The sequence below is a fragment of the Calothrix sp. NIES-3974 genome, from assembly GCF_002368395.1.
Classification (GTDB): domain Bacteria; phylum Cyanobacteriota; class Cyanobacteriia; order Cyanobacteriales; family Nostocaceae; genus NIES-3974.
The window spans coordinates 1,614,803-1,672,473 of the sequence record NZ_AP018254.1 but is presented as its reverse complement, the minus strand read 5'-3'; the positions used below and the strand labels follow the sequence as shown (position 1 = coordinate 1,672,473).

Sequence of the window (57,671 nt, the reverse complement as noted above, 5' to 3'; positions counted from 1 at the left end):
GTTTAGCCCAGGCATTTGTTGATACTAGCCTATCTGCTGAGGAACAAAAATTACAGTTTAGAGAGTTTATTAAATTATTAGACGAGAAGAAGGAAAATAACGGAGAGAAAATTACCGATGCTTTAGAAGCAATGATTGACCAAGTAATTAAAAATTATAATAAAGAACGGGTTATTTTAGTTATCGATCAATTTGAAGAAGTTTTCTCTCTGCGTAAACATCAAGCACCAGGTGAACGTTTAGGGGATAACTCGGAACAATATCTGTTTATCCGTTGTTTATTAGAAAAATTAGAAGCATGGAGTTCTAAATTTTCCTTGGTTTTAGCTATCCGTGCAGATTTTATCGGTAAATGCACTGAGAGACGATACTTTGGATTAGCGGCAAATATCCAGCAAAATCTCGTCGCGATTACACCGATGGATCCAGATACATTGCGAGAAGTAATTGTTAAACCAACCGAAAAATTAGGTGTCAGGGTAGAGGAAAAACTTATAGACAGGTTAATCAATGACATGAAATCTGTCTCTGGGAACTTAGCTTTATTACAATATATGTTAACCAAGCTTTGGTACCATCAAGACCATCAAACACTAACACTGATTAATTATAATAATCTAGGAAGCCTTAAAGGCATTTTAAATCAACATGGAAATAAAGTCTATCAGGAATTAAAAAATCAGGATCAGGGTGCTATTGCCAAAACTATCTTAATTAATTTAGTTGCACTAGGAGACGGAACAACAGGTTATACCAGAAAAAAATTGTTACTGGAAAACTTAATCGAAATATGTAGACGGAAAAATCAGTTAGATAATCAGCAAAATATTAGTTTGGAACAAATTAAAAGTACTATTGAAGATTTGCAAAAGAGCGATTTAATTATCCTAGAAGAAGATATCCAAGAAAATGGAGAGAAAAAACAAGTCGTCACCTTAGCCCATGAAGTATTAACCCAGCATTGGAAAAAGTTACGGGAATGGGTTCAAGAGTATCGCTATATAGATATCCGTAAAAATCAAATTATTAGTTACGCCCAGGAATGGGATCAAGAAGATATTGCTCAAAAAGCAAGCCGATTACCTAGTTCTCAACAACTTGAAGAATCCAAAGTATTTATGATGCAGTATGGGGAACTCCTTACATCCTCAGACTCAGAGTTAATTACCAGATATATTGAAGCTGGTCAGGAAAAAATTAATTACCGTAATTATATTGGGAATATAATAGTAATTACCTTTTTTCCCTTTATGATTGTATTATTACTAATAATATCCCTATTAATCTATAAGTTTTATAAACATTGTTATTGCATCCTATAAATTGGTGCGTGGGTAGTTGAGAAACTGGATGAAAAGTCAATTTTAATACTTAACAAGCTCATTTTTCGGGAGTGGGAAGAGACGCGACATGTAGCGTCTGTACGGGAATCGGGAGCAGTCGATAACTGCAAATATACTGTTTGCACTTATTTCCTGTCTCTCAGAAGTGATTAATAAAGTATTTCTTGACACTTTTCAAACATCCTTCTGAAGCCAAAATTCCAACCCCAAAATCGTCTAAACTCAAAGTGTCCGCTATCTCCCTTTTCCCATGTCTCGCTGGTTCAATATTGCAGGTCCATGTCAACCTGATATCCACTACACCCTATCTCCAACAACGCGACTACCAGATTTGGAGGAGCTAATCCAACAGCGTAGTTACTTTGTCATTCATGCACCACGACAAAGGGGGAAAACCACCGCAATATTAGCCCTAGCAAAGCAACTGACCGCAACAGGACGTTATGCAGCAGTGGTGATATCTGCGGAGGTGGGAAGCGCATTTAATCATGACCCAGGTGCAGCAGAATTGGCAATTTTAGGAGCTTGGTACGATACAATTTCCATCCGATTACCCCAACAATTACAACCACCACCCCTCAAGCAAGAGCAAAAACAAGAACCAGGACGTAGAATTAGGTCTTTTTTACAAACTTGGTCACAGACTTCCCCTCGTCCTTTGGTACTATTTATCGATGAAATAGATTCATTGCAAGACCAAACCCTAATTTCCGTTTTACGACAGTTACGGGATGGTTTTCCCAATCGTCCCCAAAATTTCCCTTCATCGGTGGGATTAATCGGTTTGCGGGATGTGCGAGATTATAAAGTAGATAAAGTAGCATCCGGTGGTAGTGATAGATTAAATACCTCCAGTCCCTTTAATATTAAAGTTGTTTCCATTACCCTGAGAAATTTTCATGCCGAGGAAGTAGCAGAATTATACCAACAACATACTCAATAAACAGGACAAATTTTTACCACAGAAGCCACAGCAACAGCCTTTGATTTAACTCAAGGACAACCTTGGTTGGTAAATGCTCTGGCTAAGGAAGTGGTGGAAAAAATGGTTCGGGATAGGAGTATTGCCATTACCAAGGAGCATATTCTACAAGCGAAAGAAATCTTAATTGCCCGTCAAGATACCCACTTGGATAGTTTAGCAGAACGCTTACGGGAACCGAGGATAAAAGCAATTATCGAGCCAATGTTAGCAGGTTTGGAATTGGGGGATATACCCAACGATGACATTCAATTTGTGATTGATTTGGGTTTGTGTAAAATGCATCCCCACGGTGGATTAACCATCGCCAATCCAATTTATCGAGAAGTGTTACCCAGGGTATTAACGGTGACACCAATGGCTTCTTTACCAGTAATTACCCCAACTTGGTTAACTCCAGAAGGGGAATTAGATAAAACTGCTTTACTGGAAGCGTTTCTCAAATTTTGGCGACAGCATGGGGAACCGTTATTAGGTAGCACAGGCTATCATGAAATTGCTCCCCACATCGTATTGATGGCTTTCCTGCATCGTGTGGTCAATGATGGTGGAACCCTGGAGCGGGAATATGCCATTGGTAGTGATCGAATGGATTTATGTCTGCGTTACAAAGGTGTAACATTAGGTATTGAGTTAAAAGTATGGCGGGAGAAAAAGCGTGACCCCCAAGCAGAAGGAATTGAGCAGTTGGAATCCTATTTAGCAAGGTTGGGGTTGAATGAGGGATGGTTATTTGTGTTTGACCGACGCAAAAATGCTTTACCGATGGAGGAGCGGTTATCTACCCAGGTTGTGGTCACGGAAAATCAACGTACTATTACGGTGATTAGAGCGTAGATTTGGTTCTATTTTTGACAGTTAGTATTTACTGGTTTATCAAAACAAAATGATGGAAACATTTCCTCCTCAGTCTCTATAAAGCAATAAAGTAAAACGGTATTAGCCGTCTTGATTACTACCCAAGGGTACAGGATGCTCTAACCCAGGGTTAGTTTCCGATAGATAAAGTCGTCCTTCACCAGCATCATACTCGAATAGCTCCGCATAACGCCCCCAATCAACCGTTGTGGCGAATTGGCGTTCGGCTTCCTCGTGGGGGAAATGTTCATCCCATAGATCGAGAAAGAAATCCGCTCGCATGGAACCACTGCGCTTTTCTTGCAGGGTTTGGACTATGCTGCTTAAAACAGGAACATGGGTTAGAACCTGCTGTCGAAAGATATCTTTACTACGTAGAATGGTGGTGGTGGCAAAGTCTTGTCCAATTTCAGTCAGTCGCACATCCCCTTGAGAAACTTCGGCAAATCCTAGTAGTACGGCAGCATCCAAAATCGGTAACAGGTCGTCTACCGCCAACTGCAACCGATCGGCTAGTCGAGGAATATCATCTGTCCCGGATGGACGATCAACAATCAGCTCCAATAAACCACTGATACCACCCACTCGTACATGGGGTAAAGCGATCGCATAGGGAGATGCGATTTCTGAGGGTGGCACAGTCTTATCAGACACTTTCCCTGTCACTTCGATTTCCGGGTTGGTCATGACGGTGTAGATATAATCAACTAGGGAAGCAAAGCGGGGATGGGTGCGATCGTGAGGACGGGGTAGGTCAATCATCACCTCTCCGCGAATACGCCCCGGATTTGACCCTAAAATCACCACCCGATCAGCTAAAAATACTGCCTCTTCAATATTGTGGGTGACAATCAAAATGCTTTTAGATGGGAAGGTTTTCGCATTCCACAGGTCATCAATTTCACCCCGTAGGTTTTCCGAGGTGAGAACATCCAGGGCACTAAAGGGTTCATCCATAAACAGCACCTGGGGTTCTAGTACAAATGCCCGTGCGAAGCCGACTCGCTGCTTCATACCACCTGATAACTCTTTCGGATAGGCACTTTCAAAACCATCTAAACCCACTAGGTCAATGGCTTTCAGTGCCCGTTGGCGGCGTTCCTCTCGCTTAACTCCCCGTGCTTCTAAACCTAATTCTACATTTTCCAGAACCGTTAACCAAGGCAATAGGGCGAAACTTTGAAACACCATCGCCACATCGTTGTTTGCACCGCGCAGTGGCTTACCACTACTGAAAACCTGACCTTCGCTGGGTGGAATCAAACCCGCCATAATTCGCAATAGGGTACTCTTACCACTACCACTACGTCCAAGTAAGGCCACAACCTCACCGGATTTGACGATTAAACTCACACCACTGAGAACCGTAAACTCTCCTTTCCCATCAGGTAGGGGGAAACTTTTAGAAACCTGCTCGACGGCAATTAAATTTAAATTCGTCGAAGTTGCTTCTGTCATCATAATATTGCCTTCCCTAGAGATGATATTTCGCTTCGGCTAACTGATAGAGTTTTCGCCATAGCAGACGGTTCAAACCCACGACAAACAGACTCATCATACCAATACCAAGGGTGATGCGGGGCCAATCTCCGGCAAAGGTGGCTTCTGCAATATAGGTACCTAATCCAGTGGCGGTCAGGGTCGTCGATCCCCAAGCCACAACTTCGGATACAATACTGGCGTTCCAGGCTCCCCCACTTGCGGTTACGCCTCCCGTTACCCAAGCCGAGAAAATACCGGGAATAATTAGTTTCCGCCAACGCTGCCAACCTTTCAAACCAATATCTGTAGCCATTTCCCGCAGATCAGTGGGAATGCTCTGAGCGCCAGCAATTGAGTTGAACAGAATATACCACTGTGCCCCTAGTGCCATCAGCAAAATGCTCCCCCATTCGATGCTAATGTTGGTACGGATGAAAAACAGGGTGGCAAAGGGAAAAATGAAGTTGGCCGGAAAGGAGGCGAGGAACTGCACCACAGGTTGTAGAGTACGGGCCAACTTGGGGTTAAATCCGATTGCCACGCCGATAGGTGTCCAAATTACCGTGGCAAACACCAGGAGGACTGTCACCCGCAGCAGGGTCAGAATACCGAGTCCAAAGGTTTTGAACACTTCCCCTATGCCCACTGTAGTCAGGATAAAATGCAACGCCCAGGCAACAAGGAAACCAATAATCACCAGTAAAACGAAGTTATACAGGCGATCGCTCTGTTGTTGTGTGGTATCAAGTTGAATAGTGGATTGGGAGCGGGTGAGTCGAGACAAAACACCGTTAATAGTTTCCCTAACTGGGGTAAGTGCCTTGCCTAGCATTCGCGGAATCCGTGCCGCTTGTAACAGGTCATACACCCAGGATTCCGGTACTGACCCGGAAGCACTTTGCTCCATGCGAAATTTGTCTGACCAGGCAATTAGGGGTCGCCAAAATAACTGATCCACCAACACGATCACAATCGCAATGGTCAGCAAAGCCCAGCCCAACGCCACCAAATTTTCAGCCGCGATCGCAGCTGCGACATAGGAGCCAATCCCTGGTAGGGTGTACTCCTGATTGAGCACGCTAATGGCTTCACTAGCCGCCACAAAAAACCAGCCCCCACCAAAGCTCATCATGGCATTCCACAGTAGTCCAATTGTGGCCGATGGAACTTCCAGCTTTGTAAATCGTTGCCAACGCGAAAGTTGGTAGAGGGTCGCCGCTTCATCGAGTTCTTTGGGAATCGTCCGTAGGGACTGATAGAAGGAAAAGGTCATGTTCCAGACCTGACTGGTAAATATCGCAAAGATAGAAGCTGCTTCCAGTCCGAGTAAGCTACCCGGAAACAAGGCGATAAAGCCGGTCACCGTAATTGAAAGAAATCCCAGTACGGGAACAGATTGCAAAATATCCAGCAGTGGGATCATCACCTGTTCAGCTCGGCGACTATTGGCTGCAATGTAGCCATAAACCAGCGTGAACAGGGTAGAAAAAAACAGGGCAATAAACATGCGCAGGGTCGATCGCCCTGCATAGTACGGCAAGTTCCGTGGATTGAGATCGATTGTGGGCACAATTTCCGGAGGTTTAAAACTAACCAGTGCCCCAGCCCCAATCTGAGCAATCAATGCCAGTAGAACCAAAGTACCAAGAATGACGGCAATATCTGCCAGCCCAAAAGGAAAACGCCGTAGCGCTTCGGGAGATGGGAAGGTTTTCATGAAGACACTAGCGATCGCCCAAATAAAAACATTCCTATTGTCTCATAAACTGGTTCAGCCTAATCCAGGGTAAATAGCTTAAATACTTACTCAAATTTGGATGGAACTCTGGAAAAGATTTTGAGGTTTTAATATTAGTTTAATATTCAAGTTGCATAATCAAAAACACAGGCGATTTGCAGGATGTCATCCATCTTATTTGAACACAGCCAAACTAGAAAATAGGTCATTCCTTGTTTGTAAATCAGGTGTAGGGAATGGGAAAAACACTTTCATCTCAAAGAGAAGTTGCACTACGTGCATCTACAGTTTTCGGTGTAAGTATTACATGTAGGCAGATTCTTAATTCTTTCGGAATTTGTGAGAAATCCGGGTTAAGCACAAATTAAAAACTAACTAAGCAAAAATATTTTTGAAACTGGAAGAAATCACCTATGCACCAATCTGTAAATCTGAATTGGACTGTTTCCCCACATGAACAGGACCTACCCAAAGACCACGTAAACACCGTCATCGCGACCTTAGGAAGCAATCCCAAACACTTGATTTCTCACAACGAGTGCGTAAGTCCTAATAAAAATAAAACCATCCCCGAAATGTCAACTAGGAATCAGCAAAGATTTATTAAATATAAATTTCCAGCTAAATTTATGTTCCTGGTGCTGATGACATTTGCTCTGACTCTTGTATTCACCACAGAACCAGCTTTAGGACAAGAATCAGCACAAAGGGTTTCCGGATTTAATCCCCAAATCTGGTTAAAGGATGCTTTACTGTGGATTAACGGTCTGGGTACTGAGGGAGCATTAGCATTTATACTTCTCTATATTGTGGCCACTGTTGCTTTTTTACCAGGGTCAATCCTGACTCTAGGTGCAGGTGTCGTCTTTGGTGTGGTGATGGGTTCAGTCTACGTGTTTATTGGTGCAACTATCGGTGCGACGGCTGCTTTTTTAGTTGGACGTTATTTGGCGAGGGGGTGGGTTGCTAAGAAAATTGCTGGAAATAAGAAATTTCGCGCGATTGATGAAGCTGTAGGTCGGGAAGGATTAAAAATCGTCCTGTTAACCCGACTTTCTCCTGTGTTTCCTTTTAATTTATTGAAATATGCCTATGGGTTGACGGGAGTTTCCCTCAGAGACTACGTGGTTGCCTCTATCGGTATGATACCTGGCACAATTATGTATGTTTATATCGGTTCCTTAGCTGGTAATATTGCCACAATTGGCACTGCATCTCAACCTGGTAATCCGGGTGTACAGTGGACAATTCGGATTATTGGCTTCATCGCTACTGTTGCTGTCACCATTTATGTGACTCAAGTTGCTCGCAAGGCTTTAGAAAATGAAGTTTTAGAATCCAAAGATCGATGAAAATCAGCCATTGGATTGGTCTTTCCCAGAAGATTCAAGATTTAGGAAGAATTAAGATTCAACACCAGAGTACTCCTCCTGTCTCCTGTCTCCTCTGAACTATTTAAGTAGGTCGGTGCAATTAAACATAAAACCGCAACGCAACCGTTCATTCGTCTCCCAGCCTTACTCCCGTACAGACAACCCGACAGGTCGTCTTTACTCCCTGATTTCCCCGACAATTTTTACCACCCACCTACTTACCAAACTGCTTTTGATAAACAATTTCTTCCTGGTCAGTAATAATTTTCAAATCGGAACGGGGATAGGCAACGCATAATAATACATAGCCTTCAGCTTGCAAATCCGGACTAACACCCATACCTTCACTTTGATCAACAGTACCACCATTGGTAATTTTTGCTGCGCAGGTGGTACAAACTCCAGCATGACAAGATGCAGGTAATTCCAAACCTTGTTTTTCCGCTACCGATAAAATGGTTTCGTTTTCCGGAACTTGGATTGTTAAACTTTGTCCTTGATGGTTAATTTCTACCGTATAGGTTTGAGTCATATCAATAAAGTTGCGAGGAATGTAATCAACTAAGTTTAAAACCAACTAGCCAGCTTGTACCTGGATGATGTGGTGCAATACTCCACAGGAATCACTACGCGAATCGCAAGAAAAACTGCTATTGATTCCAATCCCAGCCATAGTGGCTATACAGTGGTAATTATAAGCCCTTGCCAGACAAATTTTGATTTTTAGGTAGGTGCTGTATTCAGTTGGTGTTGACATCGGGAACCATAAATCGCACTGGCTAAGTAACCGTCAACACCAAATAATTTGGATCAGAATTGGAGAGTAGAATGCTGGAATCATACCGTCAACATGTTGCCGAACGCGCCGCCCTGGGGATACCACCCCTACCACTAGATGCACAGCAAACATCAGAACTGTGTGAATTACTGAAAAATCCTCCCGCCGGAGAAGAGGAATATTTACTGGGATTGATACGCGATTGGGCTTTGCCCACACTTCGCGATCGCGTTCCCCCTGGTGTTGATCCAGCAGCCTATGTTAAAGCCGGATTTCTCACAGGGATTGCCAAGGGGGAAATAACCAGTCCCGTGATTGCTCCGGAAAATGCGATCGCTTTGTTGGGGACTATGTTAGGAGGTTATAATGTAGGTGCTTTGATTGAGCTACTCCAGTCTGAGGATAGCCACCTCGCCCAAGCTGCTGCCACAGCCCTATCTCACATCACCCTCGTTTACGATGCCTACCACGATGTCATCGACTTGGCTGCAACTAATCCCTGGGCACAACAAGTAGTAGATTCCTGGGCTGAGGCCAACTGGTTTACTTCCCGTCCCACCCTCCCCGCAGCAATTACCGTCACCGTATTTAAAGTTCCTGGAGAAACAAACACCGACGACCTCTCCCCCGCCACCCATGCTACCACCCGTCCCGACATTCCCCTCCACGCTTTGGCAATGTTGGAAACTCGTCAACCCGGTAGTTTGGAAACTATTGCCCAGTTAAAACAAAAAGGCTATCCTGTAGCCTATGTCGGTGATGTGGTTGGTACTGGTTCCTCCCGTAAATCCGCCATCAACTCCCTCCTTTGGCATCTGGGTCAAGATATCCCCTTCGTCCCCAATAAACGCGCTGGTGGTTACATCCTCGGTGGAACCATTGCCCCAATCTTCTTTAACACCGCCGAAGACGCAGGTGCATTACCCATCGAATGCGATGTCACCCAGATGGAAACGGGAATGGTAATCACAATCCACCCCTACAAAGGCGAAATTACCAACGAAAAAGGGGAAATCATTTCCACCTTCCAACTCAAACCTGATACCATTCTCGACGAAGTGCGTGCAGGTGGACGTATTCCCCTCCTCATCGGTCGCAGTCTCACCGACAAAACCCGTGCAGCCTTGGGATTACCTCCCAGCACCGTCTTTACCCGTCCCCAACCCCCCCAAGACACCGGTAAAGGTTATACCTTGGCACAAAAAATCGTTGGTAAAGCCTGCGGTTTACCCGGAGTCCGTCCTGGTACATCCTGCGAACCAATTATGACCACCGTCGGTTCCCAGGACACCACCGGACCCATGACCCGCGACGAACTCAAGGAACTGGCTTGTTTGGGTTTCTCTGCCGATTTGGTCATGCAAAGTTTCTGCCACACTGCTGCCTATCCCAAACCGGTGGATATTATTACCCATAGGGAACTACCAGACTTTTTCGCCCAACGGGGAGGTGTGGCATTACGTCCCGGTGATGGTATTATCCACTCCTGGTTAAACCGGATGCTATTACCCGATACCGTCGGAACAGGTGGCGATTCCCACACCCGTTTCCCCCTGGGTATCTCCTTTCCTGCTGGTTCCGGTTTGGTTGCTTTTGCCGCAGCCTTGGGGGTAATGCCCTTAGATATGCCTGAATCCGTTTTAGTCCGGTTTAAAGGCGAATTACAACCCGGTGTCACCCTGCGGGATATCGTCAATGCCATTCCCTACGTCGCCATCCAAAGGGGTTTACTCACGGTTGAGAAACAGAACAAGAAAAATATCTTTGCTGGTAAAATCATGGAAATCGAAGGTTTACCCAACCTGAAGGTGGAGCAAGCCTTTGAACTCACCGATGCTACCGCCGAACGTTCCTGCGCTGGCTGTACAATTAAACTCAGTATCGAAACCGTTTCCGAATACCTGCGCTCCAACGTGGCACTGTTGAAAAACATGGTTGCACGGGGTTATGGAGATGCCCGCACCATCCTCCGTCGCGTTGCCAAGATGGAGGAATGGCTAGCCAACCCGGTATTAATGGAGGCAGACTCCAATGCGGAATATGCGGAAATAATTGAAATTGACCTGAACGAAATCAAAGAACCCATCGTCGCTGCACCTAATGACCCCGACAATGTGAAACTTCTCTCGGAAGTAGCGGGAGACCCGGTACAGGAAGTATTCGTCGGTTCCTGCATGACCAATATCGGTCATTACCGCGCTACCGCCAAGGTATTAGAAGGAGCAGGTCAAGTCAACACCAGACTTTGGATTGCACCCCCCACAAGAATGGACGAAACCCAGCTGAGAAAAGAAGGGGTATATGATATTTTTGTTGCCGCTAATGCCCGTACCGAAATGCCAGGATGTAGTCTATGTATGGGGAACCAAGCCAGAGTTGCAGATGGAACCACCGTATTTTCCACCTCCACCCGCAACTTTAATAACCGCATGGGTAAAGACGCACGGGTGTACCTCGGTTCCGCCGAATTAGCCGCAGTTTGTGCATTATTAGGGAGAATCCCCACAGTACAGGAATATTTGCAAATTGTCGGCGAGAAAATCCAGCCCTTCGCCGACAATTTGTATAGATATTTGAACTTTGACCAAATATCAGGTTTTGTAGATGAAGGAAGGGTAATTAGTCAGGAGGAAGAAGCGAAGATTTTGCAAATGAGCGCTAGATAATACCCTAATTTGGATTTTGGATTTGAGATTTTGGATTACCAGGACTATGTAATGAACTTATTTGGCTCGCTCTTAGTTGTGCTTTCGCACTAAAGGCGAAGCCTTCATCCACTTTCGCGGTAAGCAAGTTACGTAAAGTAGTGCTACTACTACAATTATCTTTAGCGCTACCACAAGCAAGTAATAATTACTTAACCCACCTACTGATAAGCTGTTCACATTTCCCAAGAAAAGAAGTCGGGTTTTGAGGAAAAACATCTATGAAACAAGATGACCCTTCTAAAAATCCGACTTCTCACCTAACGCAAATTATGTTATTATCATTGTCATCATTTTTAGAAAACATATTTTTGGCCGTATTTCCACACTTATTCACAAAAGCTCCGTCAAAGAAAGCTCCAACCATTCCACCTGCTAGAGGTACTAATTTCATTAAGTTGATAACTCCTTTTTCTCCAGCTTTAGTAATTAATCTGAAACCTACTTTTTTGTTGATTTCTATTAACACCTTACCGGGAACTTGGCTAATCAGGGATTTAGTGACTTTTGTTCCTAAATTAATGCCAGCATTTTTAAATATTTCCGTTGTTGAATCCCCAATTAGTGTTAGTAGTATGAAAGTACGTACCTGATCAGACTGAATGTCGTATCCCCTGAGAAAGGCTATAGCCGCTGATGTATTTGCCGCCAAAGCATAGGATGAGGCAAAAGAGGCAGGAATGCTAAGAGGTAGGGCGGCTAAACCGCCTAGGCCTGTTACGAATCCTGTGGTGGCAGCGTAAGTTGTTCTCCAGGATATAATTGAATCTATCGCTTTTTCACAGTCATTTCCACAGTTACTCAAATGATCTTCAGCTACTTTCTCGGCAGGAGGTAGCACCCCGAAGCCCTGAATCCCCACATTCACAATCCAATCTAAAAGTTTTTGAATGCTCATAATTCATGAATTAAAAATACTTTACATTTTCTACATTTTCAAATGTTATTGCTGAAATTGTAGAAGGAACATAAACCTGTCTTCCATCGTATTTTTACTGTAAAGATAATGAATATTTGATAAATAAAAATATCCTATAAACGCAACCACAAGAGGTTTGCTGAAAAATATTTTTGCCAAATAGTTGTCCCAGAAGTCGGGTTTTGAGCATAGATGCTACATGTCTGTACTAATCCCTACTCCCTATGAAGACTTCACCTATAGCGCTAAAGCCCTACTACAAGCAGAGATAGAAAATGAGTTGAATTATGTGATAAGCCTTTCAAACTAGATTGTCACCCCCCCAGCTACACTATTACCTACCCCCCACTCCCCACTCCCGATGGCAAATAATCACCTATAATCACCTATGGTAGCCAAAAATTGGGTAAAACTAATTTAGCAATATCGCGTACACTTTTATTAATCTCCCGCAGTGCTTGAATATGTGCTTCGTCTGCTTCCACAGGAATAATATTGGCATAATTTCCAGTTTGAAAATGGGAAATAACTAAATTAGCAGCTTCCAATCCTGTGACATAGGCTTTTTCTTGGGACCAGGAACCGTGACGATTGACAATCCAATCCCCACTCATAAAAATATTATCGAAACTGGTTTGGGCTGGTAATAAATAACGATAGCTTCCAGGAGCGAAATGGGAAACAGCTTGATGTAAGCGAATTACACTACTATCGATAATATTTGCTTGAGCGAATTCAGGGATGCAGGTTTTTAAATACCCTTTAACGATGGAAATAATCTCTTCATCTGATAGGGGTAAAAGTTGATTTGCGTGATAAAAATCTGCCTCAATCACGGTTAAAGGTTCATCTCGATATTCATCATGCAAAGCATTTAAATCAAAAAACGTCCAACCCGTGGTTTTATCAAAACCAAAACAAGCATTGGAAGGACGAGGTATATTAATCTTGCGATCGCGTAGCGACTCCTGTGGAGTATCGCGTAGCGACTCCTGTGGAGTATCGCGTAGCGACTCCTGTGGAGTATCGCGTAGCGACTCCTGTGGAGTATCGCGTAGCGACTCCTGTGGAGTATCGCGTAGCGACTCCCGTGGAGTATCACACCACAATCTAGTTGCTAAAACGTCAATTCCACCCAAATTAGATACTTCGCGAAATTCCTTGCGATTCCGTAAACTCGGACTACCAGCAACTATCTTTTTCATCGCGGTAATCCCCACAGCAAAAATCACCGCATCTGCGGCAAAAACCTCCTCACCACACACCACCCCCGTCGCTCGATTATTCTCGGTAATCACATCAGTCACCCGACGATTTGCATAAATCTTTCCCCCTAACTTCTCAATCCTTTCTACCCAAGGACGAAAGATTTTTTCCCCCACTGTTCCCCGACACCACACCACATCAAAATTCGGTTGGTGAGCAAGAATAAAATAATACAACATCCCCAAGGTCGCGGCTGCCGAACATTGTTCCCCTGGTGCAAATAACCCCACCAACAACATCGGTTCAAAGGCTTCCCGATATAACCGAGCCGAAACCCCAAACTGCTTAAACAACTCCCTTGCGGTCACACAATCATATCTGCGCCAAGCCTCATCCGAATTATCAAAATCCACCACCGCATACAACAACGGTAACGCACTCAACCTGTCAACCAAGGGTAAACGCTGAAACTTTGTGTAGATAAAAGTACCCAAAGGACTAGGTAAACGGGGTAAATCCTGGAAAATTGGTGACTCCACCTCCAATCCCAAGGGAGAATACTGACTCGAACGCGTCCAATCGGTAAACGGATTAATCCCTAATTCATCCACCAAAGAAAAAATATTGCGGTAGGGATACCAAAATCCATGAATCCCCGCTTCTACCGACCGACCCCCCGGTGTTTTCCAACCCGCAACCAAACCCCCAGGATAAGCACCCGCTTCCAGCAAGGTGACATCATAACCTTGTTTTGCTAAGTGATAGGTTGCACCCAATCCAGACCAACCTGCACCAACTACAACTACTTTCCGACCCTGGGAGGATTCTGACATACGCTGATCTCTGGAGAACTTTAATTAATGTAAAGCATTTTGTCCAGAAAGCGGATCTAGTTTTTGGGAACAGGAGGGAGATAATACAGATTGACTTCCTATTTTGCGCATAAAATCCGTCAATGCAGCTTTATCTTGAAAGGCTGCTCTAATTGTGTCGTTGTTATTGTAATCGATAATAACTTCAAATCTTGTAAACACACCGTTAGGATTACGAATATCAATGCTATTGATAGATTTAATTGCAGCATCTATCGTGTCAAATTCATACCTATGACTAAAAAGGGGAATCAGCGTTACCTTAACGATATAACGTTCTAAACAATTTATGAGTCTATCCATAAACTGGTTAATCTCCGATTGAGACACTCCCATTATTGCCTGTCGTAGTCTTTCTTTTTCGTCACGACTCAGACGAGCTAATTTTTGAGAAGCTTTAGTATAGATTTCGTCTGGAGTTTGTTCATCAAATCCAATATCAAAACTAATTTCCCTAAATCCTGAAACAACATCTAGATAAGGAATATAAATGATAGCAAAGCCATTATTTCTCAACTGTTCTAAAGCTGATTTTGTAAAATCACCAGCCAAAAAAACGCCATAAAATGGAGCCGATAAGTGATGCAGTTCAATTATCGGTAAAACGGTTATATTTTGCTATCGATTGCATATAATAAATATCTTGGGACATGATATTTATTTGGTGTCTGAATGCATCCATAAGGAATTGAAAACTACCATGATTTCTACCCGCATCTTCAATCGGAGTGGAGTAGGCAATTCTCTACCTCGTCATTAATGGCATCAGACCCAATTCATCAATTACCCCTAAATTATAGGTTAGGTAAGTGCTGTTACTGCTGATTTTCAATGATCTGAGTTGATTGATTTTGTCTGCTCAAAATTTGCAACACCAATAGACCGAACAAAGTACTCAGACCAATCCCCAACCAGGTATACTGGGCTACATTCCGCGGTTGATCCATTGCCCAACCACCAATAATTGGTCCAATTACATAGCCGATAGTCCAACATTGATAGGCGATCGCAGTGTAAGCTCCCCTCAGATTTGCGGGTGCAAGTTCGGAAATCCAGGCTGATGAAGTGGGTTTATATATAATTGCTGCGATCGCAAATACGGCAAATACTCCCAATTGAGATATTTCCGTCATATCTGCATAATTACCTAAAATCGCCACAATCCCAAAACCCACACCCCATACACCCATCGATACCATTAAGGCATGTAGATAATTTAAAGCCGCGATCGCTCTAATCACGGGAACCTGTAATAACGCTCCTAACCCCACATAACCCCATGTAAATAAGTTAGCCACCACGGCATCCGTAGTCCCACCAAAGTTAACAAAATAAAGGGGTAGGGTTCCTCCCACCAGAGCAATATACATAATAAATAGGGTATTCACCAATAGATAAATCATTAACCGGGAATCCGTTAATGCCGTCAGCCAACCCTTTTGCATCTGGTGACTTTCCCCTGCTACACGGGTTTCCTTTGCCCCTAGGGCAAATAATAACAGTAAAACCCCAAAGGTAATCCCCCCAGCAGCAAAGACGTATTCGGCTGGTTTTACCACCTTTAACAACAATCCCCCTCCCAGGGTTCCCATCCCGAAACCGAGATTATCTGCTACCCCTAACCAGGAAAATGCTGTCTGTCGCTGTTCCGGAGTAGTTACATCCATCACGGAAGCATCGGCGGATGTCCAGTATAAACCCGTACTCAAGCCAAAGATAATATTTGCTAACAATAATAAGGGAAAATTGACAGTTATTGTCGCGAACGCGCAGGCAATAATTGCAAAAATACTCGCACCCAATAAGGTATATTTACGCCCAAATAATTGGGAATCGGTGAGAATTCCACCCAGAATATTACCAGCAAATCCAGCAACCGAACCACCACCAACTGCTAAACCAACCTCCGTCGCTGACAAGTTACCATAATTCACAAACACAATCGGCATATAAAACAACAATACAGCCGAACCGAGTTGGTATAGTCCTCTACCAATGGTTTGTATCCATACTTGTATAGGCATTTTGATTTGGGATTGACTAACAATAAATCGTGAGTACGCTGGTACGCCCTATCGGATACTTATACCAACAGACGCAACATACCGCATCCCTATTGTAAACTACTGTAAATATAATCTTCAATTTTCAGTTATTGACATAAGTTACTAAAAAGCCTATGATAGTTCAGATTAATTGCGAAAAAATAGCGATTAATTAGTAGAACTAATCATAAAAATCAATGACCCGTATTTTGAGCAAGGGAGTGATAAACCTTAATCAGAATTTGCTCCAAGTCCAGGTTGAAACCGGAATAATTGAGTAATTCGAGAATTTTGATAACAAAAGTTTAAGCTGAGGTTAAAATAATGGAAATGCGGAGGATATGACCATTTTATAACTACATAATGACGATACCCATCCAGGTGACACTACCACCGAAACTGCTAATGAAGAAACCTGGAAGTTCGTCTTCCGCATATTTTTATTGACCTATCGACACCCATATTTGACTGCAAATGCGAGAACTAGACCAACAAAAAGCCATTGATTTGCTCAATTCCATCATGGAATTTGAACTTGCGGGAGTTGTCCGTTATACTCACTATTCCCTGATGGTGACAGGTCCCAATCGGATTCCCATTGTCGATTTTTTTAAAGCACAAGCGAGTGAATCTCTACTACATGCGCAGCAGGTTGGTGAAATTCTCACTGGTTTGGACGGACATCCGAGTCTGAAAATTGCACCGATGGAAGAAAGCTACAAGCATACTGTCAAAGATATTTTGGAAGAAAGCTTGTCCCATGAACGTACTGCGCTGGATTTGTATAAAAAGCTATTAAGCGTTGTCAGTGATGCGAGTATATACTTAGAGGAATTCGCCCGGACAATGATTGGTCAAGAAGAGTTACATAATTTGGAACTGAAAAAAATGTTACGGGATTTTAGCTAATAGGATTTACTAAAGCCGTAATTCAGATGATTTCAGTGAGGAAATCAATTAAGGTGTGTCATCTTAAAAGTAAAGATATCGGTCATGTAACAGCGATAAACATGGCAATATCAAGAAATTAAGATGACTTTAATTTTTCCCAGCTACCTATGGATTTAAGTACAGGTTTACCAACATTTTTGATTACACTGCGAGAGGGTGTAGAAGCAGCTTTAGTTGTCGGGATTGTTTTAGCATTTCTGAAAAAAGCCCATCGCTCCCATCTAAATATCTGGGTTTATACGGGGGTAGGAGTTGGTATTGTTACCAGTGCCTTGTTAGGATTTTTGTTGAATGGGGTGGTTACTGTTTTGGAAGCAACCTATCCTCAGTACACAGGTATTATTGAACCAACCTACGAAGGTGTATTCTGTATATTAGCGATCGCCATGCTGAGTTGGATGTTGATTTGGATGACTCGACAAGCGCGATTGATGAAAGCTCAGGTTGAAGGTGTGTTGACGGAAGCTTTACAACAGGAAAAAGGGGTTGGTTGGGGGGTTTTTAGTTTAATTTTAGTTGCGGTTGTGCGAGAAGGTTTAGAAACAGTTTTATTTATTACTGGTAGTTTTAGAAATGGTCTAGCTGCGAGTTTAGGAGCATTAGCAGGGGTATTTGTTGCGGCTGGAATTGGAGTATTACTATTTAAATTGGGTGTTAAGATTAATATTCGTCTATTTTTCCAGGTGATGGGTGTACTGTTAATTTTAATTGTATCCGGATTAGTGATGACAGCTTGGAAGCGAATCGATCAAACAATGACTGCTTTAGTATTAGCAAATCCAGATGCGACGGGTTTATGTTTCTACTCTGAACAATTTGCTCCAGTCCATTCTTGCATATTAGGACCATTGGTGTGGGATGGAACTAAATTGCTACCGGAAAAAGAATTTCCCGGAATTCTTTTCAAATCCCTATTTGGTTATCGAGAATACATTTATCTGGTACAAGCAGTCAGTTATATTGTCTTTTTAATTTCTGTTGGTGGTCTCTATTTGCGTAGTTTGAATTCTACCCCACCTCAAACTAGTAACAAAATACCGATCCCGCAAAAATAGAACTGGTTCCAGTTAGTTCAAAAAGTGCATATCTTCAGTATCTTGGAAACATTCCCCGACTTTGATGAATAGGTTGGGGATATTTTTAGTTCAAATTTTTTCCAGACTGGATATTTTATACAAAATAATTACCAAGAAATCAGTATAATCCAGGATGGATGACAATCGTTGATCAAAAATACAGTAATTGAGATTCTGAAGACCTATATGAAGTCAAGAAGCACACCTATATTCTCTATTCTTGACACAAATTTAATTATCACAATGATTGTCTAGAATTCATCTTTACATGTAGCTGCGATTATAAATTAAAGCTAAATTTTGTAGCGCACACCAGAAAATCCTCGAAAGTAATTACTAAACTTACTAAACTAATGTTCAAACTAAGCCATCAAGAAATTCTCGAACTGCTCCAAAATATCGTCGAATTTGAATTAGCAGGAGCAATTCGCTATACCCACTATTCTCTCTTAGTAATAGATTGTCAAAAAAGTCCGATTATCGATTTTTTGCGCGAACAAGCGACTGAATCCCTAGAACATGCACAAAGAGCCGGAAAATTTTTTATTAGTTTAGGGGGAATACCTAAACCTAGAATTGCATCCCTAGAACAACCGACAGATTATTCAATCCAAGAAATTTTAGCTGCCAGTATTGCACATGAAAATCGTGCGATCGCAATGTATAAATCTCTGTTTGATGGGATTGATGAAACGGATGCAACCTATCAAGAAATTAGGCAATTTGCCCAAAATATGCTCACCGAAGAAAGTAGCCACCATCAAGAAATGCAAGCAGTATTAGCAGAATACAAAATTCTAGATGCCGATTTGTGATGATTTTTGAATTATGTAGAGACGACCCGACGGGTCATTTCCTGTGATGACTTGAAAAGTAATTCTCATCATCTTGAAATTTTATATTTAATCCCACCTATCTAACTAGACACACCTGCAAATTATTCAAAATCCGATTACAAATAAAATCCAAAAATCTAAGTTATATACTAATTTTGATATCCAATTTACAGCCAGGAGGAGGGAATAGGTAATAAAGAAAAAAGGTGATAATAAACCGTTATATCTGGAGAATAAAGATGATTTTCCATCGCTCAAAATCTTTCTGAATTACATCAAGCAAATTGAGTACAAAAGATACTGAATAACCAAAATCTAAAATCTAAAATCCCATGAATTCCCCCATTACTAAAGCCATCAGTGCCGCAGTTTTACGCTTACGAACTAAATCACCCTTCTTTGCCACACTCGCTTTATTTGCCAAATTTATCCCCACCAATAAAGTCGAAACTGCCGCGACAAACGGCAGAGATATTTATATAAATCCCGAATATTTCCTCAATTTAAATCCGAGACAACAAGACGGATTACTACTACATGAAGTCTTACATGCGGCCCTACTTCATGTTACACGTAGAGGTGTACGGGATAGTCACGTATGGAATATTGCAGCCGATATTGTGACTAATGGCATTATCATGCAACAATCAGGTCAATTTGATTTACCTGATGGAGCAATTCGGGACGAAAATTTAGAAAATTTTAGCGTTGAAGAAATTTATGAATTACTCATCCAAAATCAAGAAAATTTACCCGAATTAGCAATGGTTGACCTGCTTGAAGTTCCTATTACTAATGAGGAAGGGGAAACAAACTCCACCGATAACGACGATCAAAACCAAGAATCCAATCAACAATCAACAATCGAGGTGTCCCGTCAACAAGAAATGGAATCCCATTGGCGTAATGCTCTGCAACATGCAGCTATAATTTCCCAAAATCAAGACAAAGGCGAATTACCAGGGGGGATGACACGGGAATTTACTGCTGCTAACTCTTCTCAACTAGATTGGCGTAGCTATCTCTGGCGATATCTAGTCCAAACCCCGAATGACTTTTCCGGATTTGACCGCCGATTTATCGGCAATAAATTATATCTCGAAAGTCTCCAGGGTGAATCCCTCCATGTTTACGTAGCCATCGACACCAGTGGTTCCATAAATAACGATAGTTTAGGTAATTTTTTCACTGAAGTACGGGGAATCCTGCGTTCCTATCCCCACGTTCAGTGTCAACTATATTTCGTTGATGTGGAAGTGTACGGTCCCTACCAATTAGATGCTTCCACAGCGATTCCCACCCCGGAAGGAGGTGGAGGAACCAGTTTTACCACATTTTTTGAGCATATTGCTCAGGTCTGGGATGGTCAAACCACCAGTGTCATTGTCTATTTAACCGATGGCTATGGTACTTTCCCAGAGGAAAAACCCCAGTTACCTGTATTGTGGGTTGTTACTCCTGGAGGTTTGGATTCAAATAATTTTCCCTTTGGAGAGGTGGTTCGCTTAGTTGGTTGACGGGAAGGAATTTACCCCAAAATACTTATGTACAAATTCGCCGTTAAAGGGAAAATATCCCCATATTTGGGTATAAATGCATAATTTTTGCGGAATCAGTAAAGCAACTTTCACCGGAAATTGACTAAAAGAGTGGTTCTATACCCTTGACGTTCCCAAATTACTGTGATATCCAGGTGACAAATACATAAATCGGCAATAGTTCATCCCCCGAAAGGAAGAACTACTGCCGCAGACGAAATTAGAAAAGGATAACATATATCATGACACAAGCGACAGTTTCCTTCCACACAATTGACGAAAATTCTGCAAATAAATATCGAGCTAAACTCAAAGGGTGGGCGATCGCGCGTTTACTACCGGATATGAGTCGAGAGGTTGTTGCTCGCTTCCGCAGTCGTTCCGATGCAGAAGGACGGATGCAATTATTGCAACGCACAGCTCCAGGTACAAATTTCATGATCGTTTTTGACTGTCCGAACGAAGAACCCGCAGTTTAGTATTTGCAATCCTATGCAATCTCATCGATCTCAACTTGACAGACTTTACTGGTTCTGGGGAAAACTGTGTTTTGAATACTGAAATTTTCAGTTTTGCAAGTTGAGAATAATTTAAAACTATATCCAGTTAATTAAGCCGTTCTTTTCTTTGTGAGAACGGCTTTGATTTTTGTTTTCAGCTTGTATACAGGAGAAGTAGGGAGTGGGGAGCAGGAAGAAGCATGAACCCGGTAAAATTGACCTGGTAGGCTACTACATGCCTTTCTTTACTCATCAAAATTAATGGCACAGACCACCACTCCCTGTAAAGACTACCCATCGGGTCGTCTCTACGGACTATCCCCATATCCTTGGGACACAACCAAACCAGAAAATAGCTCATTTCCACGGACTATAACTATTCCGTTGCGACCATTGCATGTAATTTTGAGGTGAAGGTGAGGGAGGAATTATCCTCTGTGGGTGTGAATTGACCAATGGGGGGATGATTAGTTGTGGATGATGATTTCTCGATTTGTGCTGTTAATTTTTCGCTAAAATTATCCCTAGAATCATTTCTCTGGGTAATATTTCCCCTGGTGATCGGTTGACTTTGCTGGGGTTGAAAATGGGGGATGGGAGGATTGACGGTTTGGTAGGTTGATTTGGTTGCGAATTGACCGTTTTCACCGCTTTCTGGGGAGGGAATGTCAACTGGCAAATTTTGATATGGCTGTTTCCGATCCTCCGGAGAGAGACGATGGGAATCATGGTTAGGAATTTCTGGATTTATAGTGCTATCATAACCACTACCATTGAGTAAATGCATTTGTTGCTGGGAATGGGATCGCTGATTTTTTGTTGTATAGGAGGATGATGTCCCAGGTAACGCCAATGGTTGAGTTTCAGTCAAATTCACCGGAAACTTACTACAAATTAATCGCTCAAATTCCATGTTAAAATGGTAAGTTGCATGTTGGCGACGATGCCACATGGATAGTATCTGCTGTACCGAAAAAGCTTTGTAGCGACCTTGGTAAAGGGCTTCTATTACTGCCAAATGCAACCAATTCACTGGATAATGTCTTTGCCATTGGTTGACAATCTCCTGCGGTTCGTATCCACCTAAATCAAAACTGTAATGGGTTAATAGAGCTACTGCCAAGTCAGTGTAGGTATCCAAAGTTGCCATCAACGTCTGGTTATCTGCTTGCGGCAATAGGCATACATTTTGCTCGCGTTGCATATCGCCTATCGTGCTTTTTTTTACAGTGTTTTCAATCCAAGAATAATCATTCTATTTGTGCGATAGAATGTCTAGCCCTTTTATTAATACTATTTTATTTTTCCTCATTCAGGTTGTAGGTGCTTCTTCAACCTAAAGTCGTGCTTGTAAACAGGGAGTAGGAAGCAGGAAGTTGGGAGTAGCCTCAATCTAATGCTTACACTAGAACCGTAGATGCACATTCTTGAAGATAAAGGCCGTTTTCCCCCTCTCACTTTCAAGTCAGTTCTTCACGGGAAAAACCCACAACCAAACAGGAAAATAGCTGATTCCGACTCCCGACTCCCTACTCTCCACTCCCTATCTACAAGCAAGGAATGAGTTATTTACATGGTTTAGTTGTGTCCAAAGGACATGGTAGACTAGCTTGGGTATTCATGTTTATAAACCATTTACTTGATTTCGATTATTTTATTTTGGAACTGTCCCTGACGGGAATCTCGGTCTTGCGACCTTATCAAGGGAAAAATTAGGCTTTGAGATTGCCTAATATCTTCACCTGCGATCACTCCCCTAGCTTGATGCCCTAATGTAAATAGGTAGTTTATGCGCAAATCCCGCAATCGTAAAGAATATATATCACATTTTCCTCCAATAACAAAGTATAAATTCTGGTTTTCAAAGTTAAATATTAGACTAGGTTTTCCGTAGCCAGGTTGGTGGATTGAGTTCGGTCATCACCATTGGCATTTTTTCGATATGTAAAGTTTTGTTGCTTTTTGTAAAAGAAACACTAAATACTTTAAAGTGCGCTACACTGGGGGTATGTTGAGAATTAATTCGGCAGACAGTGTTTGTTTTTAGTATTGATAGGTTTTAGTAATTGTTAGGCTTTTCCTTTTGGTATTCACAGACTTTTCTCCGACGATTAAATCTCTACATGTTTTATGATTTCGGAGACAATCTATGTCAGTTTATGTAGGTAATCTTTCTTACGATGTAACGGAAGATAATTTGAACGCAGTTTTTGCGGAATACGGTTCTGTGAAACGAGTGCAGCTTCCCGTTGATCGTGATACAGGTCGCTTGCGCGGTTTTGGTTTTGTGGAAATGAGTTCAGATGCAGAGGAAGAAGCTGCAATTGAAGCCCTTGATGGTGCTGAATGGATGGGTCGTGACCTAAAGGTTAATAAGGCTAAACCCAGAGAAAACAATCGAGGTTCCTTTGGTGGAAACCGAGGTGGTTACGGTGGTCGTAATCGTTACTAAATAAATTGGGACAATAAAGTAATAATTTATACCATTTTGCTGTCCGTCTAGGGATTTTAGATTGCGAAATATTTGCTGTATAAGCTCTTCATATTTCCATCTGTTTTAATTCAATTTTTCAAATTAGTATTACCTTGTTTGATTTTTTGAAGTTGGCTGGTAAAGGGTTCAGGCCTTTGTTGCTTGAGCCTTTTTTAGTATGACACCATCGCAGTAGATGTTTTAGATGTGCGTAGCACAGTTTTCCTCTATACCCTCCAGTTGATCGGAATCAAAGACTATTCACTACTTCCTACTCCCTTGCGAATTAAATCAACCGATTTGGGAGAAGGAATGTATTTGTGTTTGTACAAATTTGAGTAGGTTGAGGGTCTTTTGGTAGGCGATTTGGTTGTTTTGAGTGGAAAATTGCTGAATAGCGGTTTTTAAGTCAGCGATCGCAGCACTTTCATAACCGAGATAGTGGTAAGCCATACCTCGGTTAACATAGGCATTGGTATTGCTGGGATTAATTCTGACTACTTGGCTAAAATCACGGATGGCATCGCGATAATTACCTTGTTTTCCACAGCTACAACCGCGATTAAAATGGGCAAATTCGTGGATGGGATAGGTGCGAATTGCCAAGTTAAACTGGTCTATAGCGCTGTTGAGGTTGTGGAGTTGGAAATAGGCTAAACCCAGGTCGTTGTAAATATCTGCAAGTAGGGATGGATGGTGGGAAGGGTGACAGGTAAAGCTGATCAGGGCTATGTGATAATCATGAATGGCTTGGGGATAGTTACCGAGAGCAGTGTTTGCGAGACCGCGATTGTAGTAGGCTCGAAAGTCACCGGGATGGCGGATAATTACTTGTTGAGTATTGTTGAGGGCTTGTTCATAATTGCCGATTTGGTAATAGCTGATACCTCGATTTAAATAGGCTTCCGTGTTATTGGGATTGAGGTTGATGGCTTGGTTGCAATCTGCGATCGCATTCTCGTATGCTTGGATTTGAAGGTAGGCTAAACAACGATTACTATAGGCACTAGCAATGTGGGTTTGTTGCGCCATTTGCTGAGAAAATGCTGTAATTGCCAGGGGATAGTTATGACTTTGCATCGCCATAATTCCCTGATTCATCATTTCTGTTGTAGTTGCTGGGGAAGGGGAAGAAGGGTTGGGAGTCTGGGAATTATGAATATTTATTTGCCAATATAGGATAGTTGCGAGAATAAATGTGGTAATAATAAGCAAAAACCATCTACGCTTAGATGGTTGACGTTGGGTTGGGTTTTGAATATCCGGAGATAGCATTTCACCCGTCTGAGGACGAGAATAACTTCCGGTTTGTGACATGATTCACCATTTTAATTTTAATTGCTAGTTACCCCAGCCTAGCACAATCCTATTTGAAGCCGTTGTCAATTTTAGAGTTTCTTTTTATTCCCCTAATTTATACTTTACACGGTCAATCAGTGAACTTTGATTGGAAATAGCTAATACTTAAAGTTCAACAGTCAACCGTCACCAGTTAACTGTCAACAAACCAAAAGGGAAATGTATCAGTAATCAGTATGCAAAGTTGTATAACCATTCTGAGGGGTTGTTTAAAAAGTCATTTTTAATACTTGAATTATCGTTTTTGGGAGCAGCAAAAGAAGCGACATGTCGCGTCTGTACTCTCGAAGGAAAAATCCGTTTTATAACCCCACGTCCAGAGTCAGGACGATAGTCAAAATAGTGATAATTAATACTTGACCAGCATCCTCTTATATCGATTCTCTTGTATTTTGCAATAAATGAAACTATAATAATCAACGGTTACAGCCCCTAATATGTAGCAAGCATGAGCGTAAAGGATATTAGTGGAACAAATATTCTGTTTCCATGACATGATAAACTTGGCGCAGTTCTGTTCGCACATCCATCAAAATTCTTCCCAGTTGATTTTGTCCAGATTTATCTGCACCACACCCCCAAAAATAATCTCTGGGTGAATCTTCGATTAAAATTTCCTCACCAGTATTCAACAAGATATGACGAATATCTGCATGGGTCGAAAATTTCTGCATCACAGCACGTCTCATAACTTGGATTTTAACTAAATCCCAATCATCACGAATTGTGCGAGAACAATCTCTCCCTAAAGCCGCAGCTATTTCTGGAGTTGGTGCAGCTTGAATTAAAGGAATAATTTTTTCATCAATACTACCAACAAATTTTTGTGATTGATAATAATGCTCAACGGTCATCCAGTATGTCCCTTGAATTTCGATTCCATGCAGGGAAAAGTTGGAAAAACAACCGTAGGCATCACTGGCTTTATAAAAGTATATAGTCATTGCCAAGATTTTTCTCAAATGTTAAGTATTTTACATTTTTGATTATAGATTCAACCCAGTCCCGTTGGGTTCTCAATTATGATTCTTGCTCGTACATAGAGGAAGTAGAGACGACCTGTCGGGTAGTCTGTACAGGGAGTAGGGAGTAGGCGTTATGTAAACATTACACCAGAATGTATGAGAATATAGGATTTATCACAAGTAAGTTTATAGTAATCCGATTTAAGTAGTGAAAATATAGGTTTTAGTTATATCCTGCGGGAAACTGGTGACTGTCAACGGTTAACAGTCAACGACCCCATATCTCAGATTTTATAATTCATTTGGGGTTGCGATATTAAGTCTTGAGTGACGGATGAATTTTCCTTTTACTCCCTACTCCCTGTAGAGGTCTGCCAACTTTATTTTGATGAATGGTTACAAGGGAGAAAGAAATCCAAGTTTAATCCAAAATCCATAGACGCGTTGGCGAAAGCCATGCCTTTAGGCTAGTGGACCGACCGAAGGGTAATCTAAAATCCAAAATCGCATAACTTCTCAAAAAAAATCTATCGCCAGAAATATTTTTTTACAAGGAAATAATGCTTATCTATATCGAGTGTGCCAAACACACCACCAAGTTCAATATAGGTAAATTCAGTCTAGTTAGGATATTGTGGTCATGAAGGCAGTATTTAACCAACAGACGACCGTAGAACAATGGGATGTGGATTATTATCACCCAATTGCCATTAAATATTATGATTGGGCTGTCACGGATATGTTGCGAATTATGGATGTACCACCAGGTGCAACGGTATTAGATGCAGGTTGTGGTCCTGGTGTACACAGTATACGGGTAGCAAAAGCCGGGTATCAAGTTCAAGGGATTGATATCTCGGAAACGATGTTAAATCATGCTAAACATCGAATTGCCGATAGCAATTTGAGTGATAGGGTGAATTTACAGCCAATGGATTTAACTCAGTTGAGTTTCGCCAATCATTCCTTTGGTTATGTATTTTCTTGGGGGGTAATTATTCATATTCCCGCAGTCGAAAAAGCCTTGGATGAACTAGCACGGATTGTTAAACCTGGAGGAAAATTAGCTTTGTATCTGACAAATCGGGATGCATTTGACCATAAAATTGAAAATATGGCCCGATTTATGTTATCTAAACCATTATCCCCAATCGTGCGATCGCAACTTGGTGATGGCTACTGTTATCGGATGAACCATGAGGACTTGTGGCTATGGCGATTTGATGGGGATAGTATCGTGAATTATTTAGCCGAGCGTGGTTTGCGATTGTACTATCGGGGAATTGGTGAATTATCAGAAATTCAACGTCGTCTAGATGGATTTCCTCGAAGGTTATTGTTGCGGTTAAATAATTTTGCCTATCGTTGGCGGTTTCCGGCTAATATTGCTACCACTAATCTGTTTGTGTTTGAAAAAAAATAACTTGCTCCTACCCCTGTCCGTTCTCAAAGAACAATTGCAAATCCCTATTTTCCATCTCAAAGTCCATGAATCTCTCTCTGCTACCATCACCCGTGGTAATCGTGCTAACCCAAACTAGTGTTCCCTTAGCCAGACAGATTATTCAAGATTTACCAGGTGGTCAAATTTATGGACTATCAACTAGGGTGACTGATGCAGATGTTTTTTATGAAGAATTCGGCCCAACTTTACGGGAATTATTTACAGTTGGAACACCAATAATTGGTATTTGTGCCGCAGGAATTTTAATTCGGACTTTGGCTAGTTTACTTAATAATAAATATTTAGAACCCCCTGTGATTGCGGTGGCTGAGGATGGTAGTGCAGTGGTTCCCCTACTCGGTGGTTTACATGGGGTGAATGATTTAGCTAGAATTATCGCCAGTCGCCTAGAGATTCCCCCAGGGATTACAACTACGGGGGATATTCGTTTTCGCACTACTTTGTTAAATCCGCCCCCTGGTTATATTTTAGCGAATCCAGAGGATGCCAAAGGATTTATTGCCAATTTAATTGCAGGTCATACACTCAAATTAATCGGGGATGCACCGTGGTTATATGAAAGTAAATTACCAATTGTGACCAATGGGAATTTAACGATTCAAGTCACGGAAAAAAATGCCCAGCCTAGTCCCAATTGTTTAGTATACCATCCCCAGAAAATTATTTTAGCCATCGCCAGTAATCACAGTCAAAACTTTGCAACTAACCACCTCAAAATCGATAGAGAGCTTATCCTCACAACCTTAGCAGAACACAACTTAGCAATTAATGCGATCGCAGGAATTTTCTGTCCCCTGACTGATGGTGCAAATCCCAGTATTATCGCAATTGCCGACCAATTAAATCGTCCCCTACGGTTTCTCCACCATGAGTTTCGGGAAAATGCCATCGTCAATGCAACCACAATCGTCGCAGAAATCCTGAAAACATCCACCTCTGAAATAATTCCGATTGTCTCAACCCCAGAAATCACCTGTTTAGCAGCTATTAGCACAAAAATTATCCATCCCCAGGAATACGGACAACCACGGGGAAAATTAACCATAGTTGGCACTGGACCCGGTGATAAGATGAATATGTCTCCCCAAGTGCAAACAGCTTTAGCCAATGCGACCGATTTAGTCGGATATACCACCTACTTAAACCTAGTTGGCCCATTGTTACCCGGACAAACCCGCCATGATTCCGATAACCGTCAAGAACTAGACCGAGCAAGATTTGCCCTTGACCTGGCAACAACAGGTAAAAATGTTGTCCTTGTTTCCTCTGGAGACCCCGGTATTTACGCAATGGCTACAGCCGTCTTTGAGGTCATCGACACCGACAAAAATCCAGCTTGGTCAACGGTGGAAATTGAAGTTGCACCTGGTATTTCCGCAGTACAAACCGCAGCAGCAAGAGTTGGCGCACCCATTGGTCATGATTTTTGCGTCATTTCCCTATCGGATATCCTGAAACCTTGGTCAATCATTGCACAACGGATTGAAGCTGCTGCTGCTGCTGATTTTGTCATTGCCTTCTATAATCCGGTGTCGAAAACCCGTAAACAACAGTTAGTCCAAGCTCAAGAAATTTTACTTCGCTATCGTCACCCCCATACCCCGGTAATTCTGGGGAAAAACCTGACTAGAAGTAAGGAAGAAGTGATTATACAAACCCTAGCAGAGTTAAATCAGGAACAGGTGGATATGGGAACAGTGATTATTGTCGGTTCCAGTCGCACGAAAACCATTCCCCGTCATGATGGAGGAGTGTGGGTGTATACACCACGTTGGTATGATTAGGAGACAGGAGATTAGGATGGTGCGGAATCATGGTATGAATTATGTAGAGACGCGATATATCGCGTCTGATTCATATATCGCGTCTGATTCATATATCGCGTCTGATTCATATATCGCGTCTGATTCATACATCGCGTCTGATTCATATATCGCGTCTGATTCATACATCGCGTCTGATTCATACATCAAACCAGCTGTTCAAAAGTTGAGTGAAATCAAATAATTAATGAAAATCTGGGATATAGCTATCATTGGTGCAGGAATGTCCGGTCTGACCTCTGCACGGATGTTGCAGGATTTAGGCTACAGTGTGGTTGTTTTAGAAAAATCGCGGGGTGTAGGGGGTCGAGTTGCAACACGACGAATTAGCGATTCGATTCGGGTTGACCACGGTGCTTGTTACTTTAAACCCAAGGGAGAAATTGGTCTCAGGTTTTTAAAAACCTTAATCGATCAAGAAATCCTACATGGTTGGGAAGGGGAATACTGGCAAACGAACCATGTTGGAGCAGATATTCATAAATCCCAATTCAACAACCAGTATATCGCGAAAACAGGAATGAGTGCGATCGCCAAATATCTGGCTAGTTCTGTAGAAATTCTCTTCCAAAAACGTGCTGTCTCCCTCTCCATTCACGGTGGTAATTGGCAGATTTTCCTTGATGACAAGGATACCATCACCGCAAAATCTCTCATCATCGCCATTCCCGCACCCCAAGCTGCAATCCTGTTAAAAACAATTCCCCCATCTCTAATAGATTCATCTTTGCTGGATATAGTTAACAGTATGGAATATCATCCATGTCTGAGCTTAATGGCTGGATATTCGACCTCATCATCACCCTTACCTGTTTGGAATGCTTTCACTTTCCTTGCAGATGCAGTTCTCGGATGGATTGGTTTTGACAGCAGCAAACGTCACCAACCCCAGCAACCCGTTTTCTGCATACAAACAAGTCCAAAATTTGCCCACACCTATCTAGATAGAGAAGATTTACAAACCGCCATACCCCTGATTCTCACCCAATCAGTCCAAGCTACCCAATTATCTTGGCTACAAAACCCTGAGTGGACACAAATCCACAAATGGCGATATGCATTTCCCACCCATCATATCCCCGATACTTGTTTAGTCTCTTCATCACCAGCACCTTTAGCATTATGTGGAGATTGGTGTCATCCATCCACAGGTAGTTTGATTGAAAATGCCATATATTCAGGAATTACCACCACTCAAGCCATCAATCAACAACTTTTTAATTATCCCATTCCAGATGATTATTTTTTGCTTGAAGAAAATTAAGCACTGAGTGACTAGGGAAAAAAGAAAAAAATAAATAAATACAAGTAGGTGGGTGGTAAAGATTGTCGTTGAGATCAGGGAGTAGAGACGACCCGACGGGTCGTATCTACTCCGAATGAACGGTTGCGTTGTGGTTTTATGTTTAATTGCACCTACCTACTTAACATCACTCTTGTGGTAAATGGGGGTTACTACCATTTCCCTTCATATTTTTTCATGTCTTTTTGTTACGACTGAAGTCCGATAAATTTAAAAAACTTAGAGATTAACCCGTTCCAAGTGGATTTATCAATACATCAATTTGCCAACAAAAATAAACTTTAATTAATTTATGTTGAGACAATATTACAATCAGTAAATTACCTACTTATGTTAACAATTATTTTTATTACAAATCTCCCCATTAAGTCAGAAAATATCAATAATTAGCAGTAGATAAACAGACAAAAAAATGGAAATATCAAACCTCCCTAATCAATAAGAATATTATTTCATAAAATCGTCAAAATTAATCAAAAATTAATCTTTGGTGAAAGGATTTGATTGGTGGAAAATAATACCCGTCGAATTTGCGATACCCACAGTTTGAATCGATGAAAAATTGAGTAGTGATAGACAGATATTTGTATATCTAACTACCAAATTCAATGGATAGAAATTGACGGGATGAGGAGTAAATTCGGCGGCAGATAATTTCCATTTGTCTGCTTACTTAACTTTTGAGAGAGAAACCTTAATAAAACCATCAAGGGAGAAAAGGATATGCAAACCGTAGCAAATTTTACCCCTAATTCCATCGTTGGCGAAATCGAGAAAGTTCTGGACACATATCCATATAATCCTTATCAGCAAGCCTTTTCTATCCCTGATATTCGTCAACAATTGATTGAGTATGTCTTGGTGAGAATTCCTTGTGCAGATAGTTCCTGTTCGGTTGAAAGCAGTCAGGAAAACACAAATCAAGTTCCAGTCTCAAAAATTCCCCGTACCCCCCTCCAACATCAATTGCACTTACAAAATCTCATCCATCAAGGGATATGTGTAATCATGCAAATGAAATCGGAGTTAATTAGTCAAATTCTTTGTGAAACAGTTCAACCGGTGTGTGAACCTTCCCATTGGTTTGGATAATTAATCGGGATAGACGACCCGTGGGGTAGAGACGACCCCACGGGTCGTCTCTACTACAGTGATATGATTCCCAGATATTTAGGGTAGGATAGTTTTTATTTCACCTTTGTTGAGGGTTGCGAAATAAAGTTCCACCTGAATATGGGGATAGCGATCGCGGATTGATTGGTATGCTCGATTTAGGTATTCTGTATGCACTTGTAATTCCCGCACAGGGTCTTGACTGAGGTGGGGGTCAATCATGGTTGCATAGGCACCACAGTCTTGATGATCAATAATAATCACTTTGTTGATATGATGTAAACGATAGGATAAATCCAACTGATCCCAAAAGGCTTCGGAATCAGATGGGTGGGGAAATCCGCTAATAGCCAAGGAAGCACCAGCTAAAGCAGTCCAATCATATTCACCTGTTAAATGTTGTTTGCTTAAAAATAAGTTTTCTGCGTTTACAAAACGGAAGTCGATACAACTTAAAACTAAAGCTTTTGCGGGATGGGTTGCAGCTTTTGCAGGTGTGGTTGATTGCAGAATATTCAATGCGAATACACTTGGAAGTAAGGATTTAAGAAAATAACGACGACTAGTTGAGTGCTGACAACAAGGACATTGATGGGTGTGGGACAGCTGGTTTTGTTGATGAATATTTTGTGTCATTTTTGTAGGTGCAATTGAACCCTGAATCAGGTGTTTATCAGGTTGTTTAAAAATTACTGTAACTCTAGATACGATTTATCCATAAGAGGAAGTATATTATTACTGCAAAAAATAAACTTATATCAACGTTTATCAAATAAAAGCCAAAATCTACCACACATCGAGATATATATGTCACGGTGGGGATAGAGATTTTTACGACCGATATTAGGGAAGGTAGGTGAGTTATGTCAACAACACTAGAATTAATTAACGCACAAGTTGATGTAGTCGAAGAGCAAATGACTGCACTAGAAGCAGCGATTTTAGCAGCAGTAAACGAAGCCCGCAATACCTGTAAAATTAATGGTGATGCTTCAAGTTCCTGTGCAGTGGCTTGGGATATCGTGGAAGAGTTACATGCAGAAAAAGCCCACCGTCAACAAAATCAGAAACTAAAAAATAACTTTGAAATTTACTGTGACGAAAATCCAGAAGCGGATGAATGTCGGGTATATGACGTTTAGGATGTTTTCAACTTAATTCGTAATCACGAATCACGTAGCTCGCTTCCCGCGTAGCTGGTATTACGTAGACCCATAGCAGCTTGCCGTAGGCTATTACGAATTACGTACGCGAAGCATTGCCGTAGGCTATTACGAATTACGAATTATTAATTATTCAAGACAAATGTTGCCTGTTGGGTTAATTCTTGAATCTGGTCATAGTTCAGGGAGGGAGATGAACTTTGATGATTTTCCATCCCTAACCACAGCAGATATTCAATGTTACCCGCAGGACCAGTAATTGGCGACCAAGTTAAACCTCTATAGAACCATCCTAACTCAGTTGCCGCCTTTAAAACCTGGGAAATTGCATCCGCATGGTCACGGTAATCACGGACAACGCCTTTTTTGCCGACGCGGTTTTTACCAACTTCAAATTGGGGCTTCACAAGTAATACCATTTCCCGTGGTGGTTGGGAAAGTTGCCATAGTACAGCCAAAATCTTCGTGACAGAAATAAAAGAAACGTCAACTACAATTAAGTCAGCAAAATCCTCTGTCGTCTCCATTGTCACAGGGGATTTTTGATATAAATCTTCTGGTTTAAGGTGACGAATATTAGTCCGTTCTAATAAAATTACCCTTTCATCATTGCGCAACTTCCAATCAACCTGTCCGTAACCAACATCAACACCGTAAACTAATTTTGCTCCCGCTTGTAGTAGACAATCAGTAAATCCACCGGTGGAAATACCTGCATCTAGACAAATCCTTCCGGTGACATGAATTTGAAATACATCTAGAGCTTTGGCTAGTTTTTCACCACCACGGGAAACAAAGCGGGATTTTTGCTTGATTTTAATATCTGCTGTTGGATGTACCTCCGTTCCAGCTTTATCTATAATCTCACCATTAACCGTCACCTCCCCCGCTTGAATTAGACGTTGGGCTAAACTGCGGGAAGTGCAAAGATTAAGTTCGACTAGAAGGGTATCAAGGCGTTGTTTATTCACGTTTGTTCAGATTGTGGATTTTTGAAAATAAGGGGTGTTGGAGTTAAAGGTATGAATTGGACTTACGTAAGGACGCAAGGACTTACGGAATCTTTGTGGATGATAATGTTCAAAATATGAATTAATACTCCTGTTCCGCAACGCTAAATTTTTTTGACATTGCTGATTTGATGTATGAAATTGATTCTTTGGATGTGTAAAACCCTGATGGAGACGCGATATAGCCTCTTTCAGAGGAACTGAACGCTAACGCGTCTCTACATTTTCTACATTTTATTCATACCTGGATTCAGCAACGCTAATTTTTTTTGTTTCCTATGTCTCCTGTCTCCTGACGACCGTATTCGTAACTGACTAACTTCCCTATTTTGACCAATTTGACGAGAATAACAGCTTGAATTGGATTAATTGCCTAGATTTATGGATAATCCGTTTTATCAAGTATGTCATGCGCCGCTTCAACCGCCAATTCTCGCAAAAGCCACGTCTGCGGGACAATGACCGTGATGACCGCCACAGTAACTGGCTGGGATTATTATATGACTTAGTTGCGATCGCAGTCATTTTTGAGTTAACCCGACAGTTAGCGATTGAATACGATTGGGATGAGTTAGGACGTTACGGGTTGCTGTTTTTACCCCTATGGTGGACCTGGTGTGACTATAATTTTTATGTGGCTAGGTTTGATTGTGGGGAGATAATTCAACGTTTACATGCCTTTTCGGCAATGGTGGGGATGGCGATAATGGCGTTTTCTGTCCCTTTTACATTTGATGCAGCGGATACAATTTTTGCAACTGCCTATGTATCAACACGGAGTTTAACTTTAATTCAATATATCCGTGCTGGACAAGCGATTCCGGAAGCGAGTGGGTTAACGGGAAGGTTGGTACAAGGCTATGGAATTGGTTTGGGAACCTGGTTAATCGGGATTGCGGTTCCTGCACCTTCGAGTTATATCATGTGGGGAATTGGTTTGGCGATTGAGTTTTTCACACCCATTAGTGCTGGGAAGGGTAGTGTGAAATTTCCAGCCAATTTTGCCCATTTGCGGGAAAGATTTGGTATATTCACGATTGTGATGATGGGTGCAGCCGTAATTACGACGATTCAATCGATTTCGTTGCGACGGTTTTTTTCTCTTCCCGAAACAAGTATTGCAGCAGGTTTAGGGCTAGTGTTTGTATTGGGGATTTGGTGGGACTATTACGAGAGTTCGCGGGTAATAGACCCCCAAAAAACCCAAGTTTCCACCCAGTTGCGGGAGTTTTGGCTGTGGACTTATAGCCATTTACCCCTCCATGCATCAATTCCCGTGATTGCGGTTGGGTTTCAAGAAGCAATTAGAACTTTTCCGGGAAATATTATCGGCTTTACCACTGGGTGGTTGTTAGCGGGGGCGGTGGGTGTGTGTATGATTAGTTTGGGGTTAATTTGGGCTGCTTCCCCGATTTTAGCCAAACGACGGGCTATTAGTGATGCTGGAGCTTATTTTGCCTCTGCGGGGGTCGCGATTGGTTGTGGGTTGCTGTCGGAGCGGGTAATTGTTCCCTTGTATTTGTTTTGTTTGACGGGGATGTTTCTGATTCGTGTGTTAACCAGCGATCGCGATGAGTATGATGGGGAGGAAAAGCGGGATAAAAAACGCAGCGATGGTAGTTATAGCGATAAGCGTGATGAAAAGAAAGATGATAAACGCAATGACAAGGGTGATGACCGTCGGGATGAAAGAAGGGACGATCGACGGGATGACCGTAAGGATGATCGACGGGAAACCCGTTATTTTTAATTAGGGTCTGGGGAAAAAGTTTTTTAGTGAGGGTAGGGAGTCGGGAATAGGGATTAGGGAATAGTTTTAAATCATCTACTTTTGCGCTACGCGCGTATACGGCTACAAATTTTCTTTGGTGTTGATATATTTATGGGAGCTTTCGGAAGCAGGGGAAGAAAATGTGTCAAAATTTGAGTGAAATGGTATTATGTCTTTTGCGCTAATGGGTGCTACATATCAGGGGCTGTAACCATTGATGATTCTAGTTTCATTTATGGCAAAGTACGAGAGAATCGATATTAGAGCTTTATACGCCCATTTGGAAAGCACTTTTTGCGACTAAAATACCCCTGAAAGCTTACAAGATATAGAGATACGATATATTGCATCTTTACTATTTTTCAGCAAGCCTTAAACAAATTCAAATATCTAAACCGACTACGGTGAGACTACTGGGATACTCCACACTAAATTGATAGTAGATTTCCTGTTTGACATTTGCTCCTAATTGCAACTGCCATTCTAAAATACCCATATCACTAACTTGGGTAGAGGGATTGACACTGGTCAGACGAACTTTAATTTTTTCGTGGCGACTTTTGGGGATTTGTTCACTCAATTTGATCTTAATCTCGCGATCGCTGAGATTTTCTAATGAGATTCGATAGGCGTAGGTAATCTTGCGATCGCTACCAATTAGTTTTTTATCTACCTGCCGTTCTACTAATTCACGGTTAATTTTAATATTTTCATCTATCCCCAGATTGATTTTAAATTTTTCACCGGGAGCAATATTGTCTAGGTTAGTTGTCCCCACAAACACCTCATCACGAAAGATATTCACTTTACCCGGTAATAACACCACCCCTTGACGATGATTTTGAATGTCGGCTTGTAAATAGGCAAAACTAACTAGGCGCGGCATGGCAATATGGACAAAGTTACAGGGAAAATCATCACTGAATATGGTGGTTTTATGGGGTGTACCATCACTTTGAACATTCACAGTTCCCGGTAAATCAAAGCTGACAACACTACCCGTCTTCGTCACCGCAGCAGTGACAGTTTCCGCCATAATTGCGGGTTGAGCAACTTCATCCATAAATTCATCCGTCATAGTCATTAACTGTGATCGCTTGTTCATGCCGACATCACGGGTTACACTAGGCATCGCAGCTAAGGTGGGAGGGGAGGGAATATCCACATACCAGGGTTCCAGTTGGGGTGGTAAGGTTCCTAATCCTGGTTTCGCGGTGGAAAGCTGGAGTTTGACCCCTTGCCAATCTTCCCCGGTATTTTGGGTAATTTCCGCCAGATAGCTTACATTTACCCTACCACCAGAAGTATCCACCCGCACATCGTACAAGGGTCGCCAATTCGCATAACCGACAACATAGGACAACTCCAACTCAAATTCCCCCTCCTCCGCAGCACTGATGGGAATAATCACATGCAAACTTTGTTTCGGCTGGGGAGTTTGCACCTGTTCTAAATTTGCCCGCAACACCTGCAACCGTTGATCCAGGACACGCTTTTGAGCCTTATAATCCTCCGACGCGATCGCATATTCACCGTACTGACTACCCAAGAAATTCAGCAAATCCAGGGTATCACTCAAATTCATATTCTTACGCGCCAAACTAATCGCTACCTGTTCTTCAGTTTTCTCTCGCAACCCCTGCAAAAAACTCGACTGCAAAGCCAAAGCTTCTAATTGTGCATCCAAGGAACGTTTTTCGGCTTCCACCTCTTCAATTTGTTGGGTCAACTGGGCTGCTCGCGTTCCCACTGGTTCAGTGGTATAAATCCGTTCACACCTAGCACCAAACAACTTCACGGGAACACTACCCACACCGCCAACCCGTACCGAATCCCCATTCACAGTCATGGGTAAATTTGTCACCATCAATTCCTGCTCCAGTGACAAACCAACCCCATTTTCTCCACCACCAACACGCACAACACCGCGACGCTTTACCAAAGCACGGTCTTGATACACCGTCACAGCTATAATTTTAGTCTCAACCAGCAAACGACTCATAGGGATTTTGGATTTGAGATTTTGGATTATCTGAGATCAACTTTGCTTAACTAGTGTTGCCAAATCTTCCCGTCTTTCCGCCTTTATTTATGATTTATCACTCCTTTTCCCGCTCCCAAACCACGGCTTGTTTTGCGGCTTCCAACAAATAATCATGATAGGTACGAGCAACGATGGAAAGTTGCTTTCCGTTAGGATGCACCATATACCAAGTACGCTTAATTGGGAAATATTCCACATCCAAGATACTCAAATCCCCCGCATCCGGAATCAAAGTATGGCGGGATAACACCGAAATTCCTAAACCACCTGCGATCGCTTGTTTAATCGCCTCGTTACTTCCCAATTCTAATTTTACTTTCACATTCACACCATGCTCATCGAACAGCTTTTGCACTGCACGTCGCGTCCCTGACCCCGGTTCGCGCATAATAAATGGCTCATTGCTTAATTGGGAAATGGGGATATTTTTTTCTTTCGCTAAAGGATGATTCAGGGGTGCTAATACCACCAGGGGATTTTCTAAAAACGGCTCACAATTGACATCCAAATGCTCAGGGACTTGACTCATAATGTACAAATCATCCTGGTTACTAATCATGCGTTCGATAATTCCTTCATGGTTAGTCACCTGCAAAGAGATATCAATACCAGGATAAAGTTGACAAAATGGACCTAAAAGTCTGGGAATAAAATATTTAGCTGTTGTAATTACCGCTAAACGTAACTGACCTTGCTTTAATCCTTTTAAGTCAGCTACCTTCATTTCAAATTGGGCAATCGTCTCAAAAATTTGCCGACAAGTCGCAAATAATTCCCTTCCAGCTTCCGTCAAATATAAACGTTTTCCTACTTGCTCAAACAATGGCAAACCCACCGATTTCGTGAGTTGTTTAATCTGCATCGAAACCGTTGGTTGAGTCAAAAATAGTTCTTCCGCCGCACGTGTAAAACTGCCGTGACGTGCAGCTGCCTCGAACACCTTGAGTTGGTGTAAGGTCGCTTGATTCAAGGGTGTTCTCCTCTACTTGCTGTTGTTTTTCTTTCCACTTTTGCTGTACAGGTTAGTCCGCAGCAATGATTCATTTCGGACTTGGCGAACAAGCACATCAAGCCTAGGACATGGGACACTTTAATCTTTAATAGATAATATCTGAGAAATTAGAGTTTGTAGAGTCATGCACCTGGCGGAAATGTTAACAATATCGTCAGTCCAATCATTGTATAAATGAAAATATCAAATTAATTACGGTGTTGCAAACAAAAACTGTTTGGAATTTCATCCTGACAGCAGACTTCTGAGTGTCGATACACAGACGAAATTAGCCAAATTAATCCCTACATCCCCCATCCATCTCCACTACTTTTCCACACATTCCAACTTCCTCAATCAACCTCCATCAATCAAACTGTAATTTTAACCACAGCATTGCTTGAACATTGATAAAAATGATGACAAGCATAGATGTAAGCAGCACCAATTCAGATAAACTGGAGCAATTTATGTAATTGTATAGTTTTATTGTCACCACTCTTTTACTTTTTTCCCATGATATCGTTCACAGAACCCTTCGATTTTGGTGTTTGAAGTTTTTAATTGCCCTACTATAGATGCCGATAAATTAAGCCCAGAGCGAAATCTGAATGTTTCTACTCCTATCACTCTATCAGTAAATTTCCATCAATTACTGACAAATAATTTACCTCTGCCCAAAACTTTACTTTTGATATTGATATTGGTACTTGTATTTGTTTTGTATATGTTGTTTGTTTTCAATCTCTAGTAATTCGATTTCAATAGTGAAAAATGAGGAAAGGTTAGTAGTAGCGCCTTATACTCAAGTCTTTCCGGAGCTAAAGCCACCACAAAGAACCCCCCAAAACTGATGAAAGTGGATTTTCCCACTCCCCGAACGAAAGGTAGCATAGCGACATCTCCACAGTCACCTGTCAACCGTCAACAATTGATTCGCAGCAAAATAGATAGAGTCTCATCTATCCGCCCTATTAGAAAATCGGTATTTCGTTGATGTGATAAAAAAGATATGATTACGGATAACAAGCAAAGCGTAAGATGCCTTCCAGCCAACGTTACACACCTGCAAAATTTTTGATTTGGGGATAGTCTATCTCGTTGTACTGCCTCGATCCAAATAGGTGTGTACAACGTTTTCCTAAGGTGAAATCCTTGCTTTAAAATAAGCCTCTAAAAACTCATCCCTATTCCCACTCACCACAAAAAAATTCTTCCCTATAGTTCCTCAATCACCTTAATCGACAACTTGGCTAAATCTGGTAACTGTTTCGTTTCCGTCTCCTTCACCGCATCCTTAATATTTACAGGGAATCGTAGCGGTTCCCGCTCCTCTAACCAAACACTAGCAACAGGTAAGGTATGCTCCAATTCATCCAAAGGACGGGGAATAACCATAACGGCATTCAATTCGCCAATTCTTTCGGCTTCATTCATTCCTGCTTCTACAGCTACAGCCACATTTGCCACACTACCACGAATAATTGCTGTACATAGACCTGCACCAATTTTTTCATAGGCAGCTAAATGAACATCGGCAGCTTTCAGCATAGCATCCGCAGCTCCTACCATTGCCGGAAAGCCACGGGTTTCTACCAATCCAATCGCCTGATTACTCAATACACTGTAGCTAGTGCCATCGGTTAAAGCGCTCAAACGTGTTGTAATCGGCAAAATCACATTTAAATTGGGAAAGGGACGGGGAATCACCAAACTGGAAACAAACTGTTGAAAATCCTTCGCTGTTTGTTCCCCTGTCTCAACGGCTAAACGGACATCAGCAATTCCACCACGGATAATCGCCGTACAATGGCCACCACCGATTTTCTCGTAACCAATGAGATGCACTCCAGCCGACTTCAACATCATATCCGCCGTCCCCACGATTGCCGGAAAACTGACGGTTGATACCAGTCCTAGCGCCGCATCTTGCCAAGCTGTTTGACGATGGGTCACTGTCGCTTGGGTCTTACTGAGTGACCTTTGATTGTGCGTGTCCATATGCATTTTCCGAGGTGATGTGATAATTAAATAATTAACACTTATTCTGATTCATTGTCAGACACGGGCTTGTTCAGAGGTTGTCGGTGGGGGAACAATGTTGTTAGCAATCTTTGGACACTGGTTTGCCCGTAAATTTGCGTACCGAATGTTTCCGAAAATCCAGTGGCGGTGTATGTTGATAGGTTGGGGGCTGGGTCGGCATTTTCTGATTCTAAGTCAGGGGATGGCTGACTTGAGGGGGTTTTATCATCCACATCCTGTCTCACAGATGGGGATGTTCCTGGTGTCGATGTTTGCTCTGGTTGGGTGTGCTGGGATGACCCGGAAGTAGCACTTTCAGCATTCCCTTCTTCCCAAACATCTGGTAGTTGATATTTTCCGTTTGCCTTTTGGGGGTTAGCCTGGACAGAATCATCGGCTGATGAAGTTAGAGAATAGGGGCGACCTATATCTCCTAGCATAGAACCAGGAGGGATAATTTGTGCAGGCTCTACCGAAGCATTGTATAGAGTTGTTGCCGCTCCGATACAAGCATTCTCCCCAATTGTACCTGCTCCAATCATTAAGACCCCTGCACCAAGGTTTGCACCAGGACTGATTTGGATGATTCCGTTCTCAACTTGAAGAATCGTTCCCATTCCAACGCAGACCCCAGCCCCAATAGTAATTTTACCGTTAGCACCAGCACGAATAATTACCCCCGGTGCTAACACTGCACTCTCGTCAACAATTACTTCGCCACTGATGTATGATTCAAAGCGCGAGCCTAGGCGCAGTGGCGGCACAGCCATAATTAATTTTCACCTTGTAGCCAGTAGGGGATAGTCAATTGATTTTGAATTTTGGATTTGAGATTTTGGATTACTCTTCGGTCGATCCGCACTAGGTGCGTCTATGGATTTTGGATTACTTTAACTAATATTCCATCATATTCATGAAAGTTCGTGAAAGCTGGGGGATGTACTTGTAGTGGTAGCGTCTCGCTCCCTTTGGAAAATCAGCGAACGGGACGTATATCCTTACGGACAAGCTACTCACTACCCACTACTCCCTGACCCCACCCGTCAATTTTGGGTTAGTCAGACCACTATGGACGTTGAACAATCAATTCCAAAACCCGACGCTTGGCTTTAGGATCAATCCCAATCAACCGTACATACTCACCCGCGTACTCAGCCATAAATCCTTCCAAAGCTGCGATCGCATCCCGGTCGGAACGAACTTCTATTTGTCCGCAACTCTGCCAGGAGCCTGTACGGAATCTACGGGCATCCACATGCTCGGCGCTAATTTTATACCCACCTGCAAACAACTGACGAATATGGTCAATGGCTTCTTGACTCAATCTCGTACTAGTTGCGGTTGCAGTTCCTCCACCGTAGCTGCTCGTACTTGTATAATTACTGCTAGTAGGTGCTGTATAACTTTGAGTTTTACCATTGCTGGGAGCCGCAACCCCATCGGGACGTTGAATTATTGTTTCTAATACCCGACGTTTGGCTTTAGTATCAATCCCAATCAAGCGTACGTATTCGCCTTGGTGTTGCAGCATACACTCTTCTAGGGCGGCAATTACATCGTTCACGGAATTACTTTCAAAGGGTTGACAACTTTGCCAAGTACCAGTCCGGAATCTGCGTGCATCCACGTGTTCTGTACCAATCCGATAACCGCTATTCAATAAATTACGGATTTGCTCGGCGGTTTCGCTACTAATTGCACCACCTTTGTAACCGTTACCGTTACTACTGGAACTAGCATAGCTAGGAGCAGTGCTATAACTGCTAACTGTGGGGGCTTTAAACCCTGTTGCGGCCGCACCGTTAGACCCATCGGGACGTTGGATAATCGTTTCTAATACCCGTTTGCGACCCTTCGGCTCAATCCCAAACAAACGCACGTACTCACCACTGTGGTCTGCAAGACAACTTTCCAAAGCCGCGATCGCTTCATTCAATGACCGAGCATTGATTGGCTGACAACTTTGCCAGGAACCTGTCCGGAACCGACGTGCATCCACATGTTCCGTACCAATTTTTAACCCCTGCTCCAAGAGATATCTCAATTGCTCGACTGTATCGGCACTCAATCTGTTACTCATTCCCACCTCATCGCTTTTTTCAAACGCAAAACTAAAACCGTTACCGTTGCTTGTACCTGTAGAAGATTTAGCTATTTCATCCCGAATCGGGGCAATACATTTACTATCGGCAGCACATATATACCCAGCCCGAAGCGCCTGATTAATTCCCACCACATGATGGGCAAACTCCTGATCCGCAGCTTGCACGTCCGGTAAACGGTCTGCTTGCTGCTGGGAAATAATCACCGCACCGGAAGGTACATATTTCCCAGGAGGAATCTCCACATCCTGAATCAAGGCGTGCATCATCACAATGCACCCTTTGCCAACACGGGCATTGAATACCGTTGAACGGAATCCAATAAAACAGTCATCCCCCACATAACAAGGACCATGAATCAATGCCATGTGGGTAATACAAGTATTTTTACCTACCCAAATTGAGTATTTTTCACCATCATCACCTATTACACGACCTTGCTCCAAACCGTGTATCACCACACCATCCTGAATATTCGTATTTTCACCGATAAAGAAAGGACTGCCTTCATCGGCACGAATCGAAGTACCTGGTGCTACAATCACATTTGCCCCAATCCGCACATCTCCAATGATATGGGAAAAGGAATGTATAAAAGCTGTCTCATGAATACTTGGCCCCGTGAGGTCTCTAGCCCACGGAGTTGGGGGGGCGGCTTCCGCCGTGCTGCGCCCTGGCATTGCTCAATTCCTCCTGACTTTAAGATATGAGTTGATGAGTTATGCTTCCGAGCTTTGAATTATTCATGATTCTGTGTGTTGAAAACCTTAACTTTTGTCAAGATTTGGTGAGTATCTATTTGCAAATTATTAAATAATTTGGATTAAATCACCCACCGAATTGGTTTTAGCTGTAAATCTAAATTTAAACCTCGTCCACGATTAAAACGGAGTTTTCGTCATGACGACAAAAGGAAGCAATCTCAATCATCGCGAATGAAAATTGCGGTTCTCAATTCAGGGACATGGTTTAGGAACTGATTTCAACTACACACACCATCAATTAAGGAATACCAAGATATAAACCATCCCGCTTTAATTGTGTTGATAGCTAGCTACTAACCCTCAACAAAGGCTATGGAATATTTTTATGGATTGGAATTCCCCCAAAGCTCTCTACTCCTCACATCTGTTCAACAAACTAACTTACTGGATTTAACGATACTGTTCTTTTTTGCTGTATATGAGCCGATCTTCTACATAAATCGTATCAATAATTGCTACAACTGCCGCATCCAAAGGACGCTGTTCATTGCCAAGTACTTGACGTGCTGCACCATTGCGACTGATGAGAACCCACTCATCCACACCAGCACCAACTGTATCAGCGGCTACCTCGTACTCTGGCAAAACATGCCCTTCTTCGTCAACCATTTGTAGCAACAGCAACTTGACTCCGCGTAGACTAGGGTCTTTTTGCGTGCTAACTACCGTACCCCGGACTTTAGCAATTTGCATTCTTGCTTAGGTTATTTTACGATCTTCTACCAAAAGGGCGGATGGCGTTGACGTTTTCCCGGAATTGTTCCACATCTTCGGTATAACGAATGGGGAGAACATATTCGAGGTTTTCGTGGGGACGAGCAATAATGTGAGTTGATAACACTTGTCCACCATTAACCCGTTTGACGGATTCAATTCCTGCACTGACGGAAGCTTGTACTTCCGAAACATCGCCGCGCACGATGACGGTGACACGACCACTGCCAATTTTTTCATATCCAACCAACGTTACACGCGCAGCCTTGACCATTGCGTCTGCTGCTTCTACTACTGCTGGAAATCCCAGAGTTTCCACCATTCCAACTGCGATTGACATTTTTTTACCTTTAACCAGCGATGTAACAATACAAGCAAAACTACATTAACTCGAACATGGCAACCCTAAAGTAGGAATTATTCATCAGCGAATCGGCCACTTGAGACTGCTTCTGAATCGGCCTTTGTATTCCAGACCAACAATGCACTGCGTTCTAATGGCTGGAATTAACCAGTTGAGAACGCCGCAGATAAATAATCGCCTACCTAAATGGTTAAGTTCGGAACTGCTCAACCGCTTCCGTATAACGAATTGGTAAGACGTACTCCAGGTTCTCGTGGGGACGAGCAATAATGTGGGTCGAAACCACCTCACCACCATTGACGCGACGCGCAGCTTCAATTCCAGCTGCTACCGATGCTTGAACCTCTGATACATCACCCCGCACAATTACGGTGACACGAGCGCTACCGATTTTTTCGTAGCCAACCAAGGTGACACGGGCAGCTTTTACCATCGCGTCCGCAGCTTCCACAACGGCAGGAAAGCCTTTGGTTTCAATCATTCCAACTGCAATAGGCATCGCAGGACTCCTAAAAAAAATTAATCTAAATGGTGAACCAATGAGAATTTTTGACGGGGATGCTCAGTCTAATCTGATAAATCCTTCTCAAATTAAGCATAGGAAAGCTTTGCACCCCTGGCAATATAAATTAGTATAATAGTTTATAATAAAAAACTTTTAAAAAACTTAACATCGTAGATATAATCAGGGTTCCAGCCTTTCTGAAGTTGTTGGAGGGGCTGTCTGATATTTCTGCGATTCATCTGGCATATGGGAAATCCCCAGCGTGTAGAGACGACCCGACGGGTCGTCTCTACTGGTTCATCCGCACTACAAATAACCAGTAGAGGTTTGCTAAATGCGCTATTCAGTTCATTAATTCTTGGCTAGGCTCTTGCTATTGTCAATGTTTTTTTGGTATTTCTGTTGTCAGAGCAGTTTATTGCCGCAGTTTTTGTTGATGACAATCATTCAAATACTCCTTAAAATTTTGAGCCAATTGCACCGAGTACGCTCAATAGTCATTGTTCTAGATATATTCATCACTAAATAAATCTTAATACTTTCTGAAGAAGGGCGAATTTTTTGAATATAATTAGGAGCTTGTTTTCTGAAGGGGAGTTATGGAGTGTGGTTAGTTGCGATAAAATGCGAAAAATGTGAGTTTGACAATCAAATTAAGATTATTAAATAAATTATAAAATAACGTAACCATTAATCAGCATATTCACGCACTAAAGTTCAAACTATGATGTAGCGAAATATGTAGAAAAAAGATTGTACAACGAAAAAGTATCATCGAAAATTAAAATCAATGTGATAAAACTTCTAGTAGGAAAACATACATGAATCAATTGTTATTTTCAACATCCTGGTGGGTTCCCTTTTATGGGCTGATAGGGGCACTATTAACCTTACCCTGGGCATTGGGATTTATCCGGCGTACAGGTCCCCGTCCGGCTGCCTACTTTAATATTTTAACGACATTTCTGGGTCTAATTCATAGTGTATTGATTTTCCAATTTATTTGGAATGATGCACCGGAAGCCTTGACGATTACCTGGTTTACCGCAGCCGATTGGGAATTATCTTTTGCTTTGGATATTTCCCCTGTGAGTATTGGGGCTAGTGTGTTAATTACAGGTTTAAGTTTACTGGCTCAAATATATGCCCTTGGTTATATGGAAAAAGATTGGTCATTGGCCAGATTTTTCGCCCTCATGGGATTTTTTGAAGCGGCTTTGAGCGGTTTAGCAATTAGTGATTCCCTATTTTTAAGTTACGCCTTACTAGAAGTTTTAACTTTATCAACTTACCTATTAGTAGGATTTTGGTATGCCCAACCCTTGGTGGTGACAGCTGCTCGTGATGCTTTTTTAACCAAGCGGGTTGGTGATTTACTCCTGCTGATGGGTGTGGTTGCATTGGCCAATTTGGCTGGTAGTTTGAATTATCAGGATTTGTATGAATGGGCACAAACTGCTGAATTAAGTCCTCTGACATCAGCTTTACTAGGGTTGGGGTTGATTGCTGGACCTGCGGGTAAATGCGCCCAGTTTCCCCTGCATTTGTGGTTAGATGAAGCAATGGAAGGACCAAATCCGGCTTCAGTGCTGCGAAATTCAATGGTGGTGGCTGGGGGTGCATATGTTCTGTATAAGATAGAGCCAATTTTAGCCCTTTCTCCCGTAGCGTTGACAGCTCTAACGATTATGGGAGCGGTGACGGCTATTGGAGCAACCTTAGTATCTTTAGCCCAGATTGATATCAAACGGGCTTTAGCCCACTCTACCAGTGCCTACATGGGGTTAGTATTTTTGGCGATGGGTGAACAGCAGGGGGGTGTGGCTTTGATGTTGTTGCTGACCCATGCAGTCGCCAAAGCGTTACTCTTCATGAGTTCGGGTTCGATTATTTATACCACCAGTTCCCAGGATTTAACGGAAATGGGGGGTTTGTGGTCTAGAATGCCAGCAACGACAACGGCGTTTGTGGTCGGTGCTGCGGGAATGGTGACATTATTGCCTTTAGGTAGTTTTTGGGCAATGTTATCCTGGGCAGATGGTTTAGTGGCTGTAAGTCCGTGGTTGTTGTGGGTATTGGTATTAGTGAATGGGTTAACAGCTTTGAATTTGACCAGGGTATTTCGGTTGATATTTTGGGGTGAACCGCAACAGAAAACCCGTCGTGCTGCGGAAGTTCCTTGGCCAATGGCTTTACCAATGGTGTCATTAACGATTATCACCTTACTCGTACCAGTGATGTTACAACAGTGGTATTTACTTCCAACTTGGGAAAGTGTGAATATCACCGTTTTGTCATGCTTATTAGTGTCAACTGCTTTTGGGGTGACGGTAGGAGCGACAATTCACCTCCACAAAGCTTGGTCGCGATCGCGCATCTTAGCATGGCGGATGATTCAAGATTTATTTGGTTATGACTTTTATGTTGACAAATTGTACAAAATCACCATTGTCGCCATCGTCAGTTTACTCTCAAAAATATCCGCCTGGAGCGATCGCTATTTAGTCGATGGTTTAGTGAATCTGGTGGGATTTGCGGCAATTTTTAGTGGACAAAGCCTCAAATATAGTGTTTCCGGTCAATCCCAAGGTTATATGTTAACCATTTTGGTGGGTGTCAGTCTTCTGGGGTTCTTCATTAGTTGGTCTTTGGGATTACTTGATAATTTGCCATTTTGAAGAGGAGACAGAATACTTAAACACCCAATCATTTGAGTACAGACGACCCGGTGGGTCGTCTCCTATTAATTTCCCAAAAGGTATATCTCAATATAGACAAGCTTTAAAATCCAATAATCCAAAATCCAAAATCAAATGATGCTCAGTGCTTTAATACTCATACCTTTTATCGGTGCTTTGGTGATGGCAATTTTGCCACGTCAGTGGTCAGCTTTACAGGTTCAACGTCTAGCTTTAGGGTTTGCAATTGTTTCCTTTGTGTGGACAATTGGTTTGGGGTTTATGTTTAATCCCAGCAGTATTACCCAGCAATTTCGGGAAAATTTATCGTGGATTGATGCGATTGGGTTAAATTACCATTTGGGTGTAGATGGTTTGTCTTTACCTTTAATTATCCTGAATGGTTTATTGACGGTTATTGCGGTTTATAGTACTGATACTCACCTTCACCGTCCCCGCTTTTATTTTTCCCTGTTATTTTTGTTGAATGCAGGGGTAATGGGGGCTTTTATTGCTCAAGATTTATTACTGTTTTTCCTATTTTATGAATTAGAACTGATTCCCCTATATCTACTAATCGCCATTTGGGGAGGGGAAAGACGCGGTTATGCAGCAACAAAATTTCTGATTTATACTGCAATTTCTGGGATTTTGATTTTAGCAAGCTTCCTAGGATTAGTTTGGTTAAGTGATTCCCCTAGTTTTGCCCTAGAAAGTTTAAGCACTAAATACCTACCCCTTTCCACTCAAGTTTTATTACTAGCGGGAATTCTAATTGGTTTCGGAATCAAAATTCCTTTAGTTCCCTTTCATACTTGGTTGCCGGATGCACACGTAGAAGCTTCCACACCCATTTCCGTATTACTGGCGGGGATATTACTGAAACTGGGAACCTACGGTATCCTCCGTTTTGGGATGAATTTGTTACCAGAAGCCTGGGCATATGTAGCACCTTGGTTAGCAATTTGGGCAGTGGTGAGCGTGTTGTATGGTTCATCCTGTGCGATCGCCCAACGGGATATGAAAAAAATGGTGGCCTACAGTTCCATTGGACACATGGGATATGTATTATTAGCCGCAGCCGCAGCAACAAAATTGAGTATGCTAGGTGCGGTGATGCAAATGATTAGCCACGGTTTAATTTCCGCTTTGTTATTCTTACTTGTCGGTGTGGTTTACAACAAAGCTGGGACAAGGGATTTAGACGCACTACATGGTCTATTTAATCCAGAACGAGGAATGCCCGTCATTGGTAGTTTAATGGTATTGGGAGTGATGGCTAGTGCGGGGATACCGGGAATGGTAGGATTTATTTCCGAATTCATCATCTTTCGCGGCAGTTACGCCTCCTTTCCTGTCATGACTCTACTGTCAATGGTAGGGACAGGATTAACCGCAGTCTACTTTTTAATTTTAATGAACCGCGCCTTTTTCGGTCGCCTATCCCCACAAGTGATCAATTTACCCCGTGTGAGTTGGCGCGATCGCGCTCCTGCAATTGTCCTTGCCTTACTTATCGTGATTTTTGGCATCCAACCCAGCTTGCTTATATATTTTACTGAACCTACTAGCACGGCAATGGTGGTTCATCAAAATGCGGTGGTGAGTAATTTGTAATTCGTAATACCCGCTACGCGGGAAGCAAGCAACGTAATTCGTAATAGCCTGCGGCAACGCTCCGCGTACGTAATACCCGCTATGCGGGAAGCGAACTACTTAATTTGTGTAAAATCTAAAATCCAAAATCCTGAAAATGCCGACTACAAAAGGAAAACCCAAACAACATCCCCTTGCTGAGTTTGTCAACCGTTTGCAATCTGGTGGTGCATTGTTACCTGATTCACCAGAAAACGTGACGGAAGTGGTTGGTATTCTCTACAGCTATGGGGTGGTTTTAGATGCTTATTCTCGCAACCTGATTTATATCGCGGAAAATCAGTTTTTAGTTTTTTTCCCATTTTTCAAGTATTTTAATGGGGAGTTTAGCTTTTCCAAATTATTACGCCATTGGCAACATGATCGCATTAACTTTGAGTATGCCGAATACTGTATGAAAGCCATGTTTTGGCATGGTGGAGGGGGACTAGATAGCTATTTGGATACCAAGGAATTTTGCGATCGCGCGAATCAAGTTATTGCTGCTAAATTCCGTAATAACCCTCTAGTTCTGGGATTAAATCAGTTATTTCCTAATTTCCTCTTGGAACAATTACGTGTATCCTGCTACTACAGTGGTCTTGGCCAGTTTTGGCGGGTTATGGCTGATATTTTCCTCGAATTATCCCAACTCTATGACCAGGGTAAAATCAAATCCATCCCCGCAGTTGTTGACCACATCAAAGCAGGTTTAGTTAAGGACGCAAATCGTCCCATTACCTACACCGTCAAAATCCGTAACCAAAATTACGACATCATCCCCAAATCCCTCGGATTAACCTTCCTCCCCGATACTGCTGTTCCCTACGTCGAAGCCGTCTTTTTTAGAGGTACACCCTTCCCCGGAACCGTATCCTACAATGCCCAAGCCTATCAAATCCCCCCCGACCAAACCCGCTTCCAGTATGGCGCACTCTATGCAGACCCTCTACCCATCGGTGGTGCAGGTATTCCCCCCACCCTCCTGATGCAGGATATGCGTCATTTTTTACCAGAATACCTACACGCCATCTATCGTCAAACTCCCAGGGGAGAAGATGATTTGCGGGTACAAATTTGTATGAGCTTCCAAAAATCCATGTTTTGCGTCACCACCGCCGCGATTCTCGGATTAATGCCCCACCCCATCGATACTCAAAATCCCCAGGAAAAAACAGCTAACGAAATATACCTACAAAAATGGTTGGATCGGTTGGAAAATTCCCGTCTATTGGCCGTAAATCCGTGATGGTTGGTGTAGAGACGCGATATATCGCGTCTCTACAATTAAATTCCGCGTGGGAACCCAATTTGGGAGGCTCTGCCTCCCATTCTGTATTTTTAGTCTAATCTACAGTCAAAATTTAAAGTGAATTCGACGGATTAAAATAACCCCTCTCCAATCCTCTCCATGAATGGCTTTATCAATCTCAATAAACCCGTTAATTGGACTTCCCACGATTGTGTGGCGAAGGTGCGCAAAATTCTCCGAACTAAAAAAGTCGGTCATGGGGGAACCCTTGACCCAGCTGCGACGGGGGTGTTACCAATTGCGGTGGGGAAGGCAACTCGATTGTTACAATATTTACCAGGTGATAAAGCCTATTTGGGAACCATTCGCTTTGGTGTACAAACAACGACGGATGATTTAGAGGGGGATGTGATTGCTTCCCAATCCTGTGGGGATTTAAGTTTGTCACAAATTGAATCATTGATAGGTAATTTTATTGGTGATATTAGGCAAATTCCTCCCAGTTATAGTGCCATTCAGGTGGATGGGAAAAGATTGTACGAACTAGCTCGTAAGGGTGAAATTGTCGAAGTACCTGGGAGAAATGTCCAAGTATTTACCATTGATATTTTAGATTGGCGGAGTGGGGAATATCCGGAACTAGATATACATATATCCTGTGGTGCGGGAACCTATATTCGAGCGATCGCTCGTGATTTGGGTTATGCTTGTGGTCAGGTCGCGACTCTAGCAAAGTTACAACGCACCGTTAGTAGTGGTTTTCATCTGGCTGATAGTATTACTCTGGAGGATTTACAGACCCAGGTGGATGCTGGAAATTTTCAACCTTTACCTGCGGACTTTCCCTTACAATACCTACCCTCGATTCACCTTGACCCCGATTTCGCCATCAAGTGGTGTCATGGTCAAAAAATTCCCTACGAAACGCAAACTGAAGGGTTGTTGCGAGTTTATGAAAAGCATGATTTTTTGGGAATCGCGCGGGTGGAAGCTGGTTTGTTAATCCCGAAGATGGTATTTGTTTGATGTTACAGGGTAAGAAATAGCTGAAAGTATTACTATACAATGATTACAAGCTTATCAAATAGATTTGGTATCATGACCATCGACACCAGTCGTCAAATCGCTGAAATGCCTATTATTTCGTTGGGTGGTGTCGATTACTTGCTGTGTAAGGGTTTGAGGCTCGTCTATTGCGCTATTTTTCATAACATGTATAATGTTTTTCAGAGATGTGTCGATTTGGGCGCTGAAACCCTTACCGGGCAAGGCTCCCTAGACGAACTCCCTACCGATTGGGTTAAATCGGATTAGTTGGAAACGATTTCACGGATAATGAGTAGGCGAACTGCATAATTGCACCCTACCGATTGGGTTAAATTGGATTAGTTGGAAACCCCTCCATAATTGAAGGTTAAAAATCAGAAAATTTGACGTTGTGTAGAGACGTAGCATCGCTACGTCTCTACGAGGATTGTGGTTTCAATACAAAATTTAAATAATCATAATTCATACCCAAATTCAGCAACGCCGAAAATTTAAACGTTGTGCATCAGATGACTATTAGGATTAATGGCTCGATCTTTGCTTGAACTTCCTCTAAAATACTTTCTGCTACCGACTCAACAAACTTAACACCACGGGCTTTCCAATCCAAGCAGTTGATTTGATCGACAAGAATTACCCCTTGAATCTGTTTGTGTCTAAAAAGTCGTTGTCATCTGCGTTTTGAAGAGATAAGTATATACAAAGTATCTACATGCCTACACCATAACTTATCAGGGCTTGCTAGTAAAGACGCGACATATTGGGTCTCTATATCTTGTCAGCTTCCTTGGGTTAAAACAGACGCGACATAGACGCGACATAGACGCGACATGTCGCGTCTCTTAGATATCCTTTTTAAACCTCCAATCTCTAGGATTCAAATCCAATTGTGGAACCAATACAAGCGTGTACCAAGGGACTCAAAGGACCTAGTTGTTCCTGTCCATTGACGGCAAGTTCACTGTGGCATAAATATACACGCTCTTGAACACGGGCTAGTAAATCGGTGATAATTGTTTGTACCCGTAAACTTTCGGTACGGGCTTCGTCTTCTGTTGTCCAAGGGTTTCCCAGACGGTGTTGCAGGAAGAAAGGTGCGCCGAATAGGGTGGCTGCTCCTCCTTTTGCCCAGAGGGGGGAGCCGACATCTAACCAATAGTGCCAGCGATGGACGCGACGCTGGGAACGGTATTGAAATATACTTGCTAAGGTAATGGCTTTGGCGTTGCGTCCGATGGGGTTGACTGGGTAGGGGTTAGCGGTGATTGTCCCTCGTCGCAGGAGTTGGATAAATTCGCTAAGGGTGGAGTCGTTGCGGATGTTCTCGCTGGGTGAATACTGACGCAGGCGGGTATCAATTTCCCAGTAGTGTTGGGCAGTTTCCAGGAGTTCTCGCAGTGCGGCTAATTGTTGGTAGGGTAGGTTGCTACCATTCCAGAGAAAATCTTGTATGGCTCGATCGAGTAGGAATATGGGATTGAGGAGGGTTTTATGGGCGTATTGTTGCCGTTGGTTGTCAATCCATGCCAGGATGGCATTATAGGTGGTGGTGGCGGCATATCCTAGTCTATCCCAACGCTCGAAACTGGTAATTGGTAATAACCGGGGGGTGTCGGGATGGGGTTGGAAGCAGTTGTCGGCGATGAGTCCGGCTCGAACTGGGTCTATTCCCGGTTTGGGCTTGGGTTCGGATGTATCGGCAATTTCGGAATCAACAATATCTTTCGATACATTACTTAAAACTACTAACATTTCCGCCACGGCATCGCGGTCAATTAACCTACCTAAACCGGGGTATACCAGAGCTAGGAGGGTGAGTAATCCCCGGATGGTGGGATTGGCTATCAGGGGACGTTGGTCGTTGATGGGTTGAACGGGGATGTTTTGTTTGGCGAGAATTTCCATCAGGGTATAACGGGCGATCGCATCTAAACCGGGGGCGATAATGGCGATTTCCACGGGTGCGATCGCTCCGGATTTGATGTGGTGGATGATGTGTTCGGCGGTTTCCCGTAATAATTGTGACCTGGATGTGGTTTGAATTGATTGGATGTTGTCTGGTAGGGTGGATAGGGTCATACCATCACTGAGGAGTTCTAGGATGGAGGAGGTCAGTGGTGGGCTGAGGGAGGAAAATGGTTGTGGGGTGAGGATTTCAACTTGACAGTCGGCTGCTAGTTCTTCCAGGTAATCGGGGTCTGCTCCCAATCCCCAGCGAATATTAGAATCGGGGTTATATGTAAATATACTGGGTTTACCAGTTTGTAAAAATGCTGTAAATAGGGAACGGGCGATCGCGGGATAATCTCCCACATCATCGGCTACCAATCCCTGGTACCTTTGCAGTAGCCGTTGTTGATATTCGGGGTGGGGTAAAAGGTGATGTCGATACAAACCGCAAATAATCCCGTAGGTCAAAAAACCCCGTTGTAAACACCAATTTTGCCAATCCTGGAGCAATGTTGACAATAATTCCGGTGGGATAAATTTAACCGTTCCCTCCCTGGGAAGAGCTTGCTCCATAATCTCACCAATTTGCTCGGATTCTACTCCAGCTAAAGCAGCCAGCTGTAAAATATCTAGAATACGTCGTACCAAGCGATATTCATTTACCCCAACTTCACGAATCATGGTTTCATTCAAGTGTGTCCGCCATAATTTCGTTGCGAGTTCCTGTTCTGTCTCCGGTCGCAACCTCACCGGAAATTGTCCCTTGAGGTGCAACTCCTGCAATAATAAAGGCCAAAACAAAATCACCTCATCCTGAAAAAAACCCAAAGCCGTTTTCACCCGGATTGGGAATCGACCTTGGGTAGCGATCGCAATTCTATCTGCTAACACCCGACGATTGTCATCATTCGCTGCTAGCACCAATATTCCCTTTTCATTGGCATATAAATTACCTTGATGACCATAATTACTTGAATATAATGGTTCACGGTGTCGAGAATATTTATTTGTCCAGTCGCAAATTATTTCCACCAATCGGGTAGTTTTTCCACTGCGACTTGGACCTGTAATCCACAGCGAATTAGCAATCACAAATCAACTCCTCAATAATTTGTTAGGATAACCAGTACGTATTTTTGATGGAGAAAAACACCTAATTATGTTGGATAGTTAACAAATAATTTCTCAATATAGGAATCATATTTTTTTTCAAAAAAGCAAAAACTAAGTACAACTCTGTTTCTGATATCTTGTTCCCTACCGACGCAAGTCATTACAAGATTCAAACTGTATTTTCAGGAAGTCAGGACTTACGCAATCACTACGCAATTACGTCATTGCGACCAAAGGTAGACGCGAAGCGACTTCTTGCAAAGTGGCAATCTCAAAGTCTTGTTTGATCGTCACCAGTGCGTAACCTGGATTTCTCACGAGTAAGTTGTAAGCCTTGAGTAACGGATTGATTTTCCTTCTACGGACTATCCCCATGAGTTTTAGGGTTTTGTGAGAAATGCGGGGTAAGTCCCAGAAGTAAGTGATGAGACTTGAGTCATCCATGAATTTCCCTTACACTTCCTACCTACAAATCCCTACTCCCTAAAAGTTTTAGGGATTTGCTCCCAATGCCGATGCAAATCGGATACCAATAATATCCGCATCCAAAACCCCAGTATCCAAATCCAAAATTTGTTGGCTGTAATGAGTAACCTAAGTCTGTGGCAACGTACTTATAATTATCTGGTTTTATTATACAAATGGTATTTGCGTACACCAGAACGTTCTTTGGAAACAGCTTATCAAGCTGCTCTCTCCATTAAAAAGATAGAAGAAGAATACTTTAATGGTGGTATCATCACAACTTATTCATCCCAATATAGTAGTTTAGATAATTATTTTACAACCGAATTAAATAAACAATTAAAAATAGTCAGAATGCGGTTGACTGAGTTTAATTCTAGTCGCACTTTTTTGCGGGAATCAGACTATAATCGCGCACCAAAGTATGGAGTTACTCTGCTAAGTTCTACAGTGATTCTAGAAAAGTTACAGTTTATCGATTCCGTCATCGGTAAATATATAAACTACGATGATAATCTCGCATCCGTTTCCATTCCCACAAATTCACCCCAACCATCTAGTAACATTGTATCATCAAATCCTCAAACAGATGAAAGTCCCATACCAAATCAGTCTAAAAGCTTACAGTATCTAGCTAGACGCAATAAAGGTGGTGAAAATCGCAGTAAAGCCAATACAACCGGAATTCTTCCCCGTTCTATTTTAAGCACAGTGTCACGGATTCAAGTTGAACTCGATCCGGATGCGGAAAAAGATGTTTTACAAAACTTTCGCAAAGCTCAACGTAGAACTATTATTTCCGTTAGATTTATCCTGCTGTTAATTATTATTCCGGTGTTAACCCATCAGTTATCGAAAGCATTTGTCATCGGTCCAATCGTCAATTATTTCCATCCAGTTACAACCAGTAATGCATTTATCAATAACGAAATGGAGGAAAAAGCATTTGCAGAATTAGCCCAGTATGAAGAACATCTCCGTTTCCAAGCGATGATTGGTAATGCACCAGTCCTATCGGAAAGCGAAAGGGAAGAAAAACTGCAAGCCAAAGCCAAGGAAATCGCCTATGCATTTAGTCGTGAAAGTTCTAATGCAATCAAAAACGTATTTGCAGATATTTGTTCAATGATTGCCTTAGTAATTTTCCTATTATCAAGTCAACCACAAATAGCTGTTCTCAAAGACTTTTTTGACCACGTAGTCTACGGACTCAGTGACAGCGCGAAAGCATTTATTATTATTCTGTTTACCGATATTTTCGTCGGTTTCCACTCTCCCCACGGTTGGGAAGTAATCCTCGAAGGAATTTCCCGACACTGGGGATTACCTGCTAATCATGAATTTATTTTCTTGTTTATTGCCACTTTCCCAGTGATTTTAGATACTATTTTTAAATACTGGATTTTCCGCTATCTCAACCGTGTTTCTCCCTCTGCGGTTGCAACCTATCGAAATATGAATGAATAGAATATAAGTCGATTATTAAATCAAACAGATGCTAACAGCTTATCTTCTTCCCAGGTTAACAAATCATCGAGTTTCCCTGCTTCTGTAAACATTCTCGCTGCTAGTAAACAGTGCAATAAATCTACACACTGATTAGCTGGATAATTTCCCTTTTGTCCACCAGCGACTAATGTATCGATTTGTTGTGATTTGGCTGAATCAGCAATTCTCAAAAACAAAAAAATTTCCATCCTTTACAACCGACAAGGATGAAAAGCCAATGATAAGATGTACCAATAACATGACCACCAATCTGGAAGCTAAGTGGATCGTACCGACCGTTAAACTCAAAACTTCAATTCAACAATCAGCACCATCCCCTTAGCAAATGTAATTATCTAGTCAAACTACATAACTACAAGATTTTATAACTACCGCAACAACTAACTAGGAAAGGGAGTTAATTGCGTAGTCGAGGAGAGCGCGGAACTCCAGCAGCGCTTGGGGAGACATATCACGAGGAGCGCAAGCGCGATCGCGGGTAAATTGTAAACCAGCTACGTAGGGAGCGGTAGGAAGATTTAAACTCCGGTACACTTCCCGCGCACCAGCAATTCCCCACTCATCCAATGGACCAGTACCACCAACAATTAAGCAGTATTGAATCAAACGTAGGTAGTGTTTGAAATCACGCAAGCATTTGTCTTTTTTCGCTTGGTTTTCGCCAGCTTCCCCTTCGTTATTTAAGTAGGAATATTTCTTAAAGCAAGCATCAAAAGCTTCTTTTGCAACAGCATCAATACCATTGGCAAGTTTTTCTGCTGCTTCTAAACGAGCATTTGCACGTTGGATCGAACCTTGTACTGATTCTAAATCAGAGGTGCTAGGAAAACGACCAGCAGCATCTGCGGCTGCTACTACAGTGGTGA

The 57,671-nt window shown here is 42.4% G+C and carries 45 protein-coding genes and 1 pseudogene (2 of these 46 running past the window's edge); 21 read left to right on the top strand and 25 right to left on the bottom strand.

Annotation, left to right across the window (positions count from 1 at the left end; genetic code table 11):
* Together CDC37_RS06530 and CDC37_RS06525 are read left to right on the top strand one after the other, a co-directional pair.
* Positions 1-1,322, top strand: partial view of an nSTAND1 domain-containing NTPase gene (locus CDC37_RS06530; protein WP_096621031.1) — the 3' portion only. It extends 1,036 nt beyond the left edge of the window; the window shows 1,322 of its 2,358 coding nt (coding positions 1,037-2,358); the start codon falls outside the window, past its left edge; its stop codon occupies positions 1,320-1,322.
* Positions 1,323-1,593: 271 nt separating this feature from the next.
* Positions 1,594-3,162, top strand: a pseudogene (locus CDC37_RS06525) (AAA family ATPase).
* Positions 3,163-3,264: 102 nt separating this feature from the next.
* Here CDC37_RS06525 and CDC37_RS06520 read toward each other — a convergent pair.
* Positions 3,265-4,644 (bottom strand): ABC transporter ATP-binding protein, encoded by a 1,380-nt coding sequence (locus tag CDC37_RS06520; RefSeq protein ID WP_231943237.1) that lies wholly within the window; start codon positions 4,642-4,644, stop codon positions 3,265-3,267.
* 13 nt (positions 4,645-4,657) lie between these two features.
* Positions 4,658-6,382 carry an ABC transporter permease gene (locus CDC37_RS06515; protein WP_096621029.1) on the bottom strand — a complete coding sequence of 575 codons (1,725 nt, stop codon included), beginning with the start codon at positions 6,380-6,382 and terminating at the stop codon, positions 4,658-4,660.
* A 596-nt stretch (positions 6,383-6,978) separates the two neighbouring features.
* Here CDC37_RS06515 and CDC37_RS06510 point away from each other — a divergent pair.
* Positions 6,979-7,755 carry a TVP38/TMEM64 family protein gene (locus CDC37_RS06510; protein ID WP_096625966.1) on the top strand — a complete coding sequence of 259 codons (777 nt, stop codon included), beginning with the start codon at positions 6,979-6,981 and terminating at the stop codon, positions 7,753-7,755.
* A 235-nt stretch (positions 7,756-7,990) separates the two neighbouring features.
* Here the strand turns inward: CDC37_RS06510 and CDC37_RS06505 are convergent, their stop codons facing one another.
* Positions 7,991-8,308, bottom strand: a complete 318-nt coding sequence (locus CDC37_RS06505; protein ID WP_096621028.1) for a 2Fe-2S iron-sulfur cluster-binding protein — start codon at positions 8,306-8,308, stop codon at positions 7,991-7,993.
* 296 nt (positions 8,309-8,604) lie between these two features.
* Between CDC37_RS06505 and acnB the strand changes: the two genes are divergently transcribed.
* Positions 8,605-11,220: a bifunctional aconitate hydratase 2/2-methylisocitrate dehydratase gene (acnB, locus tag CDC37_RS06500; protein WP_096621027.1), complete on the top strand. Its 2,616-nt coding sequence runs from the start codon at positions 8,605-8,607 to the stop codon at positions 11,218-11,220.
* A 295-nt stretch (positions 11,221-11,515) separates the two neighbouring features.
* Here the strand turns inward: acnB and CDC37_RS06495 are convergent, their stop codons facing one another.
* From CDC37_RS06495 to CDC37_RS06480, 4 genes are all read right to left on the bottom strand, one after another.
* Entirely contained in the window at positions 11,516-12,157 is a 642-nt protein-coding gene (locus CDC37_RS06495) for an EcsC family protein (protein ID WP_096621026.1), read from the bottom strand.
* Positions 12,158-12,564: 407 nt separating this feature from the next.
* A complete protein-coding gene (locus tag CDC37_RS06490; protein WP_096621025.1) occupies positions 12,565-14,217 on the bottom strand; it encodes a hydroxysqualene dehydroxylase in 1,653 nt (550 codons plus the stop codon).
* A 24-nt stretch (positions 14,218-14,241) separates the two neighbouring features.
* Entirely contained in the window at positions 14,242-14,808 is a 567-nt protein-coding gene (locus tag CDC37_RS24870; RefSeq protein WP_197707046.1) for a hypothetical protein, read from the bottom strand.
* Between the two features lie 263 nt (positions 14,809-15,071).
* Positions 15,072-16,280 carry an MFS transporter gene (locus CDC37_RS06480; RefSeq protein WP_096621024.1) on the bottom strand — a complete coding sequence of 403 codons (1,209 nt, stop codon included), beginning with the start codon at positions 16,278-16,280 and terminating at the stop codon, positions 15,072-15,074.
* A 495-nt stretch (positions 16,281-16,775) separates the two neighbouring features.
* On the opposite strand from CDC37_RS06480, the gene CDC37_RS06475 reads away from it, so the two are divergent.
* The 5 genes from CDC37_RS06475 (at position 16,776) to CDC37_RS06455 (ending at position 21,181) form a co-directional block, all read left to right on the top strand.
* Positions 16,776-17,210 carry a ferritin-like domain-containing protein gene (locus CDC37_RS06475; protein ID WP_096621023.1) on the top strand — a complete coding sequence of 145 codons (435 nt, stop codon included), beginning with the start codon at positions 16,776-16,778 and terminating at the stop codon, positions 17,208-17,210.
* Between the two features lie 149 nt (positions 17,211-17,359).
* The gene (locus CDC37_RS06470) at positions 17,360-18,307 is read left to right on the top strand and encodes an FTR1 family iron permease (protein WP_096621022.1); all 948 of its coding nucleotides are present in this window, start codon (positions 17,360-17,362) and stop codon (positions 18,305-18,307) included.
* A gap of 374 nt (positions 18,308-18,681) precedes the next feature.
* Positions 18,682-19,143, top strand: a complete 462-nt coding sequence (locus tag CDC37_RS06465; RefSeq protein WP_096621021.1) for a ferritin-like domain-containing protein — start codon at positions 18,682-18,684, stop codon at positions 19,141-19,143.
* A 353-nt stretch (positions 19,144-19,496) separates the two neighbouring features.
* A complete protein-coding gene (locus CDC37_RS06460) occupies positions 19,497-20,681 on the top strand; it encodes a vWA domain-containing protein (protein ID WP_096621020.1) in 1,185 nt (394 codons plus the stop codon).
* Between the two features lie 263 nt (positions 20,682-20,944).
* Positions 20,945-21,181 carry a hypothetical protein gene (locus CDC37_RS06455; RefSeq protein ID WP_096621019.1) on the top strand — a complete coding sequence of 79 codons (237 nt, stop codon included), beginning with the start codon at positions 20,945-20,947 and terminating at the stop codon, positions 21,179-21,181.
* Between the two features lie 397 nt (positions 21,182-21,578).
* Here CDC37_RS06455 and CDC37_RS06450 read toward each other — a convergent pair whose 3' ends face one another.
* Positions 21,579-22,406 (bottom strand): hypothetical protein, encoded by an 828-nt coding sequence (locus CDC37_RS06450; RefSeq protein WP_157780667.1) that lies wholly within the window; start codon positions 22,404-22,406, stop codon positions 21,579-21,581.
* Positions 22,407-23,351: 945 nt separating this feature from the next.
* On the opposite strand from CDC37_RS06450, the gene CDC37_RS06445 reads away from it, so the two are divergent.
* The gene (locus CDC37_RS06445) at positions 23,352-23,654 is read left to right on the top strand and encodes an RNA recognition motif domain-containing protein (protein ID WP_096621017.1); all 303 of its coding nucleotides are present in this window, start codon (positions 23,352-23,354) and stop codon (positions 23,652-23,654) included.
* A 312-nt stretch (positions 23,655-23,966) separates the two neighbouring features.
* Here the strand turns inward: CDC37_RS06445 and CDC37_RS06440 are convergent, their stop codons facing one another.
* A complete protein-coding gene (locus CDC37_RS06440; RefSeq protein WP_231943235.1) occupies positions 23,967-24,992 on the bottom strand; it encodes a tetratricopeptide repeat protein in 1,026 nt (341 codons plus the stop codon).
* A gap of 506 nt (positions 24,993-25,498) precedes the next feature.
* Positions 25,499-25,978 (bottom strand): NADAR family protein, encoded by a 480-nt coding sequence (locus tag CDC37_RS06435; protein WP_096621016.1) that lies wholly within the window; start codon positions 25,976-25,978, stop codon positions 25,499-25,501.
* 661 nt (positions 25,979-26,639) lie between these two features.
* Here CDC37_RS06435 and CDC37_RS06430 point away from each other — a divergent pair.
* The 4 genes from CDC37_RS06430 to CDC37_RS06415 all read left to right on the top strand — a co-directional run bounded on the left by CDC37_RS06430 (position 26,640) and on the right by CDC37_RS06415 (position 31,682).
* Entirely contained in the window at positions 26,640-27,422 is a 783-nt protein-coding gene (locus CDC37_RS06430; RefSeq protein WP_096621015.1) for a class I SAM-dependent methyltransferase, read from the top strand.
* Positions 27,423-27,487: 65 nt separating this feature from the next.
* On the top strand, positions 27,488-29,248 hold the full coding sequence (gene cobJ / locus CDC37_RS06425; RefSeq protein WP_096621014.1) for a precorrin-3B C(17)-methyltransferase: 1,761 nt from the start codon (positions 27,488-27,490) through the stop codon (positions 29,246-29,248).
* 226 nt (positions 29,249-29,474) lie between these two features.
* Positions 29,475-30,551 carry an NAD(P)/FAD-dependent oxidoreductase gene (locus CDC37_RS06420; RefSeq protein ID WP_096621013.1) on the top strand — a complete coding sequence of 359 codons (1,077 nt, stop codon included), beginning with the start codon at positions 29,475-29,477 and terminating at the stop codon, positions 30,549-30,551.
* A 762-nt stretch (positions 30,552-31,313) separates the two neighbouring features.
* Positions 31,314-31,682 carry a hypothetical protein gene (locus CDC37_RS06415; protein WP_096621012.1) on the top strand — a complete coding sequence of 123 codons (369 nt, stop codon included), beginning with the start codon at positions 31,314-31,316 and terminating at the stop codon, positions 31,680-31,682.
* A 78-nt stretch (positions 31,683-31,760) separates the two neighbouring features.
* Here the strand turns inward: CDC37_RS06415 and CDC37_RS06410 are convergent, their stop codons facing one another.
* Complete coding sequence (locus CDC37_RS06410; RefSeq protein WP_197707045.1) at positions 31,761-32,339, bottom strand: carbonic anhydrase; 579 nt, start codon at positions 32,337-32,339, stop codon at positions 31,761-31,763.
* A gap of 227 nt (positions 32,340-32,566) precedes the next feature.
* On the opposite strand from CDC37_RS06410, the gene CDC37_RS06405 reads away from it, so the two are divergent.
* Positions 32,567-32,845 carry a Calvin cycle protein CP12 gene (locus CDC37_RS06405; protein WP_096621011.1) on the top strand — a complete coding sequence of 93 codons (279 nt, stop codon included), beginning with the start codon at positions 32,567-32,569 and terminating at the stop codon, positions 32,843-32,845.
* A 146-nt stretch (positions 32,846-32,991) separates the two neighbouring features.
* Here the strand turns inward: CDC37_RS06405 and CDC37_RS06400 are convergent, their stop codons facing one another.
* Positions 32,992-33,837: a TlyA family RNA methyltransferase gene (locus tag CDC37_RS06400; RefSeq protein WP_096621010.1), complete on the bottom strand. Its 846-nt coding sequence runs from the start codon at positions 33,835-33,837 to the stop codon at positions 32,992-32,994.
* Between the two features lie 394 nt (positions 33,838-34,231).
* Between CDC37_RS06400 and CDC37_RS06395 the strand changes: the two genes are divergently transcribed.
* The gene (locus CDC37_RS06395) at positions 34,232-35,626 is read left to right on the top strand and encodes a low temperature requirement protein A (RefSeq protein ID WP_172892762.1); all 1,395 of its coding nucleotides are present in this window, start codon (positions 34,232-34,234) and stop codon (positions 35,624-35,626) included.
* Positions 35,627-36,029: 403 nt separating this feature from the next.
* On the opposite strand, the gene CDC37_RS06390 is transcribed toward CDC37_RS06395, so the two are convergent.
* The 8 genes from CDC37_RS06390 to CDC37_RS06355 all read right to left on the bottom strand — a co-directional run bounded on the left by CDC37_RS06390 (position 36,030) and on the right by CDC37_RS06355 (position 45,150).
* On the bottom strand, positions 36,030-37,649 hold the full coding sequence (locus tag CDC37_RS06390) for a mucoidy inhibitor MuiA family protein (RefSeq protein WP_096621008.1): 1,620 nt from the start codon (positions 37,647-37,649) through the stop codon (positions 36,030-36,032).
* 97 nt (positions 37,650-37,746) lie between these two features.
* Positions 37,747-38,661 carry a LysR family transcriptional regulator gene (locus CDC37_RS06385; protein WP_096621007.1) on the bottom strand — a complete coding sequence of 305 codons (915 nt, stop codon included), beginning with the start codon at positions 38,659-38,661 and terminating at the stop codon, positions 37,747-37,749.
* 1,239 nt (positions 38,662-39,900) lie between these two features.
* On the bottom strand, positions 39,901-40,683 hold the full coding sequence (locus CDC37_RS06380; RefSeq protein WP_096621006.1) for a BMC domain-containing protein: 783 nt from the start codon (positions 40,681-40,683) through the stop codon (positions 39,901-39,903).
* A 41-nt stretch (positions 40,684-40,724) separates the two neighbouring features.
* A complete protein-coding gene (locus CDC37_RS06375; protein ID WP_096621005.1) occupies positions 40,725-41,477 on the bottom strand; it encodes a transferase in 753 nt (250 codons plus the stop codon).
* A gap of 296 nt (positions 41,478-41,773) precedes the next feature.
* Positions 41,774-43,489 carry a ribulose bisphosphate carboxylase small subunit gene (locus CDC37_RS06370; protein WP_096621004.1) on the bottom strand — a complete coding sequence of 572 codons (1,716 nt, stop codon included), beginning with the start codon at positions 43,487-43,489 and terminating at the stop codon, positions 41,774-41,776.
* 474 nt (positions 43,490-43,963) lie between these two features.
* Entirely contained in the window at positions 43,964-44,266 is a 303-nt protein-coding gene (locus tag CDC37_RS06365) for a EutN/CcmL family microcompartment protein (RefSeq protein WP_096621003.1), read from the bottom strand.
* 16 nt (positions 44,267-44,282) lie between these two features.
* Complete coding sequence (locus tag CDC37_RS06360) at positions 44,283-44,627, bottom strand: carbon dioxide-concentrating mechanism protein CcmK (RefSeq protein WP_096621002.1); 345 nt, start codon at positions 44,625-44,627, stop codon at positions 44,283-44,285.
* 214 nt (positions 44,628-44,841) lie between these two features.
* On the bottom strand, positions 44,842-45,150 hold the full coding sequence (locus CDC37_RS06355; RefSeq protein ID WP_010995042.1) for a carbon dioxide-concentrating mechanism protein CcmK: 309 nt from the start codon (positions 45,148-45,150) through the stop codon (positions 44,842-44,844).
* A gap of 827 nt (positions 45,151-45,977) precedes the next feature.
* Between CDC37_RS06355 and CDC37_RS06350 the strand changes: the two genes are divergently transcribed.
* From CDC37_RS06350 to truB, 4 genes are all read left to right on the top strand, one after another.
* Positions 45,978-47,834, top strand: coding sequence for an NAD(P)H-quinone oxidoreductase subunit F (locus tag CDC37_RS06350; protein WP_096621001.1), 1,857 nt, complete (start codon positions 45,978-45,980; stop codon positions 47,832-47,834).
* Between the two features lie 138 nt (positions 47,835-47,972).
* Positions 47,973-49,451: an NADH-quinone oxidoreductase subunit M gene (locus CDC37_RS06345; protein ID WP_096621000.1), complete on the top strand. Its 1,479-nt coding sequence runs from the start codon at positions 47,973-47,975 to the stop codon at positions 49,449-49,451.
* A gap of 136 nt (positions 49,452-49,587) precedes the next feature.
* A complete protein-coding gene (locus tag CDC37_RS06340; RefSeq protein ID WP_096620999.1) occupies positions 49,588-50,718 on the top strand; it encodes a CO2 hydration protein in 1,131 nt (376 codons plus the stop codon).
* 162 nt (positions 50,719-50,880) lie between these two features.
* Positions 50,881-51,747, top strand: coding sequence for a tRNA pseudouridine(55) synthase TruB (gene truB, locus CDC37_RS06335; protein WP_096620998.1), 867 nt, complete (start codon positions 50,881-50,883; stop codon positions 51,745-51,747).
* A 526-nt stretch (positions 51,748-52,273) separates the two neighbouring features.
* Here the strand turns inward: truB and CDC37_RS25135 are convergent.
* From CDC37_RS25135 to CDC37_RS06315, 3 genes are all read right to left on the bottom strand, one after another.
* Positions 52,274-52,414, bottom strand: a complete 141-nt coding sequence (locus CDC37_RS25135; protein WP_330220844.1) for a hypothetical protein — start codon at positions 52,412-52,414, stop codon at positions 52,274-52,276.
* Positions 52,415-52,638: 224 nt separating this feature from the next.
* Positions 52,639-54,810, bottom strand: a complete 2,172-nt coding sequence (locus tag CDC37_RS06320; RefSeq protein WP_096620996.1) for a hypothetical protein — start codon at positions 54,808-54,810, stop codon at positions 52,639-52,641.
* 237 nt (positions 54,811-55,047) lie between these two features.
* A complete protein-coding gene (locus tag CDC37_RS06315; RefSeq protein WP_096620995.1) occupies positions 55,048-55,275 on the bottom strand; it encodes a hypothetical protein in 228 nt (75 codons plus the stop codon).
* Positions 55,276-55,416: 141 nt separating this feature from the next.
* Here CDC37_RS06315 and CDC37_RS06310 point away from each other — a divergent pair, with 141 nt between their 5' ends.
* Entirely contained in the window at positions 55,417-56,763 is a 1,347-nt protein-coding gene (locus CDC37_RS06310; RefSeq protein WP_096620994.1) for a proton extrusion protein PcxA, read from the top strand.
* Positions 56,764-56,783: 20 nt separating this feature from the next.
* Here the strand turns inward: CDC37_RS06310 and CDC37_RS06305 are convergent, their stop codons facing one another.
* Positions 56,784-56,993: an Imm1 family immunity protein gene (locus tag CDC37_RS06305; RefSeq protein WP_096620993.1), complete on the bottom strand. Its 210-nt coding sequence runs from the start codon at positions 56,991-56,993 to the stop codon at positions 56,784-56,786.
* Between the two features lie 196 nt (positions 56,994-57,189).
* Positions 57,190-57,671, bottom strand: partial view of a bleomycin hydrolase gene (locus CDC37_RS06300; protein ID WP_096620992.1) — the 3' portion only. The gene runs 13 nt beyond the window's last position; only the last 482 of its 495 coding nucleotides appear in the window; its start codon lies off the right edge, out of view; its stop codon occupies positions 57,190-57,192.

Bases quoted from the DNA above. Each gene is read 5' to 3' on its own strand.
- CDC37_RS06520 (WP_231943237.1), bottom strand. From the start codon at position 4,644: ATGATGACAGAAGCAACTTCGACGAATTTAAATTTAATTGCCGTCGAG.
- CDC37_RS06515 (WP_096621029.1), bottom strand. From the start codon at position 6,382: ATGAAAACCTTCCCATCTCCCGAAGCGCTACGGCGTTTTCCTTTTGGG.
- CDC37_RS06510 (WP_096625966.1), top strand. From the start codon at position 6,979: ATGTCAACTAGGAATCAGCAAAGATTTATTAAATATAAATTTCCAGCT.
- CDC37_RS06505 (WP_096621028.1), bottom strand. From the start codon at position 8,308: ATGACTCAAACCTATACGGTAGAAATTAACCATCAAGGACAAAGTTTA.
- acnB (WP_096621027.1), top strand. From the start codon at position 8,605: ATGCTGGAATCATACCGTCAACATGTTGCCGAACGCGCCGCCCTGGGG.
- CDC37_RS06495 (WP_096621026.1), bottom strand. From the start codon at position 12,157: ATGAGCATTCAAAAACTTTTAGATTGGATTGTGAATGTGGGGATTCAG.
- CDC37_RS06490 (WP_096621025.1), bottom strand. From the start codon at position 14,217: ATGTCAGAATCCTCCCAGGGTCGGAAAGTAGTTGTAGTTGGTGCAGGT.
- CDC37_RS06480 (WP_096621024.1), bottom strand. From the start codon at position 16,280: ATGCCTATACAAGTATGGATACAAACCATTGGTAGAGGACTATACCAA.
- CDC37_RS06475 (WP_096621023.1), top strand. From the start codon at position 16,776: ATGCGAGAACTAGACCAACAAAAAGCCATTGATTTGCTCAATTCCATC.
- CDC37_RS06470 (WP_096621022.1), top strand. From the start codon at position 17,360: ATGGATTTAAGTACAGGTTTACCAACATTTTTGATTACACTGCGAGAG.
- CDC37_RS06465 (WP_096621021.1), top strand. From the start codon at position 18,682: ATGTTCAAACTAAGCCATCAAGAAATTCTCGAACTGCTCCAAAATATC.
- CDC37_RS06460 (WP_096621020.1), top strand. From the start codon at position 19,497: ATGAATTCCCCCATTACTAAAGCCATCAGTGCCGCAGTTTTACGCTTA.
- CDC37_RS06455 (WP_096621019.1), top strand. From the start codon at position 20,945: ATGACACAAGCGACAGTTTCCTTCCACACAATTGACGAAAATTCTGCA.
- CDC37_RS06450 (WP_157780667.1), bottom strand. From the start codon at position 22,406: ATGCAACGCGAGCAAAATGTATGCCTATTGCCGCAAGCAGATAACCAG.
- CDC37_RS06445 (WP_096621017.1), top strand. From the start codon at position 23,352: ATGTCAGTTTATGTAGGTAATCTTTCTTACGATGTAACGGAAGATAAT.
- CDC37_RS06440 (WP_231943235.1), bottom strand. From the start codon at position 24,992: ATGTCACAAACCGGAAGTTATTCTCGTCCTCAGACGGGTGAAATGCTA.
- CDC37_RS06435 (WP_096621016.1), bottom strand. From the start codon at position 25,978: ATGACTATATACTTTTATAAAGCCAGTGATGCCTACGGTTGTTTTTCC.
- CDC37_RS06430 (WP_096621015.1), top strand. From the start codon at position 26,640: ATGAAGGCAGTATTTAACCAACAGACGACCGTAGAACAATGGGATGTG.
- cobJ (WP_096621014.1), top strand. From the start codon at position 27,488: ATGAATCTCTCTCTGCTACCATCACCCGTGGTAATCGTGCTAACCCAA.
- CDC37_RS06420 (WP_096621013.1), top strand. From the start codon at position 29,475: ATGAAAATCTGGGATATAGCTATCATTGGTGCAGGAATGTCCGGTCTG.
- CDC37_RS06415 (WP_096621012.1), top strand. From the start codon at position 31,314: ATGCAAACCGTAGCAAATTTTACCCCTAATTCCATCGTTGGCGAAATC.
- CDC37_RS06410 (WP_197707045.1), bottom strand. From the start codon at position 32,339: ATGACACAAAATATTCATCAACAAAACCAGCTGTCCCACACCCATCAA.
- CDC37_RS06405 (WP_096621011.1), top strand. From the start codon at position 32,567: ATGTCAACAACACTAGAATTAATTAACGCACAAGTTGATGTAGTCGAA.
- CDC37_RS06390 (WP_096621008.1), bottom strand. From the start codon at position 37,649: ATGAGTCGTTTGCTGGTTGAGACTAAAATTATAGCTGTGACGGTGTAT.
- CDC37_RS06380 (WP_096621006.1), bottom strand. From the start codon at position 40,683: ATGGACACGCACAATCAAAGGTCACTCAGTAAGACCCAAGCGACAGTG.
- CDC37_RS06375 (WP_096621005.1), bottom strand. From the start codon at position 41,477: ATGGCTGTGCCGCCACTGCGCCTAGGCTCGCGCTTTGAATCATACATC.
- CDC37_RS06370 (WP_096621004.1), bottom strand. From the start codon at position 43,489: ATGCCAGGGCGCAGCACGGCGGAAGCCGCCCCCCCAACTCCGTGGGCT.
- CDC37_RS06365 (WP_096621003.1), bottom strand. From the start codon at position 44,266: ATGCAAATTGCTAAAGTCCGGGGTACGGTAGTTAGCACGCAAAAAGAC.
- CDC37_RS06360 (WP_096621002.1), bottom strand. From the start codon at position 44,627: ATGTCAATCGCAGTTGGAATGGTGGAAACTCTGGGATTTCCAGCAGTA.
- CDC37_RS06355 (WP_010995042.1), bottom strand. From the start codon at position 45,150: ATGCCTATTGCAGTTGGAATGATTGAAACCAAAGGCTTTCCTGCCGTT.
- CDC37_RS06350 (WP_096621001.1), top strand. From the start codon at position 45,978: ATGAATCAATTGTTATTTTCAACATCCTGGTGGGTTCCCTTTTATGGG.
- CDC37_RS06345 (WP_096621000.1), top strand. From the start codon at position 47,973: ATGCTCAGTGCTTTAATACTCATACCTTTTATCGGTGCTTTGGTGATG.
- CDC37_RS06340 (WP_096620999.1), top strand. From the start codon at position 49,588: ATGCCGACTACAAAAGGAAAACCCAAACAACATCCCCTTGCTGAGTTT.
- truB (WP_096620998.1), top strand. From the start codon at position 50,881: ATGAATGGCTTTATCAATCTCAATAAACCCGTTAATTGGACTTCCCAC.
- CDC37_RS06315 (WP_096620995.1), bottom strand. From the start codon at position 55,275: ATGGATGACTCAAGTCTCATCACTTACTTCTGGGACTTACCCCGCATT.
- CDC37_RS06310 (WP_096620994.1), top strand. From the start codon at position 55,417: ATGAGTAACCTAAGTCTGTGGCAACGTACTTATAATTATCTGGTTTTA.
- CDC37_RS06305 (WP_096620993.1), bottom strand. From the start codon at position 56,993: ATGGAAATTTTTTTGTTTTTGAGAATTGCTGATTCAGCCAAATCACAA.